Consider the following 57,671-nt stretch of genomic DNA (forward strand, 5'->3'; position numbering starts at 1 on the left):
TCCCTCCGTCCGGCGCTTCTACGGCTGGCACTTCCCGGACTTCGCCGCGGGCGCCACCGCGATGCGCGCCCTCGCCCAATCGAACATCAAACCGACGGTGCTCCGGCTTTCGGACGAGGCGGAGACCGGGCTCAACTTGGCAAACCCGTCGGCGGCGGGCAGCGCGAACGGACCGGTCGGCGGCTGCCTGATGATCGTCGGCTTCGAAGGTGACGCCGCCGACGTCGACTGCCGCGACGCCTACATCTCGGCGCGCCTGAACGAACTCGGCGGAGCCGCGCTCGGCACCGAGCCGGGCGAGCACTGGCGGGAAGGTCGGTTCCGCGGCCCGTACCTGCGCGATCCGCTGCTCGACGCGGGCGCACTGGTCGAAACTCTCGAGACGGTCACCTTCTGGTCGAACCTCGACCGCCTGAAGGCCGACGTCACCGCAGCCGTCACGGGCGCGCTCGGCGACCAGGGCACCCCGGCGGTCGTCATGTGCCACATCTCGCACGTGTACCCGACAGGAGCCTCGCTGTACTTCACGGTCATCGCGAAGTCCCTCACTGATCCGGTTGCCCAGTGGGCCGAGGCGAAGTCGGCCGCGAACGCTGCGATCCGGGCAGCGGGCGCGTCGATCACCCACCACCACGCGGTCGGCACCGACCACCAGGCGGCGTACCTGGAGGAGATCGGCGACGTCCAGCAGACGGCGCTGCGGGCGGTGAAGTCGGCACTCGACCCCAATGGCGTCCTCAACCCGGGGATCCTGCTGCCGTGCGCATCGAGGTGAACCCGCTGCGCATCGTCGCGGTCGTCAATCCGATCTCCGGAGGCGGCGCGTCGAAACAACAGTGGCCCGCCGTCGCCGACGCGCTGGCGACCGCAGGCGTCACCGATGTCCGTGTCGTCGAGTCGGAGTCGTCCGAGCACGCCACCGCAGTCGCCGCCGAGTCCGCACGATCGGGCGCGCTGACTGTTGCGGTCGGCGGAGACGGTCACGTCCGCGATGTGGCCGAGGGCGTGCTCAGCGTCGACGGCGCCCGGTTGGGCATCGCGGCCGCGGGGCGGGGAAACGACCTCGTGCGGCACCTCGGACTGCCGAGGGACCCGGCGGCGATCGCCGCCGTACTCACCGGCGGGGCGACGCGCGAGATCGACGTCCTGGACGTTCGACGGCCCGACGGCGTCACCACGATCGCAGTCGGCAACGTGTACGCCGGACTCGACTCGGAGGCGACCGAACTGATCAACAGCCTCCGCTGGATGGGGCCGGCCGCCTACCGGGTGGCCCCGGTGATGGCGGCGGTGCGGTGGAAGCCGATCCGGGCGTCGATCACCGTCGACGGCCAGACACGCGAGTCGCTCGCGCACATGGTGGTCGTAGCCAATTCGGGCGATTACGGCCACGGACTGCGGATGGTGCCAACGGCGTCGATCGACAGCGGCGCGGTCGAGGTCCTCCTACTGCGCGGCGACCGATCGAAGTATCGACTCGCGCGCCTGATGAAGCAGGCCGAGACCGGGTCGCATCTCGACCGACGCGAGGTCGAACTTCTTAGCGGTACGTCGATCACGGTGGCGACCGACCGCCCGGTCCCCGTGCACGCCGACGGTGACTACCTCTGCGAGGCGCCCGTGACGATCACCGTCCGTCCCCGTGCACTGCCGATCGCGGTGCCGTAGGGCCGCGGCGACCGCGCGTCTGGCGACACTAGTGTGACCTGCATGACAAATGTTGATGCGTCGAACCCCGATCTCGTGACAGTCGACGTACCCACGCACTGGTACAACCTGGCCGCCGAACTCGACGAGCCGATCCCGCCGCACCTGCACCCGGGCACCAAGGAGCCGGTCGGACCCGACGATCTGGCCGCGCTGTTCCCGGCAGGCCTCATCGCGCAGGAGGTGTCGACCGAGCCGTATATCGAGATCCCGGAACCGGTCCGCGAGATCTACAAGATGTGGCGGCCGGCTCCGCTCATCCGAGCACGCCGTTTCGAAGAAGCGCTTAACACCAAGGCGCGCATCTACGTCAAGTACGAGGGCGTCAGCCCCGTCGGGAGCCACAAGACGAATTCGGCTGTGGCGCAGGCGTACTACAACAGCATCGACGGCGTGAAGAAGCTGACGACGGAGACCGGGGCCGGCCAGTGGGGCAGCGCTCTCGCCTTCGCAGGCGCACAGTTCGGCATCGACGTCGAGGTGTGGCAGGTCCGCGCGTCCTACGACTCTAAGCCCTACCGCGGATTCTTGATCCGCACCTACGGCGGGACCCTGCACCCGAGTCCGTCCGACCTCACCGAAGCGGGGCGGGCGATGCTTGCGACGGACCCGGACACCACGGGCAGTCTCGGCATGGCGGTGTCGGAGGCGGTCGAGGTGGCCGCGAAGAACGACGACACCCGCTACGCGCTCGGCAGCGTGCTCAACCACGTCGTCCTGCACCAGAGCGTCATCGGCCAGGAAGCCGTCGACCAGGTGTACGCCGTAGAGCCCGGTGGCGCCGACATCGTGTTCGGTTGCGCCGGAGGCGGATCGAACCTGGCCGGGCTGTCGTTCCCGTTCATCCGCGAGAAGCTCAACGGCCGTAGCAATCCGCGCATCGTCGCCGCCGAACCGCTCGCCTGCCCGTCCATCACCCAGGGTGAGTACCGCTACGACCACGGTGACGTCGCAGGCCTCACACCGCTGCTGAAAATGCACACACTCGGCATGGACTTCGTCCCCGACCCGATCCACGCCGGTGGCCTGCGCTATCACGGGATGGCGCCTGCTCTGAGCCACACCGTCGAGCTCGGCCTGGTGGAGGGGACGGCGATCGGGCAGCACGACGCGTTCAGCGCAGGTGTGCAGTTCGCCCGAACCCAGGGCATCGTCCCAGCCCCGGAGTCGACGCATGCCATCGCGGCGTGCGCTGCACACGTCGCGAACAGCGATAAAGAGGAAGTCGTGGTGATCGGTCTGTCTGGGCACGGCCAACTCGATCTGCCCGCCTACGCGGACTTCCTCGACGGCGGGTTCTGAGCCGAGCACGAATGAGATCAGTACGCTCATCGGTTCATTCCGGCAGATTGCCCTCTCCGGCCGATGAGCGTACTGATCTCTGCACTATCGCTCGGGCTCTGGCGCTCCGGGCCCGGTGCCGGTCGGTGCGGGTGATCGCTCGGATGTCTTCGAGGACGCCGTCCCACCCGTAGATGATGTCGCCGTAGGTGAGACGCAGCGTCATCCATCCGTCGACGAGTGTCCGTCGGTCGCGGTGATGGTCACGCTCGTAGTCTTCCCGGCTGGAGTGGTGAAGTACCGAGTCGCATTCGATGATCAACGTCCCGATGCGCAGGTCGGCCCACTGGGCATCGGCGATGCTCGGCTGCACGACCACGTCGTAACCGAGGGCGCGTAGACGCACGCGGGCGATGCTCTCGGTGCCGGACTGGGATCGCGGGTCGGTGCGATACAACAGGTCGCGCAGCGTCGGACCGATACGCCCCATCGCTTCGGCGAGGTCTTCGACCGTCGTGCGAGTCGTGTTGAGGTACGAGTCGCAGACGGCGATCCACTCGTCCGGCTGGAGGCACCGCACCGCATACTTGAGTGCGACCGGGACCGGGTCCACCGCGCTCGGCGTGGTTCGGATCGGAGCCTGCAGCGGTCTGCACGCCCGATGCTTGCCCGCGAGGTTCGGGCTACGCCGCAGATGCAGTTCCCCGGCATGGCCGGGCGGAACCCACAACCTGTGGAAGCTCAACGCGGACACACAGGCGAGGACACCGCCGTCGCGCACGGCGGTCGCAGCCGCCGCATCGTGTCCAGGCGCGGCGAGCCATCCGTCACGGAGTCGCTGCAGGTCGCCGGAGAGTATCGCCCGCCGGATGTCCTGATCCGTATACCCCTGCGCCCGCAGTCGCTTCCGCGTATAAATTCCGGAATCTCTCACATCAGGTCAGACGCGACGCTCGCTCGTCAGGTTCCGCGACACACCGAAGTCGCTGCCCGAACGTCCAATCTGCCGGGTGATTCGTCGGTGGGCCGAATCACTGTTTAAGCTGGACGTATGTCGAAAGTGCTGAGCTCTCTGCCCATTGGGGAGCGCGTTGGAATCGCGTTCTCGGGTGGCCTGGATACGTCCGTCGCCGTTGCCTGGATGCGTGAGAAGGGCGCGATTCCTTGCACGTACACCGCTGACCTCGGTCAGGCCGACGAGCCGGACATCGCTTCGGTGCCCGGACGTGCAGGTCAGTACGGCGCAGAGATCTCGCGACTCGTCGACTGCCGGTCGGCGCTCGTCGAAGAGGGACTCGTCGCCCTGCAGTGCGGAGCATTCCACATCCGCTCCTCGGGCAAGACGTACTTCAACACCACTCCGCTCGGCCGCGTCGTCACCGGCATGCTGCTGGTCCGCGCCATGAAGGAGGACGGCGTCGACATCTGGGGCGACGGCTCCACCTACAAGGGCAACGACATCGAGCGGTTCTACCGCTACGGCCTCATGGCCAATCCGCAGCTGCGCATCTACAAGCCGTGGCTCGACACCCAGTTCGTCGAAGAGCTGGGCGGCCGCCACGAGATGAGCCAGTGGCTCACCGAACGCGACCTCCCGTACCGCGACTCGCAGGAGAAGGCGTACTCGACGGACGCCAACATCTGGGGCGCCACGCACGAGGCGAAGACCCTCGAGCACCTCGACCACGGACTCGACGTCGTTGAGCCGATCATGGGCGTCGCCGCATGGCGCGACGACGTCGAGGTCGCGACCGAAGACGTCTCGATCCGCTACGAGCAGGGTCGCCCGGTAGCCATCAACGGTGAAGTGTTCGACGACGCCGTCGCTCTGGTCGTCAAGGCCAATGAGATCGGCGGCCGCCACGGCCTCGGCGTCTCGGACCAGATCGAGAACCGCATCATCGAAGCGAAGTCGCGCGGCATCTACGAGGCGCCGGGTATGGCGCTGCTGCACATCGGTTACGAGCGTCTGGTGAACGCGATCCACAACGAGGACACCGTCGCCAACTACCACAACGAGGGCCGTCGCCTCGGTCGCCTCATGTACGAGGGCCGCTGGATGGATTCGCAGGCGCTGATGCTGCGCGAGTCGCTCGTCCGCTGGGTGGGTTCGGCCATCACCGGCGAGGTCACCGTCCGACTGCGTCGCGGCGACGACTACCACTTCCTCAACACGCAGGGGCCCGGCCTCTCGTACCACCCGGACAAGCTGTCGATGGAGCGTGTCGGCGACGCCGCGTTCGGTCCGTCGGACCGTATCGGCCAGCTCACCATGCGCAACCTCGATATCGCCGACTCGCGTGCGCGCCTCGAGCAGTACGCACAACTCGGTGTCGTCGGCGGCGCCACCGCGGAGCTCGTCGGCGAACTCTCGGTCGGCGGCGCGCAGGCCATCGCGGGCGGCCAGCCCGAGGACCGCGCATCGGAGTCGCTGGACCGCGCGGCCATCGATTCGGGTGTCGACTAGACGCTCGGCACCAGAGACGCAGTCAGACAGAAGGAGCGCATCGCCTCGGCGATGCGCTCCTTTGTTTCTCGGGTCGGGTCAGACGTTGACGCCGTAGTCGCGTGCGATGCCTCCGAGGCCGGAAGCGTAGCCCTGGCCGATGGCGCGGAACTTCCAGTCGGCGTTGTGCCGGTACAGTTCGCCGAACAGCATCGCGGTCTCCGACGACGCGTCCTCGGACAGGTCGTAGCGGGCCACCTCGGAGCTGTTCGCGCGGTTCACGACGCGGATGAACGCGTTGCGGACCTGGCCGAACGACTGGCCGCGTACATCCGCTTCGTGGATCGAGACGGGGAAGACGATCGACTGGACGTTCGGCGGGACCGCGGCCAAGTCGACGTTGATCGACTCGTCGTCGCCGTCGCCCTCACCGGTCAGGTTGTCGCCGGTGTGCTCGATCGCGCCGTCGGGCGACCGCAGATTGTTGTAGAACACGAAGTGCTGATCGGAGAGGACCTTGCCGTCCGCACCCAGGATCAGCGCGCTGCCGTCGAGGTCGAAGTCCGCGCCCGTCGTGCTCCTCGCATCCCAGCCGACGCCGATCGCGACGGAGGTGAGGCCGGGAGCCTCTTTCGACAGGGAGACGTTGCCGCCCTTGCTCAGGCTGACGCTCATAGTGGAATGCCTTTCTCTGCGCGGTGGAGCCGTCCCGCGATCACGCCGCAGGAGGACTCCTTCATGTCTACCGAATACTCAATCACGACGAGTCGTCCGGATGAACCGGACGAACCACGTCATTTGCGGTTGGAGTCGACGGTTCTGTTGGCGACCAACGCTTTACGTTTGGCCCGCCGCCGGCCGAGGAGATAGAAATCGACGGCGATACCGATCACGATGCCGACGATGACGCCGATCAAGGTGGCGCCGCGGAAACCGGGGCCGAGGATGTCCAGCTGGAGGCGTCCGGCGTTGGCGCCCTGACCGGATCCGACGACGATCGCCAGCGTCAACAGGTTGGGGACCAGCAGAAGCAGGGAGACGACGCCGAGCAGCCACGACCCGATGTTCTTGGGCGTCTTGCCGATCGAGAAGATCGCGAGGAGGGCGAAAAGCAGGGGAAGCGCGGAGCCGATGACGCCGAAGAACAGCCCCCACACGGTGCCGGAGGTGACGCTCCGGTCGATCCGCTCGCCCATCGTCGTGCCCCACCAGTCGGGGAGCAGACGCTGCAGAATGAAATAGCCGATCACGATGATCACGACCGTGCCGATGCCGAGGATCACCTTGTTCTTCGTCGACAGGCCCGGCAGGGACCATCGACGAGTCTTGCTCGAGGTTGCGTCGTCCACGGGTTCCGGTGGTACACCGGGCAGTTCGCTCATAGGACAACTGTGGCACAGACCGGCGTCCAGCGGCAGCGGCTTGCCGTCCGATCAGCCGAGATACGGTGTGACGAACGGGATCGCCTTGTTCGCCGTCTTCCCGTTGAAGCCCTCACCGATCGCGCGCATCTTCCAGCCGTCGGTCTCCCGATGGACCACGGCCATAGTGACGCCGGTGAACGGCATGCCGCCCGCCAGCGTGTAGCGGGCGAGCTCGGCGTTGGTCGACTGGTCGATGAGGCGGCAGTACGCGTTCTGAACCTCGGCGAACGTCTGGCCGCGGTACGACGTGACGACGAAGACCAGATTGTCGACGTGCGGCGCGATCGCGGCGAGATTCACCGAGATCACCTCGTCATCGCCCGCACCCTCGCCGGTCAGGTTGTCACCGGAGTGGATGATCGAGCGGTCCTTCGCCTTGAGATGGCCGAAGTAGACCGTCTCCACGCACTGTCCCTGCGAGAACATCAGGACGGACGCGTCGAGATCGATGGCGCTGCCGCCGCCACCGCCGCCGAAGAAGCCGCGCTTGGCCGGCCGCTGAACCGGATCCCAACCCAGACCCATCCAGACCTGAGTGAGGGCGACACCACCCTCCTTGCGCAGCGACACCTTCTGGCCCTTGACCAGCGAGACCGGTCGATCCTTCGAAAGGTTGACCTCGGGAGCGGCCGCGGGGGCGGGCGGCTGCTGCTGGGGTGCACCGTACTGGGGTGCACCGTTTTGGGGCTGGGAAGGGGGCGGTGTGTACGAGGGTGGGGCCTGTTGCGGAGCGGGGGCAGGCGGCTGTGGTGCGGGAGATGGGGGTGCAGGAGCTGGGGGTGCGGGGGCGTCGTCGACGGACACTCCGTGGTCGCGGACCAGATCGGCGAAACCGCCGGCATAACCCTGTCCGACGGCGCGCACCTTCCACTGGCCGTTGCGCTGGTAGACCTCCACCGCGATCACCACGGACTCGCTGGTCAGGCCGTCCACGACATAGTCGAACAACGGTGCGCCCGCGGCGTCCAGCACGTGGGTCACCGGCGGTGCGAACTGACCGAAGCTGCGCGACGTGTCGTCGAGGGTGATGACCGTGCGGATCGCGGCGATATCGGCCGGGACGCCCGTGGTCGAGATGTGCAGGCGCCCGTCCCGCAACTGCACGCCCGGACCGGACGGCTGGTTGAAGAACACGAAGTCGGCGTCGCTGCGCACCTTGCCTGCCTCGGTGACCAGCAGCGCCGACACATCGGCGGGGGCGGCCACGTCGACCGATATGACGACGTCGGGGCCGGGCAACGGGGCGTTCTGGCCTTTGGCGAGTGATGACACGGGGTACCTCTACTTCTCGGCGAACGCCGGATCGGGAACAGGGATGTCCAGAGCAGTGTGGTCGGGAGTCGGTGAGTCAGGAGTGTGGGCGGCCAACCACGCGAGGACCTCCTCGCCGGCCGCGATCCCCGCACGACGTGTGACAGCCAGACCGGGGATCGTCCACCCGGAATCGTGCAGTTCGCCGTGGCGCGGACGGATTGCGTGGTCGGCTGACTCGAGCATGTCGGCGTCCAACCGGCCGTCGCCCGCGGCAAGGACAGGGGCGTCGGCCGACAGGGCACCATCGTCGACGAGACGGCGACGGACCTCGGCGATCGCCGCTGACTTGGTGACCCCGACGGGCATCGCATAGATCTTGCGTCCCTGCTGAGACACCGTCCACCCGCGCGGAACACACCACTCGTTCCAGGACGCGAGGAAATCGGCGGGCTGCCGCTCAGTGTCGACGACGAGATAGGCGAACAGATCGTCCGCGACACGTGTGGCACGGACCCACGACTCATCGATTCGCGTCAGCAGATCGGCATGCAGGTCCGCGAGGGGTACGGACCGGTCCCGGACCCGGGCTTGCAATGCGGCACGCCACCCGACGTCGTCTTCGCCGTCGCACAGGATCCGGCCACCGTTCGAGACCACCGCGAATCGAAACGGCCTCCCCGGCAGCATGATCCGTTCGAACTGGGCGCGCGTGCGCGTCGTGACCGGGACGACCGGGGTGCGCGCGGCCAGAGCGGTCAGCGCGTCGACGCCCGACTGCGTCATGAACGACAGGGGTGCGTCCCGGTAGATCTCGACGCAGACCGAGTCGGGACCGGGCGGTGCGGCCAGCGCCGACTCCGAATAGATCATGGTGCGGTCGAGATCGGTCGCGATCAGGGCGTTCACACGTTCTCCTTGATCAGGCCGACGCACGAATACGCGAGGTCGGGGACCACGTCGACGGGCACGCCGCGTTCGGCGGCCAACATCCGAATGTGCTCGTGCTCGGGGAGATCCGGTTCGCGCACCAGGATCCGCCACGGGACACGGCGCAGCAGGACGCGCGTCGTCTCGCCGATCCCCGGCTTCACGAAGTTGATCGACGACAGTTCGTACCGGTTCTGCATCGCCTCGACCGACGCCCAACCGTCCCAGTGCGGAGTCCGGTCGGCGGTCCGCAGGCGCACTGCCTCAGCGACCGCGTCGTCGGCGACAGACGCGAACGCGGCGGTCACCGCGTCCAAGAAGCGATTCGACGCGTCGAACGGGGCGAGATCGCGGTAGAACTTCGCGCCGTGGAAGTCGCCCGGACCGATCAACTCATCGTTCAACACGGTCCGCGAGACCAGCCCGGACACCGTCGAATTGAGGCACGCCGACGCGATCAGGAAGTCGTCGCGTGTCCCGAACAGGCGCGTGCACGACCCCGGGTCGGCGAGCACCGCGAGTTCGTCGTTCAACCTCGCGCCGCCCGTCGCCGCATACTCGTCGAGCGCTGCGGACAGCTCCCGCGCGATGGCGCCCTTTCCGGTCCACCCGTCGACGAACACCACCGAATCCGGGTCGTGGCGGGCGGCGATGTAGTCGAGCGCGACGGCGTCGATGCCGCGGCCACGCACGATCGAGACACCGTAGTGCGCCGGGGCGATCGACCGGGTGAAGCGGATCCAACGGCCGATGAGAACCCCGATCGGCGTGCCCGCGCGCGCCAACGACACCAACGTCGGATTCGACGAGCGCTCGGTGAGGATCAACTCGGTGACGGTGCCCACCGCCAGGGCGAGACGACGCGCCGACTCGGCCAACGAGGCGTCGAACAACTCCAGGTACTCCGCCCCCGGCTGGAATTCGATCGGCAGCGACTCCGCGTAGTGCGACAGGCCCGCCTGGATTCGGCGCTCGCGTTCGACGACGTCGCCCTCCAACGAGAACTCCGACAGGTCCTTGAGCAGCCACGCAACCTCGTCGGGGGCGTACGAACCAAAGTCGGGGCTGCGCAACGGATCTCCGGCGGGCGCGAGTCGGCTGCCCTGGCGGGCTCGGGCCACGGTCAGCCGGGCCGGATCGCTCGACGGGATCGTCACCACGACGACGCGGTGCCCGGCCGCCGACAGAACGTCCAGAAGCCCGCCGTCGGCGCGCAACGCGTCGGTGTCGGCCGGATCGTCGAGCACCAGCAGGACGGCAGGTGTCGTTCCCGAACCCGGCGCGGCGACGTTGTAGAGAAAGCGCCGCGCGTCGTCGACGCCCTCCGGCGACGGGAATGAGAAGCCGCGGCGCAGCGGGTAGCCGTTCTCGTCCACCACGTGGGCCGGGGATCGCGAGGTCGTCTGAAACGACGCTTGAACCCCTTGGTGGACAAGCCGTTCAGCGATGCACAACGGCAGATACATGAGTTCTTCGTGGCCGACGACGGTGACCGGCTCGCCGTCGGCGAACACTCCGCGCAACCCGTCGGTCAGGTCGTCCACCGCACGGTGGAACCCAGCGGTGTCGGCGGCGAGGAAGCCGTGGCGACCGCCGTCGGGCACCGCCGCCGGCCACGGAGCCGAGACGAACTCCACGGTCCCCGGCACGTCTGCCGTCGGATTGAGGTCGGCCGGCGCCAATGCGCACACCCGGTCGGTGAGGTCGTCGGGCAGCGACACGGTGCCCGACGCCAACGCCACGAAGTCGATCACGACTCCGATTCGGGCGGCGGCCGCCGCGCACTCGGCGTGATGATTCCCCGACCGCATGTCGACCAGCGACGCCACCACGTACCGGTCGTGGGGGTCGAGACCGTGCAACGCCTCGACCGCCTCGACCGCTGTCCGCCCGGTGCTGATCTCGTCGTCGACGAGCACCACCGGAACGCTCGGATCGGTCGCGAGGAGTTCACCGTCCGTGGGCTGCAGCAGGTGGGTCGTGGCGTGCGAGTGCCCCTCTTCGAACGATCCGTGAACGGTCGCCGACGCGACCGCCCGCCGGGTCGAATGCAGATAGCGAGCGGCGCCCATCCGCTCGGCGACACAGTGGCCGAGCCCGGTCGCCGTCTCCGCGAACCCGAGGACCGTCGCGGCTCGAGCGCCCTCGCCGAGGACGGAGACGACGGCGTCGCCGAGCGCGTCCGCGGCCGCGCGCACCCGGGCGGGCGGCGTCGGCAGATGCTTGCCGAGCACCGTCGACACCAGCAGGTGCGCACGTTTGGGATTGCGGCGCAGCCCGAGCAGGACCAGCGCGTCGACGTCGTCGCCGGTCACGGTCGCGCCGAACGCCTCCGTGACCCACGAACGGCCGGTATCGGCGGTCACTCGCCACTCCATTCGGTGAGGAGGTCGACGAAGTTCACGTCGGGGCGGGTCACCCCGAACACGTGCGCCCGATCGACCACGTCGAGCGCCCAATTGCGGTGCGGTTTGAGCTCGTTCATCTTGTTCCCGTACGACGACGCCTGCGCGCCGCCGCCGTTGCGGTCGAGGACGTCGAGCGCATCGGAGTACTCCTCGTCACTGACGCACGACAACGCGTGCACGGCCCCGACGTGGACCGGGTGGATGACGGTCTTGCCGGTGATCCCGTTCGCGCGGTCGAGGGCGATCTCGCGGAGCAGGCCGTCCATGTCCCGGCTCACCAGATGCTGACGGAAGTAGACGGCGTCGTTCTCCCGGAACGGCGTGTGCCGCAACGTCGGCGCGAACATGCGTTCGTGGTTGGCGAAGTACTCCCACACCGGGCCGGTGATGACGAAACCCGTCCCGTCGCTGCGGCCGAGCATGTTGACGATCGTCGCGATCACGTCGGATGCGACGCGGACGTCGTAGACCGTGACGTCGCGGTCACGGCGGATCCCGAACAGACCGCAGATGTCGGTCGCGCCGATCCGCACGGCCAAGACTCGTTCGCGGTGCCGGTTGAGGACGTCGCGGATCGCGACGAGTTCGTCGTCGCGCGTCTCCCGCGCGACGACGCGGGCCGTCTCGAGCACCGGCATCGCGTACAGCGGACGATCCATCCCCTGGGAGGCGACGGCGACCGCGTCCAGCGCGGCGGCGCCGGTCCCCGCTTCGAACTTCGGGATGACGAACCCGGCGAGACAGTGCCCGGGCGGGAGCGCAGCCGTGATCGTCTCGATGTGATCGATCGACCGGACTCGCACGAACAGCAGCACACCCGACCAGCCGTCGGCGGCGAACGCCGCGATCGTGTCGATCGTCCGTGCGAGCGCGAACGCCTCGTCGTCGTCGGCGACGGCGTCCTCCAAGTCGATGACCATCGAGGTGGCGCCTGCTGCCGCGCGTCGACGGATGACGGCGGCCAGGTCGGGTCGGGTCGCCGGGACGTACAGGGTCGCGCCGAGCGCCATCGCGAGGTGCGCGATCGGCGAATCGAGGGTTACCGGCTGCGGTCGACGTCGAAACAGGCGATCGCGCTGCGCATCGTCGAACTGCGGAAAGTGGGTGATCCCACCGGTCACGGTCGTCTCGGACAAGGTCATCTCCTTCGGGGGAGTCGTGTCACGGGCGCGCCACTTGGTCGCGCATCCGGCCGATGATCTCGGTGATGCGGCGGTCGACGGCGCGCAGTTGGGTGAGATAGCTCCAATAGTCCGGGTGGATGCGTTCGAGCGTGGTCCCCGCCCGGTCGATCCGGTCGCTCTGCGCGTCGAGCACCGAACCCCAGTCGCGTTCCAGACCGTGCCCGAGCGCGAAATGCTGCGCATCGCGCACCCGGAACCGCACCTGCGCCGACGCCTCGACCGGATCGCGGCGCACCTCGCGCAGATCCGTCAGACGGTCGAACGCCCGGTCGAGCGCCTCATCGGCATGCGACAACCGATTGCGGGCCTTCTCTGCGGCGGCGAGCGCCTCGTCCGGTGCGCCCGCGAGCAGTGATCGTGCGCGGTCGAGTTCGGTTGCCGCGGCGGCGAGGTCGGCGCGCACATCGTCGGGCGTCGACATGAGGTCCGCCGAACACTCGGAACTGAACTCACGGAGGAGCGCCGACACCACGTCGGGAATCTTGTCCAGCCGCGTCGTGACGGCATCCATCCGAGTGTCGAGCGAGCGGATGGTCCGGTCCGCGTCGGCGGCCAGGCCGGGCGCCTGCGCGAGCAATTGCTGCACGTTCTGCGCTGCCGCGATGACGGCTTCGCCGCAGCGTTGCCGATCGGCGAGGCCGGACGCCGCGTCGAACGCCGACAGATCGCGGGCCAGACGGTCGGCCGCCGCCCGTACCGACGACAACCCGACGTGTTCGGGAGCCGCCGCATCGAGAGCCGCCAATGCGTTCGTCGCCGTCACCCGCGCGTCACGATCGGCCTGTTCGGCGCCCGCGATCGCCGCGCGACCGGCGTTCAACGCACGGCTGTGCGCCGCGGAGAAGCGCTCCAACGTCGCCGACACCTGGCCGAAGCCGCGCAGGCACGCGTCGACCGCGGCAGGCGTCGCCTCGGGGGACCCTTCCGCGGACACCGTGAGGTACTGCGAGATGACTGCGTCGTACTGGTCGCGCACCGCGTTCCACTCGGCCGACGGAATCGATCCGGCCGACACCGAGCGGGCAGCGCGGACGGCAGGCGCGACCCGGCCCATCGTCGCCTCGCACGCGAAGAACGCGTCTGTCAGCGCCGCGAGCTGCGCCCCGGTGGCGCGGTCTTGCTGCGGCCGTCTGCTGAACAGGCTGCGACGCTGGTTGCTGGACACTCTTCGATGCTATCGATTGCGGTGACAGGCGCCTGATCGGTCGAGAACGACCCGACCGATCAGAACCCTCACTTGCGGCCCGCGGTCCAGTTCATGCCGAAGCCGTACGCGGCGTCGACGTCGCGCTGTGCGCCTCGGATGTAGCGGACTTCGCGCTGGACCTGCATCTCGCCGTTCACGTTGGTGAGCATCGCGATGGCGCACGAGATCGATTGGTCGTCCGCCGAGTCCAAGTGGACCTCGACCTGCGGGCCCGACGTCGGCATCAGCGTCACGACACCGTTCGCCGCCGACCAGTTGGGTGCGCCCTCGTAGATGTACGCGAAGATCAGCACCCGACGAAAGCGATTCACGTCGCCGAGATTGATGTGCAGGTTCTCGCCGCCGACGGAGCCGCCGCTGCGATCGTCGCCGTCCAAGAAGATGAACGGCGGCCGGTCGAGGTCGCCGAACGAGTTGCCGAGTGCCTGCACGACGCCCTTGGATCCGTCCGCCAGCTCGTACATCGCGGCGAGGTCGAGGTCCACGGCCGTGTTGCGTTTGAAGAATCCACGCGACGGGGCCGACTGTGTCCAGTTGAGGTTGACGCGCATCGCGCCCTGCGTCTCACCGCGTTTGGTCAGCGACACCGACGGTGTGTTCTTGTCGAGGGTCACCTTGTTCATGTTGATCGCCATGGTCTGCCGTCCTACTTCGCGTCGATGGGTTCGGAAATGGGTTCGGGTGCTTCGGCGGCTTCACGCCGCTTCCTGATGATGCTGGTGATCAGCGCCGCAACGATCAGGACGACACCGACGAGGCCGGTGACGACCTCGGGGACATGGGTGCCGATCGAGTACATGAGGATCAACGCGAGCGCGCCGATCGCCCAGTGCGCACCGTGCTCGAGGTAGACGTACTCCGACAAGGTGCCCTGACGGACCAGGTACACGGTCAGCGAACGGACGAACATGGCGCCGATCAGGCCGAGGCCGAGGGCGATGATGATCGGGTCGGCGGTGATCGCGAAGGCGCCGATCACACCGTCGAACGAGAACGACGCGTCCAAGACCTCCAGGTATAGGAACAGGAAGAAGCCCGCCTTGCCGGTCGCCTTGACCAGGTCGGACGGTCCCGACGAGTCGTCATCGTCCTCCTCGGTATGAAACAGCGAACCGAGTCCGTCGACCACGATGTAGGTGATCATGCCGAGCGCGCCCGCGATCATCACAGTGCTGGCTTTGCCTTCCGGCGCGATGTAGCTCGCGGTGATGACCAGGAGCGCGGTGGCGATGACGACGTTGAGCATGTCGAGCTTGCCGATGCGGATCAGCGGGCGTTCGATCCACGAGAGCCAGGTGATCTCCTTGTCCTCGAAGATGAAGCCGAGGAACAGCATGAGAAGGAACATGCCGCCGAACGCAGCGATCTGCGGGTGCGCGTCGGTGATGATCGTCTCGTAGCTCGGGTCGCCGTTCGCGAAGTACGCGGCGTCGCCGGCGGGCGGGTTCAACGCGAGGTCGAGGGCGTCGACGGGGTTGAGCCCGGACGCGAGCCAGACCACGGCCAGCGGGAACAGCACGCGCATGCCGAACACAGCGATCAGGATGCCGATGGTGAGGAAGATCTTCTGCCAGAACTCGCTCATCCGGCGGAGCACAGTGGCGTTGATGACGGCGTTGTCGAACGAGAGCGAGATCTCGAGGATGCCGAGGATGAGGGTCAGGAGCAGTGCTTCTGGCCCGCCGTAGATGAACGCCACCACCAGCGAGACGATGGTGATGAGGAACGACAGACCGAATATTCGGAGGATCACGTGCGGGGACGGCCTTTCAGGTGGGGTCGGCGCGCGTCTGCGGTGTGCAGGGGCTCAGCGTCGCCGGTGCAGGCGAGCGCACCGTCGGAACCGACGGCGCGCTCGCAGCAACGGAGGAGTCGGTCGTCAGACGTTGACGCCGAAGTCGCGGGCGATGCCCGCCAGGCCCGACGCGTAGCCCTGACCGATGGCCCGGAACTTCCACTCGGCGCCGTTGCGGTACAGCTCGCCGAACACCATCGCGGTCTCGGTCGACGCATCCTCCGAGAGGTCGTAGCGGGCGATCTCCGAGCCGTTGGCGCGGTTGACGACACGGATGAACGCGTTGCGGACCTGGCCGAACGACTGGCTGCGAGCATCGGCGTCGTAGATCGAGACGGGGAAGACGATCGAGTCGACCTCCGGGGGAGTAGCGGCCAGGTCGACGTTGATCGCCTCGTCGTCGCCGTCGCCCTCACCGGTGGTGTTGTCACCGGTGTGCTCGATGGAGCCGTCCGGGGAGCGCAGGTTGTTGAAGAAGATGAAGTGCTGGTCGGAGACGGCCCTCTTGTCGGTCTTGAGGGCGATCGCGCTGCCGTCGAGATCGAAGTCGGTGCCGGTCGTGGTCCGCACGTCCCAGCCGAGGCCGATCGTGACGGCCGTCAGGCCGGGGGCCTCCTTGGTGAGGGAGACGTTGCCGCCCTTGGTCAAGCTCACACCCATGTGCATTCCCTTTCAATCGGCGAGCTGGATGCTCGGTGTCGACGCGTACCCCGAAGTCCGGTGCAGCGTCACTGTATCGGCGTCTGGCGGTGTCAGGTCGTACGAGAAGTCGGTCATTTGAACCAGAGCGGGCTTCCCAGAGGCCCGAAACGTAGGTCTGCCGCCCTCGTTTCCCAAGGTTAGCGTGAACTGGCCTCGTCGGCATGGGGGCGATTCCCCAAAGTCGGTGCTTCGGATGAATCCGACGACACTGCCGGTGAGTCTGGAACACGCGGCCGGTGAGACTATTCTCAGAATCCGTCCCACTCGGGGAGTGGTCAGTGGTACACATCACAGACAGCGACGTTGCTTCGGACGCCGCATCCACGGGACGGGGAACCCCATGAACGACGAACGTGACTCGATCACGCGCAGAACGGCTCTGAAAGGCGCGGCGGCCGCGGCGGTGGCGACCGGAGTGCTTGCGGCGAACCCGTGGGCATCGCAGGCGACGGCCGCCCCTCGGAAGCGATCACGACGCGACGTCGCGATCTTCGGAGGCGGGATGGCTGGGCTGTCCGCCGCCCACGAGCTCGTCGAACGCGGCTTCGCCGTGACCGTGTACGAGCCGAGCAGGCTGGGCGGCAAAGCATTCAGTCACGACGTCCCCGGCACCGCGAAAGGCCGCCGCAAGGCACTGCCGGGCGAACACGGATTCCGCTTCTTCCCCGGCTGCTACCAGCACGTCCCGGACACCATGGAACGCATCCCGGTCGCCGGCGGTGGCAACGTTCGCAGCAGGCACCTGGTGAACGTCGAGACTGCAGTCATCGCATTCGACGACGCCGGATACGCGCCGACGACTGCGCCGACGTCTGCGATCGGCATGCTCGAACATGCGGGGCCGATCGTCGATCTCGACAACCTGCGCAACGCGCTCACCACCGGGCTGAGTTTCGTCCGCGACATCTCGCCGCTCGAGCTCGCATACTTCGTCAACCGTGAACTGATCTTCGCGACGAGCTGCGACGAACGACGGTACGGGCAGTGGGAGAAGATGTCGTGGCGTGAGTTCGTGAAGGCCGACAGCAAGTCACCTGCGTACCGGCGCTACCTGGCAGGAGCCCTCACCCGGGCTCTCGTCGCGGCCAAATCGGAGACGGCATCGGCTCGCACCATCGGCTCCATCGGTCTGGCTCTCGCGACGTCGGCCACCGGACTCGTACCGCAGTACGGGACCGGTCCGATCAACGGCGGTGTCGACCGGATCCTCAACGCGCCGACCAACCACGCGTGGATCGACCCGTGGGTCGCCTATCTCAAACGACGCGGCGTCACCTTCGCGACGAACCAGGGCGTCGCCGCGTTCGAGTACGCGGGCGGCCAGATCACCGGTGCGCGGCTGACGTCGGGAGCCGCCGTCGACGCCGACTGGTATGTCGCGGCGATGCCGATTGATCGTCTCGGCCCGCTGCTGAGTCCGGCCCTGCTGGCCGCCGACCCGTCGCTCCGCGGGATCGGGAAGTTGAACGACGATTGGATGGTCGGCATCCAGTTCTATCTGTCGCGGCGCAGCGTCCTGCCGCCCGGCCACATCGCCGCGCTCGGCACGCCGTGGGCGTTGACTGGACTGTTCCAGGCGAAACCCTGGGGCGTCGACTTCGCCAAGAAGTACGGTGACGGCCGCACCCGCGACTGCCTGTCCATCGACATCTCCGACTGGGACGAACCCGGAATCCTCTACGGCAAGCCCGCCAAACGCTGCACCAAGAAGGAGATCGCCGAAGAGGTCTGGGCGCAGATGAGCCGCGCGATGAACGCGGGCGGAAAGAAAATCCTGCGCGACGACGAGATCGTCGCCTGGTCCCTCGACCCCGGGATCAGTTGGACCCCGAAGATCACGAATGCGACGCCGCTGATGGTCAACACGGCAGGCTCGTACGAACACCGCCCGCACGCCCACACGAAGATCCCCAACTTCTTCATAGGAGGCGACCACGTCCGCACCAACATCGACCTCGCGACCATGGAGGGCGCCAATGAGGCGGGCCGGCGGGTCGCCAACTCGATCATCGCCGCATCCGACAGTCCGGCGAAGGACGCCGCGGTGCACCCGCTGTGGGAACTGCCCTTCCTCGAGCCGCTGAAGGCCGAGGACCGCAAACGGTACCGATCCGGGCAGCGACACATCCTCGACGTCTGACGTCTCGCGCGTCGTTCGAACGGTTCACAATCGCGCCGCGTTGTGGCGTGTATGTCGATGATCGGCATTACGCTCCTGACACCACGGTGCCGCGAAGGGGTCGGCGCCGAAGAGTAAGGAGACAGTCGGATGCAGCCGTTCATCCAGGGGTCCGGGCCTAGACCGCAGCCGCCGACCGGACCGATGCCGGGCTACCCGCCGATGGGTGGTCCGCCGCGCACATCGTTCGACATCGGACGGATCGCCTCGGGGGCCACCGTCGTCGCAGGCGTCATCGTCCTGTTCTGCTCACTGCTCGACCTGTACTCGATCACCGTGGACCCGGGCAAGGTCGACGACTCGGTGGACGGCACAGTCGAAGTGGGTATGGGCTTCTACACGATCGTGCCGTTCAACGCGCCCGTCGTCGCGCTCGCCATCCCGATCCTGATGCTCGTCGCCGCGGTCACCGCGATCCCCGGCCTCCTCGGGCGCCGGCAAGGCTCACTCGTGTCCGCGGTCAGTGCGATCGCGGCGACCCTCCTCGGTCTGGTCCTGATGATGTCCAATCCCTTGCCGGGCGTCTCCCTCAGCGGCGACCTCGAGAAGGACGCGTCGGAGGAACTGTCCGACGTCGGCGTCAAGTCGGTCGACGACCTCGTCGACCGCGTCGTCGACATCGGCCCGGGCGCCGGCCTGATCATCGCCGTCGTGTTCGGGTTCCTCGCATCCGCTGCCGCGGGCATCGCATACTGGCGCAACGGCGGCGACGAGCCGCACCTGCCTCGCGGGCCCGAGTTCGCCGCACCTGCGGGTCCGCAGGCCGGAGCCTTCGCGCCCCAACCCCCGATGCCCCAACCCCCGATGCCCCAACCCCCGATGTCCCAACCGCCCGCGCCGGGCTGGGCCCCGACGCCTTTCGACCAGCCGCCTTTCGACCAGACGCGTCCCGACCAGCCGCCTCCCGACCAGCCGCCTTTCCCGCAGCCGCCCTCGGTGCCGTTCGAATCGACGCAGATCGCGCCGATTCCGCCGCAGCAGCCGCCCACCGGCTCCGCGGGAACGCCGTGAACACCTCGCGGATGGTTGCGGGCGTCACTTCGGTGCTGGGGCTCGTCGGACTCGGCCTGACGATGCTGCCGTTGATCTCGATCGACGTCAGCGGACGACTCCTGAGTCTGCTCGGCGACGAAGACTTCCTGATGTACCTGCTGTTCGGCCAGGACACGTCGCTGACCGAGTACTGGGACCGGACCTGCGACGCGTACGAGGTGAACTGCCCGGGCTCGGGCGGCGCCCAGATGGACGTGACCGGCTACGACGTGATCGCCTCCGGCTACGCCGCGGCCGCGCTCATCCCGATCGTGCTGGCGCTCGGCGCCGCAGTCGGCGCCCTCTACGCGTGGCGCGGTCGCGACCGGAGGATCTTCACATTCCTGAGCCTGGCGACCGCTTCGGCGCTCTTCGTCCTGCTCTTCACCTGGCTGCACCCGTCGGTCGCCGTCTCCGGAACCGGCGAACTAGGTCAGTTCGACACGGGTGACACGACCGAAGCCACCGGATCGGAAGCCGCCCTGTCCGTCGGTGCGGGCCTCTACCTACCGGCAGCCGTGCTGACCCTCATGTTCGCGCTCACCACGTGGCAGGCTGTCGCGGCGTCGAACCTCGCGCGCCGAACCCGGCCGCGCCTCACCCGCGTACCGACGGCTCCGACCTTCGGGTGAACGCAGTGACGTGCGAGGTCGAGTGATGCACGACGACGACGGCACGGCTCACCAGGTGAGCCGTGCCGTCGACGTGTCTTGGGGATCGCGCGCTCGTCGCTCGAGCGACGAGTTGTGGAGCCTTAGTCGGCGCCGATGATGAATGCTTCGAGCTGGGTGCGCGCGACGTCGTCGGCGATCTGCTCCGGCGGGCTCTTCATCAGGTAGGCCGAGGCGGGCAGGATCGGGCCGCCGAGGCCGCGGTCCTTGGCGATCTTCGCGGCGCGGACGGCGTCGATGATGATGCCTGCCGAGTTCGGGGAGTCCCAGACCTCGAGCTTGTACTCGAGGTTCAGCGGCACGTCGCCGAAGGCGCGGCCTTCGAGACGGACGTACGCCCACTTGCGATCGTCGAGCCATGCGACGTAGTCGGACGGGCCGATGTGCACGTTCTTGTCGTACACCTTGTTCGCGAGCGAACCGTGCAGGTTGCTGGTGACGGCCTGGGTCTTCGAGACCTTCTTCGACTCGAGACGCTCACGCTCGAGCATGTTCTTGAAGTCCATGTTGCCGCCGACGTTCAGCTGGTACGTGCGGTCGAGGGCGACGCCGCGATCCTCGAACAGCTTCGCCATCACGCGGTGGGTGATGGTGGCGCCGACCTGGCTCTTGATGTCGTCGCCGACGATCGGGACGCCCGCATCGGCGAACTTCTTCGCCCACTCCGGGTCGGACGCGATGAAGACGGGGAGAGCGTTGACGAACGCGACGCCCGCATCGATCGCGCACTGGGCGTAGAACTTGTCGGCCTGCTCCGAGCCGACCGGGAGGTAGCTGACGAGGACGTCGACCTGGGCGTCCTTGAGTGCCTTCACGACGTCGACGCCGTCGCCGTCGGCCTCGGTGATGGTCTCCTTGTAGTACTTGCCGAGACCGTCGAGGGTGTGGCCGCGCTGGACCGGGACGTTCAGCGGGGGAACGTCAGCGATCTTGATCGTGTTGTTCTCGCTGTTGCCGATAGCCTCGGCGAGGTCGAAGCCGACCTTCTTGGCGTCGACGTCGAACGCGGCGACGAACTCCACGTCGCGGACGTGGTACTGACCGAACTTGACGTGCATGAGGCCCGGAACCGTCGAGTTCTCGTCGGCGTCCTTGTAGTAGTGCACGCCCTGGACCAAGGATGAGGCGCAGTTACCCACGCCAACGATGGCCACGCGCACGCTGTTGGTTTCACCCATGGTCGGGCTCTCCTTCTTCGTGTGACGATACGGCGGAATGCGGTACCGCCGATTCATTTCCTACTTCGATGCCGTCGCCGGAACCCGGCACATCGGCATTCAAATCCTTCGAGCCGGTCGATGCTTCGTCGGCGATCAGCTTGTTGAGCCATTGGACTTCGCGTTCGGAGGTCTCCAAGCTCAATTCGTGCATCTGCCGCGTGTAGTGGTCGTTGCCGCGCGACGAGCGCCCGAGCATGTCGCGGAGCCCTTCCCGACGCTCCTCCACCTGACGACGCCTGCCCTCCAAGATCCGTAACCGCGCGACGGCGGGCGTGCGGCTGAAGAACGCCAGATGCACCCCGAAGCCGTCGTCGGTGTAATTCTGCGGTCCGGTGTCGGCGACGAGTTCGCTGAAGCGGGCCTCGCCCTGCGGGGTCAGCCGGTAGACCCGGCGGCCGCGGCGGACCTTGGCGCCGGTCAACGTCTCCGGCTCGTCCTCGGTGATCAGCCCGTCGGCGCGCATCCGGCGCAGCGTCGGATACAGCGAGCCGTAACTGAACGCGCGGAATGCGCCCAACAGGCCGGTCAGACGCTTACGCAGCTCGTAACCGTGCATCGGCGCTTCGAGGAGAAGGCCCAAGACGGCGAGTTCGAGCACGACGGACCCCTTTCGACGCATTGTGACGGCTAGATGCAGCATCCAATGTATCGCATCGATATAATTGAGAACGAACTGAGCAGTAGGGGCGGGCCGTTGATCTTCATCACACGCGGTGGTCCTTCCGCTCGCGTCTACCCTGGACACCGTGCAGCGCCAACTCGTCGACTACGCCCTAGCGCGGAGGAGCACCCTGGCTCGCCTCCGTGCGGGCCAGATGGCGCTGTCGGACGTGTGCGACGGCGACACATACCTGCTGCGAGCTGCGAAGTTCCACGGCCAGATCACGCAGCGGCCGTGCCCGGTCTGCCGCAAAGAGCAAGTCACGCTGGTGTCATGGGTGTTCGGCGGGGCGGGTGGAGCGCCCTCGGGCACAGCCCGGACCGACTCGGAGATCACCGCTCTCGCGACGTCGTCGCCGGAGTTCACGGTGCACGTCGTCGAAGTGTGCCGGACTTGCCGCTGGAACTATCTCGTCCAGTCGTACGTTGCCGGTGTGGCCCGACCCGAGAAGAAGCCCCGGCCTGCAACAAAGCGGCGCCGCGTGGCGAAATAGACGTAGAGAAGACTCCATATGACCGGATCGGCGACCGTGAAGAGTTGGCAGCGGCGCTGCCGTACGTCAGAGTTGTCAACGACAGTCTGTACAGGCTGAGGAGTACAGAGAAGTGGGTGAGCGATGACCAGCGAGGCTGGTGACAAGACCGAGGGACGACGGACCACCGCAAAGGTGGTCGCGTGGGTTCTCGGCCTGGCAGCCGGTGTGGTGCCCGTTGTGGCTCTACTCGGAGTGATCGTGTTCGTGTTCACCTACGTGACGGTCGACGTTCCCGCACCCGGAGACATCAAACAGAACCAGGTCGCGACCATCACCTATGCCAACGGCGGGAAGATCGCGCAGATCGTTCCCGAAGAAGGCAACCGCACCGACGTTACCTACGAGGAGATCCCGGCCTCGATGGTCGCCGCCGTGAAGGCAGCCGAAGACCGCGACTTCGACGACAACGTCGGCTTCTCGCTGTCCGGGTTCACGCGGGCGGCGCTCGGCAAGCTCAGAGGCAGCGACGCGGGTGGCGGCTCGACGATCACCCAGCAGTACGTGAAGAACGCGATCGTCGGCGACGAAGTCAGTTACAAGCGCAAGTTCAAAGAACTCGCGATCGCCACCAAGATGTCCCGCCAATGGTCAAAGGACGACATCATGGCGGCCTACCTGAACACCATCTACTTCGGTCGCGGCGCCTACGGTGTCGCCGCAGCGTCGAAGGCGTACTTCGGTCACGACCTCAAGAAGCTGACCGCGAGCGAGGCGGCGCTGCTCGCCGCGGTGATCCGCGGTCCGTCGATCTACGACCCCGCCGTCGACCCGGAAGTGGCGACCAGCCGGTGGAACTACGTCCTCGACGGAATGCAGTCCATCGGATACCTGCCCAAGGTCGACCGCGACCGACAGAAGTTCCCGAAGGTCACCGAACCCAAACAAGACACGTCGACAGACACTTCCGGGCCGAGCGGGCACATCAAGCAACAGGTGCTCGCCGAACTCGACGAACTGGGCATCAGCGAGCAGGACGTCCGCACCGGCGGCCTGAAGATCACCACGTCCCTCCGGCCGAAGGTGCAGAACGCGCTCGTCAGCCAGGCCCGCGCCAAACTGTCCGGCGAACCGAAGGACCTGCGCACCGCGTCGGTCTCCATCGACCCGGACACCGGCGGAGTCGTCGGCTACTTCGGCGGCATGGACGGCAACGGCTGGGACTACGGGTCCGCAGGTCTGCAGACCGGATCGGTCTTCAAGGTGTTCGCGCTCGTCGCAGGCCTCGAACAGGACATTCCGCTGTCGCAGCAGTACTCGTCAGCCCCGTACGAGGGACCGGCAGGCCTCACGATCAACAACTCGGACGGCGAGAGCTGCGGCACGTGCAACCTCGCGACCGCGTTGAAGATGTCGCTCAACACCGTCTACTACCGCCTGATGATGGATCTCAACGGCGGGGCCCAGGCGGTGGCGGACGCCGCGCACAAACTCGGCATCGCCGAGAGCTTCGGCACCATCGAGCACACTCTCGCCGAGGAGAACGGCCACCCCGAAGGCGGTGTGGTGCTCGGTCAGTACCCGAGCCGAGTCCTCGACATGGCGTCGGCGTACGCGACGCTCGCCGCGTCGGGCATCTACCGCGAGCCGTACTTCGTGCAGAAGGTCGAGACGTCGACGGGCGAAGTCCTGTTCGAACGTGACAAGGACAAGGGCAAGCGGGTCATCTCGAAGGCCGTCGCCGACAATGTGACCGCCGCCATGGAGCCGATCGCGGGCTACTCGAACGGCAACTCGCTCTCGGACCCGACGCTTGGTGCGCGCCCGTCCGCGGCCAAGACCGGCACCGCCCAGCTCGGCGACACCGGAGAGAACAAGGACGCGTGGATGGTCGGCTACACGCCGCAGCTGTCGACTGCCGTCTGGGTCGGCACCAACAAGGGCACCGCTCTGCGGAACTACTCCGGTGGCACGATCTACGGCAGTGGGCTGCCCGCGCAGATCTGGAAAGCACAGATGGACGCTGCGCTCGCAGGCGATCCGATCGAGGATTTCCCGGAACCGGAGTCCGTCGGCGGACAGGCAGGCGTGCCCTACGTGCCGCCGACCAACACGTACACCCCGACCGAGACCGAGGGCCCGACGCGGACCAGGGACCGGCCGCGTATCCCCGGACAGGGCGAGGACGGTGACATCACCATCGCCCCGGGTGTGACCATCCCTTTCGGTAACGGCGACGGCGGGGGCAACGGAAACGGGGGCAATGGGAACGGGGGCTCCGGCAACAGCGGGGGCAACGACGGGAACAGTGGCAACGGGAACGGCGGCAACGGCGACTCCGGCGGCGGGGAACCCGAAATCGGCGGGCAAGGCGGAGACGACGACTCCGGCGGCGCGGCGACATCGCCGTGATGGAGCCGCCTGAAATAGAGTCGCGATAGTGGATTCGACATCGTCACCGAGTGAGCCCGAGCCGACAGCGTCGGCCGGGCTCGACTCGGCTGCCGACGTCGACTCGCCCGCACCGCTGTGCGACGACCGCCGGCTGGCCACCGATCGGGTGCTGCCGTCGTGGACCGAACCGATGATCACGCAGTTGAGCACCTCGATCGGCGGACCCGTCGGTGTGCACGCAGCCGTCGGACGCAGCCGCCACTGGACGCCATTGCGCGTCGTGTTCCTGATCGCACTCGCCGTCCTCGCCCTCGGCTGGTTCGGCAAAGCGGGCTGCATCCAACAGACGACGGTCGATGGACAGCCCGGCCAGAGTCGGCTCGACTGGGACGATCAACGCCAGTTCTACGGGCTCTGCTACTCGAACATCGTCGCGGGCTACTCGGAGAACCGATTGACGCCGCACGATCTGGCCGAAGGCGCTGCACCGTACCGCACGTTCTGGAACACCGACGGCGAGAAGAAGTACCTCGAAGAACCCGTCGTCACCGGCGCATTCATGTACGTCGTCGCGCAAGCGTCACGAGGATGGGGCAGCCTGACTGAGGCGATCGGGCTGCCCAGAGCGCTCGACGTCGTCAACTACTTCAACATCGCGGCCGTGCTGCTGGCCCTCGGCTGGCTGATCGCGATCTGGGCGACGATGCGGACACGCAGACGAGACCCGTGGGTCGTCGCGCTCATCGCAGTGTCCCCGCTCGTGCTGGTCCACGCGTTCACCGCGTTCGAAGTGCTGCCCGTCATGTTCACCGCGCTCGCCATGTACGCGTGGTCGCGCGACCGGATGAAACTCACCGGACTATTCATCGGACTCGGCGCAGCCACCGCGTTCTACCCCGTTCTGCTCCTCGTCGCGATCGGCCTGCTGTGCGTGCGGGAGAGACGGGTGCGCGATTCGCTGGTGGTCGCCGCCGCAGCCGTCCTCAGCTGGGCCGTCATCAACATCCCGGTGGCCGCCATCTACCCGTCAGGGTGGGGCGCCTGGTTCACCGCCTGGCGAGACGCCGCCGCCGGACCCGACAGCGTCTACCGATTGATCACCCAGATGACCGGGTGGGAGCCGTCGGCGGTCCTCGTCACCGCGCTCGTCTTCGCGCTCATGATCGCCGTCGTCGCAGGCGTCACATACCTGGCGATGCGGTCACCACGAGAACCGCGACTGCCCGCCCTGATGTTCCTGCTGGTCGCAGGAGCCCTGCTGATCGGCAAGGACTGGCGGCCGGAGACCTCGCTGTGGCTCGTTCCGCTCGCCGTCCTGGCCATACCGCACCGCCGAGTCCTCCTGGCGTGGATGACTTTCGACGCGCTGTTGTGGGTACCGCGGATGGCGCTGTTCCTCGAACCCGACCGCAAGTGGCTGCCCGTCGAATTCTTCTACATCGTGTCCGCCGCACGGTGGCTGATGGTCGCCGGGCTGTGCGCGTACGTCGTGTGGGAGATGGCCAAGCCCGTGCTCGTCAGACCCGCTCCCGCTCAGCATCTGCTGCGCTCTCCGGCGGGGTAGCACGCGCAACGAGAACCTCCCGGCGAGTCGGCCACGCATCGTCGGTCATCGCGAACTGGGCCGTCGTACGCCAGGCAGTCGTCGATGCCCCCTCGCTTCGCTCGCCCGGCGTCGATTCCCCCTCGCTTCGCTCGCCCGGTGTCGATTCCCCCTCGCTTCGCTCGCCCGGCGTCGATTCCCCCTCGCTTCGCTCGCCCCGTGCAAACCTTCGATGCTTCGGCAGCAGCCCCTCGAACTCGGCGCCCAACTTGCTGATCGCCGCCCGCGACCGTTCGTTGGACTCGTGCGTGTGCCAGACGACGCGGACCGCTCCGCACACGTCAAACGCGTGGTCGAGCAGAAGCAGCTTGGCCGTCGGATTGACCGCGGTGCCCATCGCGTCGGCACTGTAGAACGTGTAGCCGATCGACAGGCTCCGGTTCGCGGCGTCGACATCGTAGAAGCTGGTGGTACCGACCAGCCGGCCGTCGTGCACGACGGCGAACGCTACCCGAGTCGTCGACGTCGCGGCCTCCGCGATCCACGCCGCCGCTGCCTGCGTGGTCCGTGGAATCGGCCCGGTCCACTGGTAGAGGGGAAGGTCGGAGTCGTCGACGAGCCCAGCGAGCGCGGGCGCGTCGGATGCCACGATCGGGCGGAGCACGACGCTTCCGCGCGAGTACGTCGGCTCTCCGACCCATGCCCTCGCCTCGGCGGCGTCCGCCGCAGACAACCTGGTCAACGGGCCCGGCCGCGGCGTGACGCCCGACAGGTAGGAGGCGAGCGGCTGCCGAGGCCGGGCGCTCACGAACGAGACGATCAACACCGCCAGAACGATCGCCTGCACCCACGTGCTTGCGGCGACGATCCCCGTCACCACCTGTGCGTACTGGCCGTCGTCATTCGACATACCGAGCATCCGGAACACCGACAGGTCCAGGACGATGTCGGCGACGAGATACGTCACGATCAACGGCGCGCGAACCCGTAGCAGGACGAAGAACGGCAGGATCCACAGCGTGTATTGGGGCGAGTGAACCTTGTGGAACAACATGAACACGGCGAGTATCGACGCAGCGACCGGCAGCCACGGATAGACACCGTCGCGCTGGAGGATCCGCCACCCCACCACGGTGACCACGGCGACGCCGACGACGATCGCCAGCGGCGACATGATGTCGACGAACGAGCGGTACACGGAGGTCTCGCCACCGGTCAGAAATCGCAGACCCCAATACCAGATGCTGTTCGTCGTCACGTCTGCGCGACGTTGCCCCTGGAAGTCGAGGGCCGCCTTCCACCCGTCGAATCCGGCGATCACGAACGGCAACTGGGCGGCGGCGACGGTGACGACCGCAGTCACCGCCACCCATCCGGCGCCAGCCCAGTCACGCACGCGTCGCGCCGCGGCAGTGCTCCCGCCCGCTCCCGTCACTCCGCCCGACGTCAACACATAGAGGGCGACCGGCAGGACGAAGAGCCCCGGATAGATCTTCAACGAGAAGCCGATGCCGAGCATCACCGTCGCCGCGATCGCTGTGTGCCGCACCGGCAGTCGGCGCCCGCCGGTCTCCGGGTTGGCGCTCGCGCCGTACGCCATGATTGCGATTGCGGCGACCGATGTGAAGACGACTGGCAGCTCCCAGTTGTGGAACGCGTACAGCACCAGCGGTGGGGTGGCCGCCCACAGCAGCACCCACCAGCGCGTCATCAGGGCGAGCAGGATCGTCGTCGCGAACGCGAACGGCGCCAGGATCAGTGCGCTGTGGGTGAAAAACTCCACATCTGTTTCGCTCCCGGCGGCACCGAACCAGATGAGCAGTCCGGACAGGACCGGATACTCGACCACACCGCCGAACAGCTGACCCTGTGCGTCGATCCCGCCGTGCACGTACGGCATCAGATGCTCGCCGAGACCGCGTGTGGTCCACAGTTGCATCAGATCCGAATAGCAGGGGATCAAAGTGCCCCTCGGCCCGCTCGGGAAGATCTCGCTGCGCCCCGCGTCGTCGAACGGCGCACCGCCGCACACGAACTTGGCGCGGAAACCCCAGAAGACGGTCACCGCGGTGGCCAGCAGAGACACGGTGAGGATCAGCGTCCGCTCGCCGTTGGCGCGAATGCCGACTCTTGCGCTGCGGCGACGAAATCGGCCCGGCCGCACCGACGGCAAGTCTCCTGGCATGGGGGACAGAGTAGTGGCCGACACGCGATTTCGCTGGTCACGGACTGCTCGTGTAGCCTGAACGGGTTGCCGACGCAGGCGACCCTCCTGCCGCGGACAGTCCGCGGCCGACCTAGCCCATGGGAGGTGATGTGGTTTCATGCGTCACTACGAACTGATGGTAATCCTCGATCCGAGTCTGGACGAGCGCACCGTCGCCCCTTCACTGGATACTTTCCTCAATGTCGTCCGTAAGGACGGCGGCAGCGTGGATAACGTCGATATCTGGGGCAAGCGCCGTCTTGCCTACGAGATCGCCAAGAACAACGAAGGCATCTACGCCGTCATCGATCTCAACGCGACCCCGGACACGGTCAACGAGCTCGACCGTCAGCTGAAGCTGAACGAGTCGGTTCTGCGGACCAAGGTCCTGCGCAAGTAGGCGCGGGGCGCGTCCACACTGCACGAGCTTGTGGAAATCTGCCCTGACATTGTCGGCGGGCACCTTTAGGGTGGTGCGTAACCATCCTTCAAAGGTTCGCCGCGGGGCGTTCCACATCGATTTAGGGGAGTCTCATGACTGACACGGTCATCACGGTTGTCGGAAACCTGACCGCTGATCCGGAACTGCGTTTCACGCCGTCCGGAGCGCCGGTCGCCAACTTCACCGTGGCATCCACTCCGCGCACCTTCGATCGTCAGACGAACGAGTGGAAGGACGGCGAAGCGCTGTTCCTTCGCTGCAGCATCTGGCGTGACGCCGCGGAGAACGTGACCGAATCGCTCAGGAAGGGCACCCGGGTCATCGTGCAGGGCAAGCTCAAGCAGCGGTCGTACGAAACCCGTGAAGGGGAGCGTCGCACCGTCGTTGAGCTGGAAGTGGACGAGATCGGTCCCTCGGTTCGCTACGCCACTGCGCAGGTCACCAAGACCCAGCGTGGCGGCGGTTTCAGCGGCGGAGGGAACTCGGGCGGAGGCTACGGAGGCGGAAACAACTCCGGTGGCAGCTACGGAGGAGGAAATAACTCCGGTGGCGGCCGCCCTCCCGCATCGAGCCAGCCGGCCGACGACCCGTGGGGCAGCGCACCAGCTGCCGGCGGCGGCTTCGCCGGTGGGGACGACGAACCACCTTTCTGATTCCGGGCCCGCCAGCCCGGAGGCACTCGACTGGAGCATCACATGGCAAAGCAAAAGGGGCGCAAGCCCCGTGTAGAGAAGGTCACCAAGGCCAAGGCCTGCACCTTCTGCAAGGACAAGAAGACCGACATCGATTACAAGGACACGGCGCTCCTGCGTCGCTTCCTGTCGGATCGCGGCAAGATCCGTTCGCGTCGCGTCACCGGCAACTGCGTTCAGCACCAGCGCGACATCGCGGTGGCCGTCAAGAACTCGCGTGAAGTGGCGCTCCTGCCCTTCACCTCGACCGGACGCTGAGCGGGAAGGACAACTGAAATGAAGCTGATCCTGACTGCCGCTGTCGAGAACCTCGGCGAAGCCGGCGACCTCGTCGAGGTCCGCGACGGTTACGGCCGCAACTACCTGCTGCCGCGCAACCTCGCCATCGTCGCCACCCGTGGGGCCGAGAAGCAGGTCGAAGGCATCCGCCGCGCCCAGGACGCCCGCGCCGTGCGCGACCTGGAACACGCCAACGAGATCAAGCAGGCGCTCGAAGGCCTCGACGCGGTCTCGCTGACTGTCAAGACCCACGACTCGGGCAAGCTGTTCGGTTCGGTCTCGGCAGGCGACGTCGCCGGAGCCATCCGCACCGCGGGCGGACCCGCCGTCGACAAGCGCAACGTGTCGCTGCCGAAGGGCCACATCAAGGCCGTCGGCTCGTACCCGGTCGTCGTCAAGCTGCACCCGAAGGTCGAAGCGAAGCTCAACCTGACGGTCGTCGCCTGACGCACCGATAGACTCGAAACGCCGGTCCCCTTGCGGGAACCGGCGTTTCGTCGTCTCACTCCTCCAACAGTCGTCTGCCGATGATCATGCGTTGGATGTCGGCGGTCCCTTCGCCGATCAACAGCATGGGGGCTTCGCGGTAGAGGCGCTCGATCTCGTACTCCTTCGCGAAGCCGTACCCGCCGTGGATGCGGAACGAGTCTTCGACGACGTCACGGCAATACTCGGACGCGAGATACTTGGCCATGCCCGCCTCGAGGTCGTTGCGTTCACCCGCATCCTTCACCCGGGCCGCGCGGACCACCATCTGGTGGGCGGTTTCGACTTTCGTGCCCATCTCCGCGATTCGGAACAGCACGGCTTGGTGCTGCGCGATCGGCTTGCCGAACGTCTCTCGCTGCTTCGCGTACGCCGTGCCCAGCTCGAACGCCCGGTGTGCGACGCCCACGGCTCGCGCGGCCACGTTGACGCGGCCGACTTCGACGCCATCCATCATCTGGTAGAAACCGCGACCCGGTGTGCCGCCGAGGACTTCGTCTGCGGCGATGCGGTAGCCGTCAAAGAGCAGTTCGGTGGTGTCGACGCCCTTGTATCCCATCTTCTCGATCTTCCCGGGGATGGTCAGGCCCGGCGCGACCTCCCCGAACCCCGGTGTCTTCTCCAATAGGAACGTCGTCAGGTTGCGGTGTGGGCGGTCGCTGCCCTCCGGGGTGCGGACGAGGACGGCGACGAGACTCGACGTGCCGCCGTTCGTGAGCCACATCTTCTGGCCGGTGATCGAATAGTCGCCGTTGCCGGTCGGCGACGCCGTCGTTGTGATGGCGGCGACGTCGGAGCCGAGCGCAGGCTCGGACATGGAGAATGCGCCGGTCAGCTCGCCTGTCGCCAGACGGGGCAGATACTTGGCCTTCTGTTCGTCGGTGCCGTGCTGTGCCAGCAGATAGGCGACGATGAAATGGGTGTTGAGGATGCCGCTGACACTCATCCAGCCGCGCGAGAGCTCCTCGACCACGAGCGCGTACGTGAGGAGAGACTCGCCGACCCCGCCGTACGCCTCGTCGATCGTCAGACCGAACAGGCCGAGCTCCTTCATCTGCTCGACGATCTGCGTCGGGTACTCGTCGGCGTGTTCGAGCGTCGTCGCCACCGGCATGATCTTCTCGTCGACGAACGCCCGGACCGTCGCGAGGATGTCGCGCTGAACGTCAGTGAGATCGTCTGTGGCGCAAAGCCTATTCATGAATACCTTCCTATCGGTCCATGAGAAGAACCTATCGTCGGAGCCAGACGATTGCGGCCGTAGATCAGAAATCGGCCCGGGTAGGAGAGTGACGATGCGCGACGCGGTGATCTGCGAGCCGATCCGAACGCCCGTCGGCGGCTACGGCGGGATCTTCGCTTCCGTGCCCGCCGCCGACCTGGCGTCGACGGTGGTGGCAGCGCTGGTCGGTCGGACGGGCGTCGGCAGCAGCGACATCGATGACGTGATTTTCGGGCAGTGCTATCCCAACGGCGAGGCGCCGGCCATCGGCCGCGTCGCGCTGCTCGACGCGGGACTCGACGTGCGGGTGCCGGGCCTGCAGATCGATCGGCGGTGCGGGTCCGGGTTGCAGGCGGTCATCGACGCGGCGATGCGCGTGCAGACCGGTGTTGCCGACCTTGTCGTCGCGGGCGGAGCCGACAGCATGAGCCAGGCCGAGCACTACGCGCTCGGCTTGCGGTTCGGCCTCCGCGGCGCGGACGCGGCGCTGTCGGATCGGATCGCCCGCGGCCGAGTCACCGCCGGAGGCAAGCGGCATCCGGTCGGAGGTGGGATGCTCGAGACCGCCGAGAACCTGCGCGCCGAGTACTCGATCAGTCGGGAGGCTCAGGACGAGCTCGCCCTCGACTCGCATCTTCGGGCCGTCGCCGCCCAGCGGGAGGGACGGTTCGACGACGAGATCGTGCCTGTCACCGTGTCCACCCGTCGCGGGGACGTCTTTCATGATCTCGACGAGCATCCACGTCCCGACATCTCGGCGGAGGCCCTCGCGGCGCTGCGCCCGGTCCGGCGGAAGGTTGATCCGGGAGCCACTGTCACCGCGGGCAACGCGAGCGGCCAGAACGACGGCGCTGCGGCATGCATCGTCGCCACCGAAGAAGAAGCGGCCCGGCTCGGCCTTCGTCCGCTGGCACGCCTGGTGACGTGGGCGGTCGCCGGTGTCGAACCCTCACGCATGGGAATCGGGCCGGTCCCGTCGTCGACCCTCGCGTTGGAGCGCGCAGGCCTGACGCTCGCCGACGTCGACCTGATCGAGCTGAACGAGGCGTTCGCTGCGCAGGTCCTGGCCTGCACCGCGGCCCTCGGGCTAGGCACAGACGACCACGAACGGATCAACGTCAACGGCTCCGGCATCTCGCTCGGCCATCCGGTCGGTGCGACGGGCGTCCGAATCCTGGCGACGATGCTCCGCGAACTCGACCGCCGTCAGGGGCGGTACGCGTTGGAGACCATGTGCATCGGTGGCGGGCAGGGCTTGGCGGCCGTGTTCGAGCGGGTCGGCGACTAGTGGTTGCCGAGTACGACTAGGCGCCGAGCAACCCCGCGATCACGGACCTGAGTTCGTCGGCGGTCGGCGACGGCAGCGCGTCGTGGCCGTGGATGTAGCCGATTCCGGCGTAGACGAGCAGTCCCGCCGTCAGCCGTGCGCGCTCCTCGTCGATGTCGAGTTCCCGTAGCGCCGCGGTGACGGCGTCGAACACCTCGCTGTCGATCTTGCGCACCGACTCGGCCACCCGCGGGTTGACGCGTGCCCAATCGCGGATCGCGGCCTCGACCGTCAGATTTCGTTCGTCCATCAGCATGGTCGCGAGTGCGGCCACCCGCTGGCCGGGAGGTAGTGACGCGATCTCGTCGAAACCGGTGAACTTGGCGTCGTGTGTCTCGCGCCAACGTTCGGCCATCGCCTCCCACAGCGCGTCCAGGTCGGCGAAGTGCCAGTAGAAGCTGCCCTTGGTGACCTTTAGTCGCTCGCACAGTCGGGAGATCTTGACGGCGGCGACGCCGTCGGCGGTCAGGAGGTCGAGTGCAGCGTCGACCCAGTCGATGGCCGACAGGCGGCTGCTGCGAGGTCGCGGTGTCATGAGACGAGTCTAACCATACCTCGTGGTATGGTTACGGGCGTGACCACAACATCGCCCAAGCCCGTCACCGCATCTGCACCGGCCAAGCGCCCGACACCGACGGCTTTCCCGTACCGGGAGACGATGAAGCATCCGGTGGTGCGGCGTGCGCGGAAGCTCGCGAAGGGGCTCACCGGTAAGGACATCTTTCCGACCACGGAGCAGATCGAGGCGTTCTGCGGGGACATGTATCACTCGGATCCGGTGGCCGAGCGCTTCGTCGACGAGGTGTTTCATGGCGCCATCGGAAGCGAAGCCGGTCGAGCGATGCTCAAACAGGCGCTCGACCACGGCATCGGTAGAGTCGAGAGCCCGCCGGAGGCGATGGTCGAACTGTTCCGTGAGTTCGAGGACGTCCCCGAGTGGGTCGACCCCGAGATCGTCGAAGCGGGAGCCCAGGTGTGGCGCCGTTGGGGCACGTTCCTGTTCAGTGTCGCGGGCGGCGAGACCCTCGAGATGTACACCGAGGCCGCCGTCGCGACACCGCTCTCGCTGGCGGGCGGGTATGCCGGGGACAACGCACTGCGTCGCTTCCTGGAGACGGCGAAGTTCTGGATCGACGTCTCGCAGCCCCACGCACTGCTGACGCCGGGGAGCCAGGGGCGTGCGACCGCGATGATGGTGCGAGTGATGCACGTGGCTGTGCGTCGCGGCGTCGCGAAGCACCCAGAGTGGGACGAGTCGCGGTGGGGCTACCCGATCAGCCAGGCCTATCAGCTGTTGACGCTTGCGGGCGGCAGCGTCGTCCCGGCGCTCGCCTTGTGGGGCGTCGGCGTGCAGACCACGCGCGGCGAGATCAATTCGCTCATCCACTTCCAGCGCTACATGGGTTATCTGCTCGGCATCCGCAACACGTGGTACCCGGAGACCATCGCGGACACCCTTCGCCTGCTCGCTCTCGTCTCGGCCACGCGCAGTCATGACGCGGGCGAGCACGGTGCTGAGCTCATTGAGTCGTTCCCGCGCGCGTTCGCGCCGCGGAAGGGGCACACCGGCTTGCAGCGGGTGCGTGAGCAGTACAACGGTGCGATCTACGCTGCGTACTCGCGGCTGTTCATGTTCCCGACGACGTACGCCCGCTACGACATGCCGAATGCGCTGCCCGGGATCGCGTGGATCGTCCTGCGGTACCCGCTCGTGTTCGCGATCGAGACGCTGCGTCGAGTCCCGGTGATCGGCCGCGTCCACGAGAAGTGGATGGTCGCGCACCGCGAGAACTGGTACCGGGCGCAGATGGCCGACCGCGAAGCGGAGTTCAATGCGTCCGGGGCACTGCGTCGCTGACGAGGGTGGGACAAGAGAACTGAGGCTGCGGTGCACCCGCCTCGACCCGCGAGGCGGGCCGGTCAACTCCCATGCTCGTGACCGGGATGACATGTCGGTCATTCAGATGAATCGGTCGGTTACGCCTCTCGGGGCGGCGCAGGGTCTCAACCTGGTGTGGAGTTCTTCCCGGGCGTGGCGCAACGCAACACGCCGACAATTGTGGAAGTCGCTGTTGGGGAATTGCAGAAGGCGGTCTGACCTGCGGATGAGTAAGGATCTGCCGGGGAATTCCCCAGACCATCCACAGTTGCGTTCACACGTCGTCCAGAGGTTTTCGACGTTGTCCACACTTCATCAACAGTGTTGTCCACAGGGGTGGTTTGTGGCGCCGGTTGCGTGGCCCTAACCTCTGGGAAGGTTTCAGTTCACCCATGGGCGGCTGAACGGATGGGAACAACGGCCTGACGGGCCGACGACGATCGACTGCACGGGGGAGGCGCGGGTGACGGCACTGCAGGACCAGGGTCCAGAGCCGGACGAGCACAGTGCGCCGCCGCGGGAGGACTACGGCCGTCAGCCTCCGCAAGACCTGCAGGCGGAGCAGTCGGTGCTCGGCGGCATGTTGTTGTCGAAGGACGCGGTCGCCGACGTTCTCGAGCGGGTCCGCCCCGGTGATTTCTACAAGCCTGCGCACCAGGCGGTCTACGACGCGATCCTGGAGCTGTACGGGCGCGGTGAGCCCGCGGACGCGGTCACCGTCACCGCCGAACTCGAACGCCGAGGCGACATCCGCAAGGTCGGCGGGGCCCCTTACATTCACACGCTGATCTCGACGGTGCCGACCGCGGCCAATGCGGGCTACTACGCCGAGATCGTCGGCGAGAAGGCGATCCTGCGGCGTCTGGTCGAGGCGGGCACCCGCATCGTGCAGTACGGCTACGCGGGCGACGGCGGACAGGACGTCGCCGAGGTCGTCGACCGCGCCCAGGCCGAGGTGTACGAGGTCACCGAGCGACGGACCGCCGAGGACTACGTCGTCTTGGAAGAACTGCTGCAGCCGACGCTCGACGAACTCGACTCGATCGCGTCGCGCGGCGGCCTCTCGCTGGGCGTGCCGACCGGGTTCGCCGATTTCGACAAGCTGACGAACGGGCTGCACCCCGGACAGATGATCATCGTCGCCGCGCGTCCGGGCATGGGGAAGGCGTTGGCGCTCGACACTCCGCTGCCGACCCCGAACGGGTTCACGACGATGGGCAAGGTGGCCGTCGGCGACCGTCTGTTCGGCGCGGACGGCAAGCCGACCAGGGTGGTAGCCGCGACCGAGGTGATGACGCACCGTCCGTGCTTCGAGGTGGAGTTCGACGACGGCTCGTCGTTGATCGCCGACCAGCAGCACCAGTGGTTCGCCGAGGTCGACGGCCGACGCGAAGTGGTGACGACCGACGCGCTGCAGCGATATGCGGGCCGGGCGACGGTGCAGAACTCGGCGCCGATCCAGTTGCCGCACCGACCGCTCGCCTACGGTCCCTACACGGTCGGCGCGCTGGCCGGGATGGCGTACGACGATCCGGAGATCTCTCTGCGGATTGAGACCGAGGGGCCTGTCGATGTGATGACGCTGATGGCCGATCTCGGCGGACGCGTGCCGCGCGAGTATCTGCGCGGATCAGTCGGCCAGCGTCGCGCTCTGCTGTCGGGAATCCTCGATTCGCGTGCCCGGGTCGACGACGACGGGTGGATCACCGTTCCCGCAGCTACGAGCCACATGTCGGGCATCGTCGGCGATCTCGCCGCCGGCCTCGGCTACACGTTCCGGCGAGCCAGTAGCGGTTGGATCCGGTTGGCGGCCCCCGACGACGTGTTCACCGTCCACGACAAGATGCAGCGTCACAAGGAGTTGCGGACACAGGTCCGGTCGCGTCTGGTGACGTCGGTCCGGTCGGTGCCGAGCGTGCCCGTGCGGTGCGTGCAGGTGGACAATCCCGAGCACCTGTACCTCGCGGGCGAAGCGATGGTGCCGACCCACAACTCGACACTCGCCATGGACTGGCTGCGGTCGGCCTCGATCCACAACGGTCTGGCAGCGGTCATGTTCTCGCTGGAGATGAGCAAGACCGAGATCGTCATGCGTCTGCTGTCTGCGGAGGCGCGCGTCAAACTCGGCGACATGCGGTCAGGCAACATGTCCGACGACGACTGGAGCCGCCTCGCGCGTCGCATGGGTGAGATCACTGAGGCTCCGCTATTCATCGACGACTCGCCGAACCTGACGATGATGGAGATCCGCGCGAAGGCACGTCGACTCAAGCAGCGCCACGACCTCAAGCTGGTGGTCATCGACTACATGCAGCTGATGACCTCGGGCAAGAAGGTCGAGTCGCGTCAGCAGGAGGTCTCGGAGTTTTCCCGATCGATCAAGCTGCTGGCCAAAGAGCTGGAAGTGCCCGTGGTCGCGATCAGCCAGCTGAACCGTGGACCCGAACAGCGCACCGACAAGCGTCCGCAGGTCTCGGACCTTCGTGAGTCGGGATCGTTGGAGCAGGACGCCGACATGGTCATTCTGCTGCATCGTCCCGACGCGGTGGAGCGCGACGATCCACGTGCCGGCGAGGCTGACATCATCGTCGGCAAGCACCGTAACGGTCCGACGGCGACGATCACCGTCGCGCACCAGTTGCATCTATCGAAGTTCGTCGACATGGCGCGGGGATAGCTTGGCAGGTGGATGTCGATACCGAATCGTCGTCGATCTCGATCTCGTTGACCGGATGGCTCGCCTGTGTGGAATCCGTCGTGGCACCACGTTCTTCAAGGGTTCGGAGCGCCCAGGGGCATGATGCTTCTATCCGCGCAGCAGCCCGACGGTTCAGTTCTGGGTAGCTAGGGAGTACGCGCCACCACAGGATTCTGCGAGGCCTGGTCCGAACAGTTCTGCGGGCGTGTAGACACCGGGTTTGCCTTGATCAGCGGCTAGTCGTGCGGCTACTTCAGCTGCAACGGCCGCAGTAACGTTGTTTGCGTCTCCCCAGCGCAGCCAGCCTTCCCGAACCGTGCCGTTTGCCCATTCCGCGCGCGCATGCGCCCACGAGTGCCGCCGAGAGGCAGCGCGTTCGGGGGTCTTAACCGCTGATAGGAGGTGAACTGCGGAGCGTCGAAGCGGTCCGAGGTGCATCCACGGCAGCACCGCACGTATCGCCATGCTCGCAACGCCGGTAGGCGATTCACTCGAGGCTGATTCGATGGCGGGAGCGCCGCTCGCACGCTGTGCGGCAAGCAACTCGGCTAGAGGTGCTAGTGCCGTTGTCACGGTGTCGCCGTCGGGTGTCACGAGCGAGGTCGGCCTGCCGAACAGTGGAGCAGAGGCGAGTCTCGCATCAGCGATGACGCGAGACTCGTACCGGCCGCCTCCCGGTGTGCCGGGGATTCCGTCGAGGAGAGATCCGGCGATCGCGTCACCCACGCGACCTGCTGCTGAAGAAACCGCCGGGATCATGTCGATTCGAGCCTTGCTAGCGGGCGGGAGGCCGGCGGTCAACCATGTGAGAAGGCTCTCGGTCGCCGTAACGCCAAAACCGGCCCCGGTGACGATGGTCTGTCCCGATCGTCGTGCGGCGTCATCGCGTTCGCGGTGGCCCAGGATGGTCGCTAGATCGTTCGCTAGGTCGATGTAATGCCCTCCCGATTCGGCGGCGGCTTTCGTCAGTTCGCCAGCGGTCTGCCTGAACGGGCCCACGGTGTTGACCACAACAACAGGCTCCTCTCGGCGAATCGCCGCGGCCATGTCGGCGGGGGACTCGGCAACGACTACTCGTGAGCCGGCAGGCGCCGACAGCGCCTCCAACTTCTCGCGGTTGCGTCCCACGAGCACCGGCGTTACGCCGCGCGCAGTCAACTGTTCGCCTATCGCCTCGCCCGTCCTGCCGGTAGCGCCGAGTATCCAGACTTCGTTCGGCATGCTGCTCCTTATATTGTGATGACATCCCGTGTCATCACGGTACATGTGATGACACGGGATGTCATCGGTTAGGTTGAAAGGCATGGCGAGATGGGAAGCGGATGCCAGTGGACGCTTGCAGCGCGCGGCGATCGAGTTGTTCGCGCAGCAGGGCTTCACGGAAACGACAGTGCCGCAGATCGCGGTTCGCGCAGGAGTGACGACCCGCACCTTCTTCCGGCACTTCCCGGACAAGCGTGAGGTGCTGTTCGCCGGCGAGGAGGGACTTGCAACTACGTTTGCCGACCTGATCGATACTGCCCCGTCCGAACTTGCTGCGCTCGGCACACTTGAGCACGCACTGAAAGCGGCCGCGGACGAAGGATTCGAGCAGCGCCGTGACTGGATGCGGCAATGGCGGGCGATCGTCAACGCTGAGCATCCCCTGCGAGAACGCGGACTCAGTAAGCAACAAATGCTCGTGACGGCCGCCGTGAAGGCACTGAGAAAACGAGGGGTCGACCCGGTGACAGGCGAACTCGCTGCAGGAATGGCACTCGTGGCATTTCAAGCTGCTGCAGCGGAGTGGGTTGCCGACGAAGCGGCCACACGCCCGCTGAGCAGCTACCTCGAGGTATCGTTCTCCCACGTGCGGCAGGTAGCGGCCGCAGACCACCTCCGCATGTGACGCGTCACCAATCCTCGCCGACTCGGACGCGGCGTCGTGTCGCAGGGACGAAATTCGAAGTAGCGATCCCGGTGCAAGTAGCGGGGAGGCTGTTGGAATGGCCAGCGGGGAAGTAGGCGTTCCGGCAACCTGCGCGGCCCGTATGCGTCGAGGCTCGGCCTCGACGCATACGCGAGACGTATCGTGTCAGCATGGCCCGCATCAAGGAAGTGTCCGACGACGTCATCATCGCCGTCGATCCGTTGACCGCGTACGAGCACGTCAGCGACGTCACGCAAATGCCCCGGTGGAGTCCCGAGAATACCGGCGCCGTGATCGAGGAGTCTGCGGGCGACGAGCACACGGGCCAGGCCTACGTCGGCATGAAGTTCGTCGGGTCGAATGCGCGGAGCGGAGTCCGTTGGCGAACGGGGTGCGAAGTGACCGCGGCCGACCCTGGTCGACGGTTCGCGTTTCGAGTGCGCGAGTACGGATTCCGCAGGCCGTTTCTCAAGGTCCCGGTCGCGTCGTGGGCGTACACCTTTGAGCCGGTTGCAGAAGGGTGTCGGGTCACTGAGACCTGGACTGACGACCGAGGCTGGCCCGATGCTGTGGCGGCGGTGTTCGACCGGGTCGCCACCCGAAAGCCCGGTTTCGCGGAGTTCCAGCGGGGAAACATCCGGCGGACGCTCGACGGCCTGAAGGTCGAACTGGAGCAATAGTATGCCCTCGCGATCGTGACGGTGACCCTGGAGGTCGCTGCTCAGCGCATCGCACTTCGAGACTTTCGTCTAGTCCGCCCATCCATCGAAGAATGCGTCGTCGAGTTCATCGGGATCGACAGTGTTGTGGCGCAGGTAGATCGTCCGCCCGAACCTCGGGCCTGTCGAGCGCAGCTGACTCTCACTCACGTACACCCGGCGACGGACGGTCCCCGCCTTCGAGTTTGCGACGCTGACTGCGAGCAGGTAGTCGGCGGGCAGGGCGTCGTCGGGGTGCGCCGGGTAGCTGACGACGTCGTCGACCGTCCCGATGGACACACGGGCGTCGGCGAAGCTCTGACGGGACGGACGTGCAATTCCGGTGTGTGTCCCTTGGGCTGATCGGACCGCTCGTTCGTAGAGCACGTCGTCGACGTCGTCGGGCTCGACCGTGTTGTGGCGGAATTCGATCCTGTCCCCGACCGAGAGCGAGCCGTAGAACCCTCTGATCTCACGGCGAATGGTGACCGCGCCCGGCAACTCGGCCTCCACCTCGAGGTCGTACGTGTCCGGGCCCTCTCCGCCGGTGTGCTCGATCACCTTGGTGACCCAGCCGGCAGTCAGATGCCCGTCGGCATAGCGTGCTTCGGCGAGCTGGCCGCTCGCATGTGAGCCGAAGCCCACGCAGAGAAGGACGAGTACCACCGCCCCTGCGATCACACCCCAGAAAGCTGGGCCACCGACGCGCTGGGTGACCACACTCCAGACCACGTACGCGATGCCTCCCACCCCCGCGAGCAGTCCGACCCAGAAGTAGAAGTCAGCGCGGTGGGACCAGCGTCGGATGCGCACACGGGTCTCCGACGTTCGCGCCTGCCGCAACCATTCATCGTTCATCCCGTCACCAGTCCTCCGCTGCCCCTTGTAGGTAGCCTATTCAGGGCGCGGACGTCTCGGGGTCGGTCGGTGTCAGCCGACGGTGCCCCACGCGATCGGGGTGTCGAGGACTTCGGGGTAGTGCTTCTCTTCATAGCGCCAGATCGCGTCGATGTGCTCCTGCATGGCCGCCAACGCACTTACCGGGTCGCGGTCGGCCACCGCGAGGTAGATCTTCTCGTGGATGTCGCACGTCGCGGCCCGACTACGTCGCGAGTACTCCATGCCAACGGCCGAGCCGTCGATGAGGTCCAGCAGTGCGTGGATGAGATATCCGAAGATCGCGTTACCGGAGCCGCGCGCGACCGTGTCGTGAAACACCCGGCTCATCTCGACGAAGATCGTCGTGTCGTCGAGGTTGGCACGCATGTGATCCACCGAGTGCTTCAGTTCGGCGATCTGCTCATCGCTGATCCGTTCCGCGGCCAGCCGCGCCATCATCGGTTCGAGCGCCGTTCGTGCCTCGACGACGGTCCGGAACGGAGCATTCTCGAACTGCAGGAGCAGTGTGATGGCCGTCGACAGGGCTTCGCCGTCGGGCTGACGGACGATCGGCCCGCCACCGGGACCAGGCTTGAGAGAGATCACGCCCTGCAACTCGAGGAAGCGCAGGGACTCGCGAAGAGTGCCGCGGCCGACGCCGTACTCCTCCAACATCACCCGCTCCGGCGGCAGCCGGTCGCCGATCTGGTTACCTCGCTCGTTGATCCCCTCCACGATTCGCTGCGCCACCAGCATCGCCGTCTTCTGCGGACGCAACTCCGATCGTGCCATCACCCGTAACCCTCCATACCCGGCCGCACCCCTGTTCCGTCGCGGTCCATTCGCCAATCAAATCATGACTATCGTTACCTGAGAAGGACTATAGAGTCCCACGGCGCGGAGTGCGGGAAGGTGACCGCGCGCGAACGCGCGATTCGTCCCGCTGGGGGCGGGCCGGTCGGGACAGTCGGGGTCAAGGGCGGTAGGGGTCTGCTCGCTCGATCGGCGGCGCGTTCTTCCAGTCGGGGAGCCCGTCTTCGGGGCGGCCGACGGGGCTCTCGCCGCCGGACCGGTAGGTCCACTGGGCGTGACTGAGCTGGTGGATGGTGAAGCAGGCATCGAGCGCGGTGGAGAAGCCCATCGCGTCCTGGCTCTGATTCACAGAGTCCTTCACGAGCAGCGCAGCCATGCTCGGCACCTTGGCGATCCGCCGAGCGAACTCCAGGGTGCTCTCGTGCAGTTCGTCGGCCGGGAAGATCTTGCTGACCATCCCCAGAGCGCGTGCGTCCTCGGCGTCGAGGCAGTCACCGGTCAGCAACAGCTCCTTCGCCTTCCGAGGGCCGAACTCCCACGGGTGCCCGAAGTACTCGACACCGCACATGCCGAGGCGGGTCGCGACCACATCGGCGAACTGAGTCCCCTCGGCTGCGACGATCAGATCGCACGCCCACGTGAGCATTAGCGCCGCGGCGAACACGTTGCCGTGGACCTCGGCGACGGTGATCTTGCGCAGATTGCGCCAGCGCTTCGTGTTCTCGTAGAAGTAGTGCCACTCCTGGTGGTACCGGGACTCGACGGCGTCGTGTGTGGCACCGGTGCAGGTGTACGACCAGTGCTGATCGGGCCCGGGATCACGTTCGGCGCGGTACTCGGAACTGCCCAGATCGTGCCCGGACGAGAACGCCGGGCCCTCGCCGGCGAGGACCACCACGCGCACGGTGTCGTCGCCCTCGGCGCGAAGGAACGCCTCGGTGAGCTCGACCAGCAGACCGCGGTTCTGGGCGTTGCGATAGCGCGGACGATTCAGCACGATGCGCGCGATCGTGCCCTCGTCGTAGGTCTCGTAACGCAGGTACTTGTAATCGACGGGCGTGGTGGGGTCGCCTGAGAGGTCAGTCATGGGAGGGTCTTTCCGATCAGCGGGTTTGGTGAGGCGCATGCGTGAGACGCAGCGCCTGGTCGAGAAGCGACTGAGAGACGCCGTGAAAGTGGCGACCCAGCTCGAGGTCGGCCTTGCCCGCGCATGCGCGTGCGTGCGTGCCTTCGAGGATGATGCCGAGCCGGTAGCAGGCGAGCACTTGGTACCAGTCGAAGTCGGTCATGTCGCGGCCGCTCACCTGGCCGTAGCGCGCGATCAGTTCCGCGCGCGGGGGTAGACCGTCGAGCTGGCGGGCGAGACCGACCGTGCGTGACTCGTCGGGGTTGGGCCAACTTGCGAGCAGGTGTCCCAGGTCGAGAAGCGGATCGCCGACAGTGCCGAGTTCCCAGTCGACGATCGCTGCGACCTGTGGCCGATCGCGGCGGAACATAACGTTGCCGAAGTGGTAGTCGCCGTGAATGATGCCCTTGGTCCACGCTGTGGGCCGGTTCTCGTCGAGCCACCGGCCGATCTCGTCGACACCGTCGAGTTGGGGGCCGGGCCAGCCCTCGAGATCGTGGTACGAATCGAGTTGTCGTCGCCAGCGGCCGACCTGGCGGTCGAGCCATCCGTCGGCACGGGCGACCTGCTCGGCGCCGACGAGCGCCGGATCTACGTGGGAGAGCAGCGCGGCGCCGTCGACGATCGACAATCCCATCGCATGCTGCATCTCGGGGGAGGCGGCGACCGGTTCGGGGACCTCGGTGGTGGCGGTGAATCCGTCGACGGCCTCCATCACGAAGAACACGTATCCGAACACGTCGAGGTCGTCGCACGACGCGACGAGTCGGGGGTGCGGCACATCGCTTCCGGTGAGGGCCGCGAGCAGGCGCGCCTCGCGCCTCATCGTCTCGTCGCTGTTGCTGCGCTTATGCAGCGGCGGACGGCGGAACACGTAGTCCTTGCCGGAGCGGGAGAAGCGAACGAGAATGTTCTGGGTTCCACCGGCCAGCCGCGTGACGTTCTCGATCGGGCCGGAGCCGACGTTCTTCTGGTCCAACCACTCGGTCAGTGTCGCGACGTCCAGCGGTTCTGGCTCGCTCATCGGTCAACCTCGTCTCTCGGTACTAGTCTTGCCCACCGCCGGGGCGTGTCACGGCGGCGTACCGCGCGTGATTCAGGTCATCTCGTACATCGAAGCTAACATATCCAGGCGAACGATAATCATGAATACTCGAAATTGCGGCGCATAATTGTTATCGTTTCTCGCAGGTCGCCCCGGAAGCCCGCCTGAGCAGGTCGGTGTCGGGCGCACTTCGTCATTCAAACGTCTTCGTCAGGTGGTGCAATGGGTATCGAAATGGTCCTGGACATGGCTGTGTCTGTCCATCCCGAACGGCAGGCACTGGGCCGTCGCGGCTCGGGTATGACCTACGAGCAGCTCAACGACGCGGCCTGCCGTGGCGCTGCGATTCTGCGGGAACACGAAGCCGCGCACGTCGTGTTCGTGGGTGTCAACGGTCCGATCCTGCCGGTTCTGACCTTCTCGTCCGCGCGTGCGGGCATCCCGATCGCTCCATTAAACTACCGGCTCCCGGCCGACCAACTGCGGGATCTCATCGGACAACTCGACAAGCCGGTGATCGTCGCCGACAGCGCTTACCGAGACAATCTGGACACGGCCGCGGACGTCGTTCTCACCAGCGCCGAGTTCCTCGAGCTGGCGTCGTCGGAGGGGCCGACCGTGACCGATACGGCCGACGACCGATCGACGGCCGTCGTGCTGTTCACCAGCGGCACCACGTCGGCACCGAAGGGCGTTCTCCTTCGCCACCAGCACCTGCTCTCGTACCTGTTGAACACCGTCGAGTTCGCATCAGCCGCCGACGACGAGGCGACACTGGTCAGCACCCCGCCGTACCACATCGCGGGCATGGGCGCGGTGCTCAGTAACGTCTACGCCGGCCGCCGGATGGCGTACCTCCCAGACTTCACGCCGCAGGGATGGCTCGACCTGATCCGGGGCGAGGAGATCACCTCGGCGATGGTCGTCCCGACCATGCTCGCGAGGGTCGTCGATCACCTCGACGGCCGCAGCGGCGACTCGCCGCGGCTGGGTACCCTTGCGTACGGCGGCGCTCGGATGCCGCAACCGGTCCTCGAGCGTGCGCTCGTCGCCTTCCCCGACACCGGATTCGTCAACGCTTACGGGCTCACCGAGACCAGTTCGACCATCGCAGTGCTCGGCCCTGACGACCACCGCGAGGCTCTGGCCGACCCGGACCGGAAGGGAAGGCTCTCATCGGTCGGGCGCATCGTCCCGGGCATCGAGGCGCAGATCCGCGACGAGGAAGACGCGGTGCTCGCGGCCGGCGAGACCGGCCTGTTGTGGGTGCGCGGTGGACAGGTCAGCGGCGAGTACATGGGCAAGGGTTCGGCGCTCGACGCGGACGGTTGGTTCCCCACTCGGGACCAGGCGCGCATCGAGGACGGCTTCCTTTACATCGGCGGCCGCGCGGATGACACGATCATTCGCGGCGGCGAGAACATCGCACCCGCCGAGATCGAAGACGTGCTGGCCCATCACGTCGACGTCCGCGACCTGGCAGTGATCGGCGTGCCCGACGACGAGTGGGGTGAACGGATCTGCGCGGTGATCGTGCCGACCGGGGCGTCTCACGCGAGTGCCGACGAGGTCCGATCGTGGTGCCGCGAGCGCCTGCGCGGGTCGCGGACCCCGGACGACGTCGTGTTCGTCGAGGAACTGCCGCGAACCGCCACCGGCAAATTGGTCCGCCGCGACCTGGTCGCCCAGGTCGCCGACTGATCGGGCCGGTTCGGCCCACCACTTATCTATATCGAGGAGTATTCATGCGTAACGCGGTGATCGTCGACGTCGTCCGCTCGGCGTCGGGCCGAGGGAAGCCGGGGGGAGCACTCTCCGGCGTCCATCCCATCGACCTGTTGGCCGACGTGCTGCGCTCGTTGATGGAGCGCAATGAGATCGATCCGGTCCTGGTCGACGACGTGGTCGGCGGATGCGTCAGCCAAGCGTCCGAGCAGGCGGGCAACATCACCCGCGCGGCGTCGCTGGCCGCGGGTCTGCCCGAGTCCACGCCCGCCACCACGGTGACGCGGGCATGCGGCTCGAGCCAGCAGGCCGTCCAGTTCGCGGCGCAGGGCGTCGTCGCCGGCGCGTACGACGTCGTGATCGCGTGCGGCGTGGAGTCGATGAGCCGCGTACCGATGGGCACCGCGTCGATGGGCCACGACCTGGTCGGCACCGGGTTGGCGCAGCGCTACCCGGAGGGCTGGATCAGCCAGGGCGTAGCCGCCGAACTCGTCGCCCGCAAATATGGCCTGACCCGCGACGACGTCGACGCGTACGCAGCGCAATCGCACGGCCGCGCCGCCGCCAGTGCCGCAGCGGGACACTTCGACCGGGAGATAGTTCCGGTCACGACACCGGACGGTCTGCACACCGTCGACGAAACCATCCGCGCGGGCACCACCACCGAGGGGTTGGGGGGTCTGCGGCCGTCGTTCTACTCGGCGGAGTCGGAGGCGCGGTTCCCCGACCTGGGCTGGATGATCACGCCGGGCAACTCGTCCCCGCTCACCGATGCGGCGGCCGCCACGCTGATCATGTCGGAGGAGAAGGCGATCGCACTCGGCCTCACTCCGCGCGCCCGTGTCGTCGACTTCACCGTCGCAGGCGACGACCCGGTGATCATGCTGACCGCACCGATCCCCGCGACCCGCAAGCTCCTAGATCGCACTGGGCTGACGATCGACGCAGTGGACGTCTACGAGGTGAACGAAGCGTTCGCGTCGGTGCCTCTGGCATGGGCTCGAGCGTTCGACGCCGACCCGAGTCGGTTGAACCCGGCCGGCGGAGCGATCTCCCTCGGACACGCGATCGGCGCATCCGGCGTGCGTCTGCTCGCGACCATGGTCGGCGAGCTCGAGCGCACCGACGGGCGGTACGGCCTGCAGACCATGTGCGAGCACGGGGGCATGGCCAACGCACTTCTCATCGAACGCATCTGACACCACAGAGTCGTCGGTGAACGCCGCGCGACAACGACATTCGGCGACAGCCGAGAAGGGCGAAACACGTGAACGTCAACGGGAAGGTCGCGCTGATCACCGGAGGTGCCTCCGGCTTGGGGCTGGCGACTGCTCGGACATTGCTGGACGAGGGCGCCAAAGTGGTGCTCCTGGACCTGCCGACGTCGAAGGGGGCGGAGGTGGCCGCGGAGTTGGGCGAGAACGTTCGGTTCGCCCCAGGCGACATCACCGATGAGAACGCGGTCGTGGCGGCGCTCGACTTGGCCGAGGAACTCGGCGAACTGCGCGCAGTCGTCAGTTGCGCAGGCACCGGACGATCGCTGCGTGTAGTCGGAAAGAAGGGCGTCTTCCCGCTGGACGTGTTCACTCGAGTCGTCACGATCAACCTCATCGGCACCTTCAATGTCGTCCGACTGGCCGCTGAGCGGATGACGCGGTTGCAGGTCGACGGCGAGGAACGCGGCGTCATCGTCACCACTGCATCGGTGGCGGCGTTCGAGGGGCAGATCGGACAGGCCGCGTACGCCGCGTCGAAGGCAGGGGTTGCCGGAATGACCCTTCCGCTGGCCCGCGACCTCGCCTCGCAGGCGATCCGCGTCGTGTCCATCGCGCCCGGATTGTTCGACACTCCGCTCCTGGCCGGGTTGAACGAGGAGGCCAAGGCCTCGCTCGGGGCTCAGACTCCGCATCCCAGCCGTCTCGGTAACCCGACGGAATTCGGTTCGCTGGCATCGCACATCGTCGCAAATCCGATGCTCAACGGCGAGGTGATCCGCCTGGACGGTGCGATCCGGATGGCACCGCGCTGATGACCGGGCCCCACGACGGACGTGAATGGGTTCTGCGCTCGCGTCCGCACGGGCGCCCACAGAACTCCGACGTTGAACTGGTTGCGAGCAGGACCGCCGACCTCGCCGACGGCGCAGTACGAGTGCGGAACCTGGTGATGTCGGTTGAGCCGTACATGCGCGGCCGGATGGGTGGCGAGTCGACGTACGCCGAGCCGTACCCGATCGGCGAGCCGCTGCGCGCCCCGACCGTCGGCCGGGTGATCGAGTCCGCCGATTCCACGGTGCCGGTCGGCACGTTGGTGCTGCACGACTACGGGTGGCGTGAGTACTCGTCGGTCCCGGTCAGCGAGTGCCGTGTGCTCGGCGACGACCGGATCGACCCGGCCGCGTACCTCGGCGTGTTGGGGATCCCCGGAATGACCGCCTGGGTGGGGCTCGACCGGATCGCCCAGGTGCGTGCCGGCGATGTGGTGTTCGTGTCGTCGGCGGCCGGAGCGGTCGGCTCCACCGCGGTCCAGTTCGCGAAGCTGCGGGGTGCCACGGTGATCGCCAGTGCCGGTTCGCCGGAGAAGGTGGAGCTCGCCCGAGACCTCGGGGCTGACGCGGCGTTCGACTATCACGGCGGTGAGGTCGGGCGGCTGCTCCGCTCGGCACTCGCCGAGATCGGGGCCGGCGGCATCGACGTGTACTTCGACAACGTCGGCGGCGAACACCTGGAGGCCGCGATCCGCGTGCTCAACGATCACGCTCGCATCGCGTTGTGCGGGATGATCAGCATCTACAATTCCGCCACCCCGCTACCCGGTCCGAGCAATCTCATCAAGCTCGTCTGGCGCCGGGCTCGGATGGAGGGCTTCCTGCTCCGCGACCACCTCGCCGCCCGCGACGAGTTCGAGCAGCAGATGTCCGGATGGGTGCGCACAGGTCGGATCAGAGGGGTGCACACTGCTTTCGACGGCGGTGTCGCCGGTGCCTGGGACGCCTTCCTCGGCATGCTCGACGGCCGCGCGACCGGTAAGGCAATCGTCCCGCTGTCGGCGGGAGACTGCCTTTGACCGGACCACACCGGCACCCGCCGGCCCCGACAGCCGAGCACGAGTTCGACGATCAAGGAGATACACCGATGACGACTTCAGGTCTTCCACTCGAGGGCAAGGTCGCCCTCGTCACCGGCGGCAGCCGAGGGCTCGGCCGCGAAATGGTCCTCGCCTTCGCTCACGCGGGCGCCGACACGGTCATCGCGAGCCGCAAGCTCGACGGGTGCGAGAAGCTCGCCGAGGAGGTCACTGCCGCCACCGGTCGGCGGGCACTGCCGCTGGCGTGCCACGTCGGAGACTGGGATGCCCAGGACGATGTCGTCGCGCGAGTGTACGAGGAGTTCGGCAAGGTCGACATCCTGGTCAACAACGCCGGAATGTCGCCACTGTACGAGAACCTCGAGGACATCAGCGAAGCGTTGTTCGACAAGGTCTTCGACGTCAATCTCAAGGGAGCCTTCCGGCTGACGACGTTGATCGCGCCGCGCATGGTCGAGGCGGGCGGCGGCTCGATCATCAATATCAGTTCCATCGCATCGGAGCGTCCGACGCCCGGCGACCTTCCCTACGGCGCGGCCAAAGCCGGGCTCAACATTCTGACCAAGGGCTTCGCCCAGGCATACGGGCCGACGGTACGTGTCAACGCCATCATGGCCGGACCGTTTCTCACCGATATCAGCAAAGCGTGGGATATGGACGTGGTCGCCGAGAAGATGAAAGTCCTCCCCCTTGGGCGGGCAGGCGATCCGGTTGAGATCGTCGGTGCCGCGCTGTACCTCGCCGGTCCCGGTGCCGGCTACACCACCGGGGCGATCATTCCCGTCGACGGTGGCCGCACAGCCATGCGCTGAACACCGATCGACCGCCGACAATCCACCCCTACACACGATGAGGAACCACGATATGAGCTGGGGATTCGAAACAGACGCCGAGTACCAGAAGGTCCTGGAGTGGGCCGACGAGTTCGTCACCAACGAGGTCGAACCGATCGACCAGGTCATCACCCACGCGTGGGATATGAAGGACCCGTTGCGACAGAAGCTGATTCCGCCGCTGCAGGACAAGGTTCGGGAGAAGGGCCTGTGGGCGACCCATCTCGGCCCGGAGCTCGGCGGCCAAGGGTTCGGGCAGCTCAAGCTGGCGCTGCTCAACGAGATCGTCGGGCGCACTCACTCGGGGCCCATTGTCTTCGGTGCGCAGGCACCGGACTCGGGCAACACCGAGATCCTCGCGCACTACGGCACGCCGGAGCTCAAGGATCGCTACCTCAAGCCGCTCATTGATAACGAGATCGTGTCCTGCTACGCGATGACCGAACCGCAGGGCGGATCCAATCCGGTGGAGTTCGAGACCACCGCGGTGCTTGACGGCGACGAATGGGTCATCAACGGCGAGAAGTGGTTCGGATCGAACGCACGCTTCGCGTCGTTCTACATCATCATGGCGGTCACGGACCCGGAGGCGGAGCCGCACCGACGTCTGTCGCAGTTCATCGTCCCGGCAGAGACACCGGGCGTCGAGATCGTCCGCAACACCGGTGTCTGGGGCCACGACTACGAGGTCGGCACTCATGCCTACACCCGATGGACAGATGTACGTGTCCCTGCCGATCACATCCTGGGCGGCGTCGGCCAGGGATTCGAGGTTGCGCAGACCCGACTCGGCGGCGGACGCATTCATCACGCGATGCGGACGGTCGGTCTGGTGCGACGATCGCTCGACATGATGCTCGAGCGCGCCGTGTCGCGGACCACCCGCGGAAAGCGTCTCGGTGATCAGCAGATGGTGCAGGAGATGATCGCCGACTCGTGGCTGCAGATCGAGCAGTTCCGGTTGCTCGTGCTGCGGACGGCGTGGCGGATCGATGAGGAGAACGATTACCGAAAGGTCATCAAGGACATCGCGGCGGTCAAGGCGGCGATGCCGAAGGTGTTGCTCGATGTCACCTCGCGTGCGGTCCAGCTGCACGGATCCCTCGGTGTCTCCAAGGAACTACCGCTGGGCAAGTGGCTGCTGGAGTCGTACCACATGGGTCTTGCCGACGGCGCGACCGAGATTCACAAGGTGAGCCTCGCCAGGCAGCTGCTTCGCGGCGCCGAGGCGACCGACGGCTTGTTCCCCACGTATCATCTGCCGGCACTCCAGGAGCAGGCGCGGGCCAAGTTCGCAGAGGAACTGGCCGCTCTGGAGGAGTGATCGACCCCCAGCGCATCCCCCGATACTCGTCATTGACCTGGACCGTTTAGATCTATTGACACCTCTAATTCTATGCGTATGATTAGGTTCATACTCAGATTGATGCAGTGACTGGCATCACGGAATTCCGGAGGAAGATCTATGCGGGCTCGATTGATGACAATGTCGGGGGTCGCGCTGCTGTTGGCGGCGTCGCTCGCCGCGTGCGGTGGTGGCGACGATGCGACGGGCGACTCCGCCGACGGATCGTCGACGGCGAAAGTCTCCGTCACGCCGGGCACCATCTGGGGGATTCCGATCGCCGTCGCTGAGAAGAACGGCTACTTCAAGGACGCGGGGATCGACGTGACCGTCCAGGCCTCGCCGTCCGGGATGGGTCACAACCAGCTCCTGGCTAGTGGTGTCGAGGACTTCGGTCCGTCGTCGCCGAGTCAGGCGCTCGCCGCGATTCAGCAGGGGCAGGATGCCACCATCTCCTGCGGCGGCAACCACCGAACCCCGACCGCGATCGTCGCCCCGGCGGGCAGCACGCTGCCGAGTGCCGCGAAAGGGGCTACCAGCCTCGACGTCCTTCGCTCGCTGAAGGGCAAGACGCTGGGCATGCCGGCCGCGGCGGGCACCGGCACCGCAAACCTGATGGCGCAGACCCTCGCCAGTGTCGGCCTGAAAGAAGGCGACTACACACTGGTCAACATCGGCTCGGGCACCACGGCTCAGGCCGCGCTGGTATCCAAGCAGGTCGACGCGGCGATGGCCGCGACGCCGACCGGCGAGACCGTGGTCGGCGACGGCACTGCCGTGCAGCTCGCCGAGCTGTCTGACGACGTCCCCAACTACCAGTTGATCGGCGGAGTCTGGCAGAGCCGAGCGTCGTGGGTGAAGGACAACCCCAAGGCGACCGAGGCGTTCTGTGCAGCGATGGGGAAGGCCTACGAATACTTGCAGAACCCGGCCAACGCGAAGTCTGTCGATCAGTTCGTTCTGGACGGAGTGGGCGCCAAAACCGCACCGAGCGCGGTGACGGCGATCCGCGAGAACTTCTCGGTGATGACCGCCGACGTCCCTGAAGCGGAGATGACCAAGACCATCGACGTGCTCACCTCCATCGGTGTGCTCAAGCCGCAGCCTGCGGTCACGTACGCCCAGGCCGTCGCGACGCAGAGTTGAGGAGATTCGAGATGACGAACACCCAGGTCACCGCAGATCCGGCGTTGAGCTTCGAACACATCTCCCAGGTGTACGGAGGGTCCGGCGGAGTCGAGCGCTTCGTCGCGCTCGAAGATGTCAGCTTCGAGGTTCCCGAGGGACAGTTCATCGCGATCGTCGGCGCCAGCGGATGCGGCAAGACGACGCTGCTGAACATGGCCGCTGGACTCGCCGAACCGACCAACGGCACCGTTCTCGTGTCGAACAAACCGCCGCGCTCGCCGAATTACGATCTCGGCTACATGTTCGCCCGCGACTCACTCCTCCCGTGGCGGACCGCCCGCAAGAACGTCGCTCTCCCGCTCGAGGCGCGCAAGGTCTCGGCTGCCGAGCGCAAGAAGCGCGCCGACGAGATGCTGGCCTTGGTCGGGCTCGCGGGCAAGGAGAAGCAGTTCCCGGCACAGCTCTCGCAGGGCATGCGCCAGCGGGTGGCCATCGCGCGCACGCTCGTCTCCGATCCGGAGATGCTCCTGATGGACGAGCCGTTCGCCGCTCTCGATGCCCGGACCCGGCTGCGCATGCAGGCCGAGTTCCTCAAGATCTGGGAGAAGGATGTCGACGCCGAGGGGCGCACCCGGCGCACGGTCTTTCTGGTCACCCATGACCTGCAGGAGGCGACCGTGATGGCCGATCGGGTCATCGTGATGCTTCCGAGTCCCGGACGTATAGCGACCGATCTGCTCGTCGATCTGCCTCGGCCGCGTGCTCACCTCGTTGACGAGATCATCTTCACCGAACGGTTCCGCGAAATTCAGCACGAACTGTTCGAGCAGCTCGAGGGCGCGGTGGCATCGAGTGCGGACGCACCCTGACCGACACCGCGTGAACCCGTCACTCCATACCAGACAGGCGACCATGACCACTCACGTCGAAACCCCCTCTGCCCAAGCGACGACCCCCGCCCAATCCCCAACGGCGACGCCGTCGATGACCAAACGGTTGCGTCTGCTCCCGTCACGGCGGACGTCGCTGGTGCTGACGACCCAGCTCGTCATCATCGTCGGCTTCCTCGTGCTGTGGGAAGTCGCGGCGAACCAGGGGTGGGTCAACCCGCTCTTCGTGAGCAAACCCTCCGAGGTGTGGTCGGCACTGACCGACTATCTGACATCCGAGCAGATGCGCTCGTCGATGGGGGCGACCCTCATCGCAGTTATCCAATCGTTCGTCATCGGTTCGGTGGCGGGCGTGCTCATCGGCTGTGTCTTGGGCACCAACCCGTTCCTGGATCGGGTTTTCGGTCCGTTCTTGGTGCCGCTCAACGCAGTTCCTCGTATTGCGCTGGCGCCGCTGTTCGTCGCGTGGTTCGGCCTCACCGGAACCTCAAAGGTCGTGATGGGCGTGTCGATCGTGTTCTTCCTGCTCGTAGAGAACTCGCGTTCGGCAGTCAAGGGTGTCGACCGCGACCAGATGACGATGGCCCGCGTCGTCGGCTTGAACAAGCGTCAGTTGATGACGAAGGTGATTCTGCCGTCGGCTGTTCCGACGATCTTCGCCGGCCTGCGGTTGGCCATCACCTACGCCATCCTGGGCGTCATCGCGAGTGAGATGATCGCGGCCAAGAACGGTCTGGGCCAGGACATCGTTCGGTACAGCAGCGAGTTCCAGATCAACTATGTGTTTGCGGTCCTGATCGTCCTGGCAGCCCTGGCGACCGTGGCGAGTGTCGGTTCGAGCAGGTTCGAACGCCGACTCCTGCGCTGGCAGGACTGACGCAGGAAGGCCGCGCGGTCGCCTCTGCGGCTCTCGGACACCGACTGGTGTGCGGCCTCGACAAGATTTCGCCAATCCATCACAATCCTCATTTTCATGATTATGATTGCCATCACAAGTAGACGCCACTAGGTGGTGGGGTCATTACATGGAGGTTTTGACATGCGGGCAGGAATTCTTAGGCTTTCGGGAGTGCTGCTGTTGGCAGCGTCGCTCGCCGCCTGTGGCAGCGGCGAAGGCGATTCCGCGGACGGCTCGGGTGCGCAGGTGAAGGTGTCGGTAACGCCAGGCGGCATCTGGGGCATCCCGATCGCGGCGGCGGAGCAGCAGGGGTACTTCAAGAGTGCGAACATCTCGGTCGAAGTCAGCCCGGCCCCGTCGGGCATGGGCCTGAACCAGCTGCTCGCCAGCGGTGCTGCCGACTACGGGGCTTCGTCGCCCAGCCAGGCCTTTGCCGCGGTTCAGCAGGGTCAGGATGTCACCACCTCGTGCGGCGCCTCCGGTAAGGTGCCGACTTCGATCGTCGCGCCGAAGGGGTCGTCGTTGCCGTCGGTCGCGAAGGGCGCAAGTGCCACGGACGTCCTCAAGTCGCTCCGCGGCAAGACGCTGGGCATGCCGGCTGCGGCGGGCACGGGTACCTCGAATCTGATGGTGAAGACTCTGGAGAGCGTCGGGCTGCAGGAGGGTGACTACACCCTGGTGAACGTCGGGTCGGGCGGCACGGCGCAGGCTGCGTTGGTCGCCGACCAGGTCGACGCAGCGATGGTCGTGACGCCGACGGCCGAGACGATCGTTGCGGAGGGGAACGCGGTTCCGCTCGTGGAGCTCTCCCAAGAACTGCCCAACTATCAGTTGCTCGGCGCGGTGTGGCAGAGCCGCAAGTCATGGGTGGAGGAGAACCCGAAGACGGCCGCGGACTTCTGCGCGGCGATGGCCAAGGCGTACGGCTACATGAACGACCCGGCCAACGCTGATGGCGTCGACAAGCTGATCACCGACGCAGTCGGGGCCGGCACTCCTGCCGACGCGGTGACCGAGATCCGGAAGAACTTCAACGTTCTCGACGCGGCGGTCGATCCGGCGCTGTTCCAGAAGACGGTCGACGCCCTCACTTCGGTGGGTGTGCTCGAGCCGGAGCCTGCGGTCACCTATGACGAGGCGATCATGATCAAGTAGGACTCGCTTGGGACGGTGCCGCCCGGAGTGGGTCATTCCCTCCGGGCGGCGCCGTGTCCGAGTGCTTTCGGCCGCCGAAAGCGCTTGCCATAATCCATGACTATGATTATAGTGAACATAGATAATACGCGCGCCGGTGCATGAGAGCTAGATGACATGCGATCACTCGGCGCACCTACGGCGAAGGAGCGGACATGTCCGACACCACCCCTGGCGCGGAAGCCACCAACGGAAGCCGACTGCGCTGCAACGAGTGCACGTCCGAAGCGATCGTGACGACGGCCGGCGGGTCGTCGTTGGCCTGCTGCGGAGTGGCCCTCGAGGTCATCTTCGTCGGCGGCTGACGCGTCCCACGCCATTGACACGTCACGACATCGAGGAGAAACCATGAACGAGATCGGCAAGCGCTACACCTGCGCACAGTGCGAGACCCAGGTCATCTGCGTGAAGAAGGGGGAGGGGAGCTTCACGTGCCACGGTGCACCGATGGAGCTGCTCACCGCAAAGCCTCTCCCGTCGTCCGACTAGATCCGAAGCTCACCAGAGGCCCGGAGCTCGCTAGTAGACCCGAACTCGCTAGAAGACCCGAACTCACTAGAAGACCCGAACTCACTAGAAGACTCAGGGCCGCGTGACTCGTCGAAGCTTCGACGAGTCGGAGCGAGCGCCGCATTACAGAAGGAGTGCTCACATGGCTGGTCCCTTGGACGGGCTCGTCGTGGTCGATGCGAGCTGGGGTATGCCGGCTGCCGTCTCAACGATGATGCTGGCCGACTACGGCGCCCGAGTCGTCAAGCTCGAGCGGCCCGGCGGAACCGGTGACGTGCCGTCGGCGTTGCGCAAGACCACCGACCGCGGAAAGTGGAGTGTCGAAGCCGACCTCGCCACGGCGGAGGGGCGCGCAATCGCCGAACAGCTTCTCGCAGGTGCGGACGTCTTCGTCGAATCGTTCGGCACCGGGCGGGCCGAATCACTCGGCATGGGATACGAACGGCTGCACCAGAAGTTCCCCGAGCTCGTCTACTGCTCGGTTACCGGATACGGCAACACCGGCCCTCTGACGTCGCGCCCCGGTTACGAGGCTCTGCTCAACGCGCGTCTCGGTCAGATGTCCGAACAGGTCGGACACCGCGACGGCCCGATTTTCATGGGGCACCCGACGGTGTCGTACGGCACTGCCTTCATCACCACCATCGGGATCCTGGCGGCCCTCCGCGCGCGCAAGATTAACGGCGCAGGCCAGAAGGTCGACACCTCTCTCCTCGACGGGATGCTCGCAATCTCGTCGATGAACTGGTGGTGGAACGAGAAAGACATCTCCTACCTGGCCCGCAGCGGGACCCAGACAGGCTTCGGTAATAAGCGCCTGATCACCGACCCGTTCCAATGCGCAGACGGCAAGTGGCTGATCCCGCACACCGGCGGCCCGGGATCGTACAAGCGGATGATGGATCTCCTCGGTTTCGGCGAACAGACCCAGCGGATCGACGGCCCCGAGATGGCTGTTCCGCTCAACGAAGTCGAGCTCGACATCGCCCGGAATCAGGTGCCACAGGCATTCCGGACCCGCCCGCGAGACGAATGGCTCGAACTCTTCCACGCCGCCGACATCGCGGCACTGCCGCTTCTTCATCCTGAAGAGACGTTCTCCGATGACCAGGTCGAGTTCGCTGAGGTCGCCGTCGAGATCCCGGACACCGAGCACGGAACCCTGCGCCAGATCGGCCCGGTGATCCGCTTCGACAAGTCTGCTCCCGCAGTGCCGCAGCCTGCGCCGCTCGTCGGCGAACACAACGCGCGTCTCGGCGAGATCTCACGGTCCGCTGTGTGGGCGTCGGCACCCGCCGCGGAGAAGATCGCGGCCCCGCTGCAGGGAGTCAAGATTGTCGACTTCAGCTCGTACTTCGCGACTGGCTTCGGGGCCCGGCTGCTGTCGGATCTCGGTGCCGAAGTCGTCAAGGTCGAACCTCTCGTCGGTGACCAGATGCGTCCTCTGGGCGACCTCTTCGAGGGCGCCAACCGAGGCAAGCGGAGCATCGCGTTGGACCTGCGCACCGCGGACGGTCAGGCGATCGCCCACCGCCTGGTCGCGGACGCCGACGTCGTCATGCAGAACTACCGTCCCGGAAAGGCCGAGAAGATCGGTCTGGGATACGAACAGCTCAAGGCCGTCAATCCCGACCTGATCTATGCGTACCTCCCGGGCTTCGGTTCGGCCGGCCCCAAGTCGACGCTCAAGTCGTTCGCTCCGCTGGTCTCGGGACTCGTCGGACTGAACTTCGAGGGGGCGGTCGAGGGCAACGCGCCGATCCGTCGCGTCATCGGTAACGAAGACCTGTACAACGGGTTCCTCGGCGCAGTCACCGTGCTGCTGGCGCTCCACCACCGGCTGAACACCGGCG

53 protein-coding genes (2 of these 53 cut by a window edge) are annotated in these 57,671 nt (G+C 66.5%); 32 read left to right on the top strand and 21 right to left on the bottom strand.

Annotation, left to right across the window (positions count from 1 at the left end; translation table 11 throughout):
- The 3 genes in view from L5G28_RS02930 to L5G28_RS02940 are tightly spaced (at most 42 nt apart) and all read left to right on the top strand, a layout consistent with a single transcriptional unit that may run on beyond the window.
- On the top strand, nt 1-775 hold the final stretch of the coding sequence (locus tag L5G28_RS02930; protein ID WP_237000247.1) for an FAD-binding oxidoreductase. It extends 833 nt beyond the left edge of the window; only the last 775 of its 1,608 coding nucleotides appear in the window; its start codon lies off the left edge, out of view; its stop codon occupies nt 773-775.
- A complete protein-coding gene (locus L5G28_RS02935; RefSeq protein WP_237000248.1) occupies nt 760-1,668 on the top strand; it encodes a diacylglycerol/lipid kinase family protein in 909 nt (302 codons plus the stop codon). Before L5G28_RS02930 ends, L5G28_RS02935 begins: the two co-directional genes overlap by 16 nt.
- A gap of 42 nt (nt 1,669-1,710) precedes the next feature.
- Nucleotides 1,711-3,009 carry a TrpB-like pyridoxal phosphate-dependent enzyme gene (locus L5G28_RS02940; protein WP_237000249.1) on the top strand — a complete coding sequence of 433 codons (1,299 nt, stop codon included), beginning with the start codon at nt 1,711-1,713 and terminating at the stop codon, nt 3,007-3,009.
- A 34-nt stretch (nt 3,010-3,043) separates the two neighbouring features.
- On the opposite strand, the gene L5G28_RS02945 is transcribed toward L5G28_RS02940, so the two are convergent.
- The gene (locus L5G28_RS02945) at nt 3,044-3,922 is read right to left on the bottom strand and encodes an endonuclease domain-containing protein (protein ID WP_236998242.1); all 879 of its coding nucleotides are present in this window, start codon (nt 3,920-3,922) and stop codon (nt 3,044-3,046) included.
- A 117-nt stretch (nt 3,923-4,039) separates the two neighbouring features.
- Between L5G28_RS02945 and argG the strand changes: the two genes are divergently transcribed.
- A complete protein-coding gene (argG, locus tag L5G28_RS02950; protein ID WP_237000250.1) occupies nt 4,040-5,455 on the top strand; it encodes an argininosuccinate synthase in 1,416 nt (471 codons plus the stop codon).
- 78 nt (nt 5,456-5,533) lie between these two features.
- On the opposite strand, the gene L5G28_RS02955 is transcribed toward argG, so the two are convergent.
- The 10 genes from L5G28_RS02955 to L5G28_RS03000 all read right to left on the bottom strand — a co-directional run bounded on the left by L5G28_RS02955 (nt 5,534) and on the right by L5G28_RS03000 (nt 16,293).
- Nucleotides 5,534-6,109: a TerD family protein gene (locus L5G28_RS02955; RefSeq protein WP_237000251.1), complete on the bottom strand. Its 576-nt coding sequence runs from the start codon at nt 6,107-6,109 to the stop codon at nt 5,534-5,536.
- Nucleotides 6,110-6,228: 119 nt separating this feature from the next.
- Nucleotides 6,229-6,816, bottom strand: coding sequence for a hypothetical protein (locus L5G28_RS02960; RefSeq protein ID WP_237000252.1), 588 nt, complete (start codon nt 6,814-6,816; stop codon nt 6,229-6,231).
- Nucleotides 6,817-6,867: 51 nt separating this feature from the next.
- Nucleotides 6,868-8,130: a TerD family protein gene (locus tag L5G28_RS02965; RefSeq protein ID WP_237000253.1), complete on the bottom strand. Its 1,263-nt coding sequence runs from the start codon at nt 8,128-8,130 to the stop codon at nt 6,868-6,870.
- A 9-nt stretch (nt 8,131-8,139) separates the two neighbouring features.
- Nucleotides 8,140-9,018, bottom strand: coding sequence for an HAD family hydrolase (locus tag L5G28_RS02970; RefSeq protein WP_237000254.1), 879 nt, complete (start codon nt 9,016-9,018; stop codon nt 8,140-8,142).
- Nucleotides 9,015-11,417: a phosphoribosyltransferase gene (locus L5G28_RS02975; RefSeq protein ID WP_372477151.1), complete on the bottom strand. Its 2,403-nt coding sequence runs from the start codon at nt 11,415-11,417 to the stop codon at nt 9,015-9,017. Before L5G28_RS02975 ends, L5G28_RS02970 begins: the two co-directional genes overlap by 4 nt.
- Nucleotides 11,402-12,583 (bottom strand): HpcH/HpaI aldolase/citrate lyase family protein, encoded by a 1,182-nt coding sequence (locus tag L5G28_RS02980; protein WP_372477152.1) that lies wholly within the window; start codon nt 12,581-12,583, stop codon nt 11,402-11,404. Before L5G28_RS02980 ends, L5G28_RS02975 begins: the two co-directional genes overlap by 16 nt.
- A gap of 25 nt (nt 12,584-12,608) precedes the next feature.
- Nucleotides 12,609-13,796, bottom strand: coding sequence for a hypothetical protein (locus L5G28_RS02985; RefSeq protein WP_237000255.1), 1,188 nt, complete (start codon nt 13,794-13,796; stop codon nt 12,609-12,611).
- Between the two features lie 68 nt (nt 13,797-13,864).
- Nucleotides 13,865-14,473 (bottom strand): TerD family protein, encoded by a 609-nt coding sequence (locus L5G28_RS02990; protein WP_237000256.1) that lies wholly within the window; start codon nt 14,471-14,473, stop codon nt 13,865-13,867.
- A gap of 11 nt (nt 14,474-14,484) precedes the next feature.
- Entirely contained in the window at nt 14,485-15,591 is a 1,107-nt protein-coding gene (locus tag L5G28_RS02995) for a DUF475 domain-containing protein (protein ID WP_237000257.1), read from the bottom strand.
- A 126-nt stretch (nt 15,592-15,717) separates the two neighbouring features.
- Complete coding sequence (locus L5G28_RS03000; RefSeq protein WP_236998232.1) at nt 15,718-16,293, bottom strand: TerD family protein; 576 nt, start codon at nt 16,291-16,293, stop codon at nt 15,718-15,720.
- Nucleotides 16,294-16,675: 382 nt separating this feature from the next.
- On the opposite strand from L5G28_RS03000, the gene L5G28_RS03005 reads away from it, so the two are divergent.
- The 3 genes from L5G28_RS03005 to L5G28_RS03015 all read left to right on the top strand — a co-directional run bounded on the left by L5G28_RS03005 (nt 16,676) and on the right by L5G28_RS03015 (nt 20,178).
- A complete protein-coding gene (locus L5G28_RS03005) occupies nt 16,676-18,475 on the top strand; it encodes a hydroxysqualene dehydroxylase (RefSeq protein WP_237000258.1) in 1,800 nt (599 codons plus the stop codon).
- 129 nt (nt 18,476-18,604) lie between these two features.
- Nucleotides 18,605-19,525 carry a hypothetical protein gene (locus L5G28_RS19265; RefSeq protein WP_265743675.1) on the top strand — a complete coding sequence of 307 codons (921 nt, stop codon included), beginning with the start codon at nt 18,605-18,607 and terminating at the stop codon, nt 19,523-19,525.
- Nucleotides 19,522-20,178, top strand: coding sequence for a hypothetical protein (locus L5G28_RS03015; RefSeq protein WP_237000259.1), 657 nt, complete (start codon nt 19,522-19,524; stop codon nt 20,176-20,178). The genes L5G28_RS19265 and L5G28_RS03015 overlap by 4 nt, the downstream gene beginning before the upstream one ends.
- Nucleotides 20,179-20,300: 122 nt before the next feature.
- Here the strand turns inward: L5G28_RS03015 and L5G28_RS03020 are convergent, their stop codons facing one another.
- Nucleotides 20,301-21,395 carry an inositol-3-phosphate synthase gene (locus L5G28_RS03020; protein ID WP_236998205.1) on the bottom strand — a complete coding sequence of 365 codons (1,095 nt, stop codon included), beginning with the start codon at nt 21,393-21,395 and terminating at the stop codon, nt 20,301-20,303.
- Entirely contained in the window at nt 21,388-22,035 is a 648-nt protein-coding gene (locus tag L5G28_RS03025; protein WP_236998204.1) for a PadR family transcriptional regulator, read from the bottom strand. Before L5G28_RS03025 ends, L5G28_RS03020 begins: the two co-directional genes overlap by 8 nt.
- A 148-nt stretch (nt 22,036-22,183) precedes the next feature.
- On the opposite strand from L5G28_RS03025, the gene L5G28_RS03030 reads away from it, so the two are divergent.
- The 3 genes from L5G28_RS03030 (at nt 22,184) to L5G28_RS03040 (ending at nt 26,528) form a co-directional block, all read left to right on the top strand.
- On the top strand, nt 22,184-22,591 hold the full coding sequence (locus L5G28_RS03030; protein WP_237000260.1) for a DUF5318 family protein: 408 nt from the start codon (nt 22,184-22,186) through the stop codon (nt 22,589-22,591).
- A 123-nt stretch (nt 22,592-22,714) separates the two neighbouring features.
- On the top strand, nt 22,715-24,982 hold the full coding sequence (locus L5G28_RS03035) for a transglycosylase domain-containing protein (protein WP_237000261.1): 2,268 nt from the start codon (nt 22,715-22,717) through the stop codon (nt 24,980-24,982).
- Nucleotides 24,983-25,010: 28 nt separating this feature from the next.
- Nucleotides 25,011-26,528 (top strand): glycosyltransferase family 87 protein, encoded by a 1,518-nt coding sequence (locus L5G28_RS03040; protein ID WP_237000262.1) that lies wholly within the window; start codon nt 25,011-25,013, stop codon nt 26,526-26,528.
- Here the strand turns inward: L5G28_RS03040 and L5G28_RS03045 are convergent.
- Nucleotides 26,482-28,692 carry a GNAT family N-acetyltransferase gene (locus L5G28_RS03045; protein ID WP_237000263.1) on the bottom strand — a complete coding sequence of 737 codons (2,211 nt, stop codon included), beginning with the start codon at nt 28,690-28,692 and terminating at the stop codon, nt 26,482-26,484. The genes L5G28_RS03040 and L5G28_RS03045 overlap by 47 nt on opposite strands.
- 139 nt (nt 28,693-28,831) lie before the next feature.
- Between L5G28_RS03045 and rpsF the strand changes: the two genes are divergently transcribed.
- From rpsF to rplI, 4 genes are all read left to right on the top strand, one after another.
- Entirely contained in the window at nt 28,832-29,113 is a 282-nt protein-coding gene (gene rpsF, locus L5G28_RS03050; RefSeq protein ID WP_236998199.1) for a 30S ribosomal protein S6, read from the top strand.
- 134 nt (nt 29,114-29,247) lie between these two features.
- On the top strand, nt 29,248-29,808 hold the full coding sequence (locus tag L5G28_RS03055; RefSeq protein ID WP_236998198.1) for a single-stranded DNA-binding protein: 561 nt from the start codon (nt 29,248-29,250) through the stop codon (nt 29,806-29,808).
- 42 nt (nt 29,809-29,850) lie between these two features.
- Entirely contained in the window at nt 29,851-30,105 is a 255-nt protein-coding gene (rpsR, locus tag L5G28_RS03060; protein ID WP_236998197.1) for a 30S ribosomal protein S18, read from the top strand.
- Between the two features lie 18 nt (nt 30,106-30,123).
- Nucleotides 30,124-30,573: a 50S ribosomal protein L9 gene (rplI, locus tag L5G28_RS03065; RefSeq protein WP_236998196.1), complete on the top strand. Its 450-nt coding sequence runs from the start codon at nt 30,124-30,126 to the stop codon at nt 30,571-30,573.
- A gap of 55 nt (nt 30,574-30,628) precedes the next feature.
- Here the strand turns inward: rplI and L5G28_RS03070 are convergent, their stop codons facing one another.
- Nucleotides 30,629-31,813, bottom strand: coding sequence for an acyl-CoA dehydrogenase family protein (locus L5G28_RS03070; RefSeq protein ID WP_236998195.1), 1,185 nt, complete (start codon nt 31,811-31,813; stop codon nt 30,629-30,631).
- A 94-nt stretch (nt 31,814-31,907) separates the two neighbouring features.
- On the opposite strand from L5G28_RS03070, the gene L5G28_RS03075 reads away from it, so the two are divergent.
- On the top strand, nt 31,908-33,122 hold the full coding sequence (locus L5G28_RS03075; RefSeq protein WP_236998194.1) for an acetyl-CoA C-acetyltransferase: 1,215 nt from the start codon (nt 31,908-31,910) through the stop codon (nt 33,120-33,122).
- A gap of 16 nt (nt 33,123-33,138) precedes the next feature.
- On the opposite strand, the gene L5G28_RS03080 is transcribed toward L5G28_RS03075, so the two are convergent.
- Nucleotides 33,139-33,696 carry a TetR/AcrR family transcriptional regulator gene (locus tag L5G28_RS03080; RefSeq protein WP_236998193.1) on the bottom strand — a complete coding sequence of 186 codons (558 nt, stop codon included), beginning with the start codon at nt 33,694-33,696 and terminating at the stop codon, nt 33,139-33,141.
- A gap of 39 nt (nt 33,697-33,735) precedes the next feature.
- Here L5G28_RS03080 and L5G28_RS03085 point away from each other — a divergent pair, with 39 nt between their 5' ends.
- Nucleotides 33,736-35,019, top strand: a complete 1,284-nt coding sequence (locus tag L5G28_RS03085; RefSeq protein ID WP_372477154.1) for an oxygenase MpaB family protein — start codon at nt 33,736-33,738, stop codon at nt 35,017-35,019.
- Nucleotides 35,020-35,503: 484 nt separating this feature from the next.
- A complete protein-coding gene (gene dnaB, locus L5G28_RS03090) occupies nt 35,504-37,717 on the top strand; it encodes a replicative DNA helicase (protein WP_504864847.1) in 2,214 nt (737 codons plus the stop codon).
- Nucleotides 37,718-37,870: 153 nt separating this feature from the next.
- Here dnaB and L5G28_RS03095 read toward each other — a convergent pair whose 3' ends face one another.
- Nucleotides 37,871-38,959 carry a saccharopine dehydrogenase NADP-binding domain-containing protein gene (locus L5G28_RS03095; protein WP_237000264.1) on the bottom strand — a complete coding sequence of 363 codons (1,089 nt, stop codon included), beginning with the start codon at nt 38,957-38,959 and terminating at the stop codon, nt 37,871-37,873.
- 82 nt (nt 38,960-39,041) lie between these two features.
- Between L5G28_RS03095 and L5G28_RS03100 the strand changes: the two genes are divergently transcribed.
- A complete protein-coding gene (locus tag L5G28_RS03100) occupies nt 39,042-39,626 on the top strand; it encodes a TetR/AcrR family transcriptional regulator (RefSeq protein WP_237000265.1) in 585 nt (194 codons plus the stop codon).
- A gap of 191 nt (nt 39,627-39,817) precedes the next feature.
- Nucleotides 39,818-40,327 carry an SRPBCC family protein gene (locus L5G28_RS03105; protein ID WP_236998190.1) on the top strand — a complete coding sequence of 170 codons (510 nt, stop codon included), beginning with the start codon at nt 39,818-39,820 and terminating at the stop codon, nt 40,325-40,327.
- A 69-nt stretch (nt 40,328-40,396) separates the two neighbouring features.
- On the opposite strand, the gene L5G28_RS03110 is transcribed toward L5G28_RS03105, so the two are convergent.
- The 4 genes from L5G28_RS03110 to L5G28_RS03125 all read right to left on the bottom strand — a co-directional run bounded on the left by L5G28_RS03110 (nt 40,397) and on the right by L5G28_RS03125 (nt 44,187).
- A complete protein-coding gene (locus L5G28_RS03110) occupies nt 40,397-41,203 on the bottom strand; it encodes a hypothetical protein (protein ID WP_236998189.1) in 807 nt (268 codons plus the stop codon).
- A gap of 72 nt (nt 41,204-41,275) precedes the next feature.
- On the bottom strand, nt 41,276-42,016 hold the full coding sequence (locus L5G28_RS03115; RefSeq protein WP_236998188.1) for a FadR/GntR family transcriptional regulator: 741 nt from the start codon (nt 42,014-42,016) through the stop codon (nt 41,276-41,278).
- A 181-nt stretch (nt 42,017-42,197) separates the two neighbouring features.
- Complete coding sequence (locus tag L5G28_RS03120; RefSeq protein ID WP_236998187.1) at nt 42,198-43,124, bottom strand: enoyl-CoA hydratase; 927 nt, start codon at nt 43,122-43,124, stop codon at nt 42,198-42,200.
- Nucleotides 43,125-43,140: 16 nt separating this feature from the next.
- A complete protein-coding gene (locus L5G28_RS03125) occupies nt 43,141-44,187 on the bottom strand; it encodes a phosphotransferase family protein (protein WP_236998186.1) in 1,047 nt (348 codons plus the stop codon).
- Between the two features lie 243 nt (nt 44,188-44,430).
- Here L5G28_RS03125 and L5G28_RS03130 point away from each other — a divergent pair, with 243 nt between their 5' ends.
- From L5G28_RS03130 to L5G28_RS03190, 13 genes are all read left to right on the top strand, one after another.
- Complete coding sequence (locus tag L5G28_RS03130) at nt 44,431-45,909, top strand: class I adenylate-forming enzyme family protein (RefSeq protein ID WP_236998185.1); 1,479 nt, start codon at nt 44,431-44,433, stop codon at nt 45,907-45,909.
- Between the two features lie 44 nt (nt 45,910-45,953).
- Nucleotides 45,954-47,132 (top strand): thiolase family protein, encoded by a 1,179-nt coding sequence (locus L5G28_RS03135; protein WP_236998184.1) that lies wholly within the window; start codon nt 45,954-45,956, stop codon nt 47,130-47,132.
- A 68-nt stretch (nt 47,133-47,200) separates the two neighbouring features.
- Nucleotides 47,201-47,962: a 3-hydroxyacyl-CoA dehydrogenase gene (locus tag L5G28_RS03140; RefSeq protein ID WP_236998183.1), complete on the top strand. Its 762-nt coding sequence runs from the start codon at nt 47,201-47,203 to the stop codon at nt 47,960-47,962.
- The gene (locus L5G28_RS03145; protein ID WP_236998182.1) at nt 47,962-48,999 is read left to right on the top strand and encodes an NADP-dependent oxidoreductase; all 1,038 of its coding nucleotides are present in this window, start codon (nt 47,962-47,964) and stop codon (nt 48,997-48,999) included. Before L5G28_RS03140 ends, L5G28_RS03145 begins: the two co-directional genes overlap by 1 nt.
- A 68-nt stretch (nt 49,000-49,067) precedes the next feature.
- Nucleotides 49,068-49,832: an SDR family NAD(P)-dependent oxidoreductase gene (locus L5G28_RS03150; protein ID WP_236998181.1), complete on the top strand. Its 765-nt coding sequence runs from the start codon at nt 49,068-49,070 to the stop codon at nt 49,830-49,832.
- 52 nt (nt 49,833-49,884) lie between these two features.
- Entirely contained in the window at nt 49,885-51,177 is a 1,293-nt protein-coding gene (locus L5G28_RS03155; protein ID WP_237000266.1) for an acyl-CoA dehydrogenase family protein, read from the top strand.
- A 141-nt stretch (nt 51,178-51,318) separates the two neighbouring features.
- Nucleotides 51,319-52,344: an ABC transporter substrate-binding protein gene (locus tag L5G28_RS03160; protein ID WP_237000267.1), complete on the top strand. Its 1,026-nt coding sequence runs from the start codon at nt 51,319-51,321 to the stop codon at nt 52,342-52,344.
- Nucleotides 52,345-52,355: 11 nt separating this feature from the next.
- The gene (locus tag L5G28_RS03165; protein ID WP_236998178.1) at nt 52,356-53,195 is read left to right on the top strand and encodes an ABC transporter ATP-binding protein; all 840 of its coding nucleotides are present in this window, start codon (nt 52,356-52,358) and stop codon (nt 53,193-53,195) included.
- 43 nt (nt 53,196-53,238) lie between these two features.
- Complete coding sequence (locus L5G28_RS03170) at nt 53,239-54,093, top strand: ABC transporter permease (RefSeq protein ID WP_237000268.1); 855 nt, start codon at nt 53,239-53,241, stop codon at nt 54,091-54,093.
- Nucleotides 54,094-54,285: 192 nt separating this feature from the next.
- Nucleotides 54,286-55,269, top strand: a complete 984-nt coding sequence (locus L5G28_RS03175) for an ABC transporter substrate-binding protein (protein ID WP_236998176.1) — start codon at nt 54,286-54,288, stop codon at nt 55,267-55,269.
- A 194-nt stretch (nt 55,270-55,463) separates the two neighbouring features.
- Nucleotides 55,464-55,613 carry a hypothetical protein gene (locus L5G28_RS03180; protein WP_237000269.1) on the top strand — a complete coding sequence of 50 codons (150 nt, stop codon included), beginning with the start codon at nt 55,464-55,466 and terminating at the stop codon, nt 55,611-55,613.
- 43 nt (nt 55,614-55,656) lie between these two features.
- Entirely contained in the window at nt 55,657-55,797 is a 141-nt protein-coding gene (locus L5G28_RS03185; RefSeq protein ID WP_236998174.1) for a hypothetical protein, read from the top strand.
- 163 nt (nt 55,798-55,960) lie between these two features.
- Nucleotides 55,961-57,671 carry the 5' portion of a CaiB/BaiF CoA transferase family protein gene (locus tag L5G28_RS03190; protein ID WP_237000270.1) on the top strand. 653 nt of this gene lie beyond the right edge of the window, so only the first 1,711 of its 2,364 coding nucleotides appear in the window; it begins with the start codon at nt 55,961-55,963; the stop codon falls past the right edge of the window.

Source organism: Gordonia liuliyuniae, from assembly GCF_021739025.1.
GTDB classification, from domain to species: Bacteria; Actinomycetota; Actinomycetes; order Mycobacteriales; family Mycobacteriaceae; genus Gordonia; species Gordonia liuliyuniae.

Bases quoted from the DNA above. Each gene is read 5' to 3' on its own strand.
- L5G28_RS02940 (WP_237000249.1), top strand. From the start codon at position 1,711: ATGACAAATGTTGATGCGTCGAACCCCGATCTCGTGACAGTCGACGTA.
- argG (WP_237000250.1), top strand. From the start codon at position 4,040: ATGTCGAAAGTGCTGAGCTCTCTGCCCATTGGGGAGCGCGTTGGAATC.
- L5G28_RS02955 (WP_237000251.1), bottom strand. From the start codon at position 6,109: ATGAGCGTCAGCCTGAGCAAGGGCGGCAACGTCTCCCTGTCGAAAGAG.
- L5G28_RS02960 (WP_237000252.1), bottom strand. From the start codon at position 6,816: ATGAGCGAACTGCCCGGTGTACCACCGGAACCCGTGGACGACGCAACC.
- L5G28_RS02975 (WP_372477151.1), bottom strand. From the start codon at position 11,417: ATGGAGTGGCGAGTGACCGCCGATACCGGCCGTTCGTGGGTCACGGAG.
- L5G28_RS02990 (WP_237000256.1), bottom strand. From the start codon at position 14,473: ATGGCGATCAACATGAACAAGGTGACCCTCGACAAGAACACACCGTCG.
- L5G28_RS03000 (WP_236998232.1), bottom strand. From the start codon at position 16,293: ATGGGTGTGAGCTTGACCAAGGGCGGCAACGTCTCCCTCACCAAGGAG.
- L5G28_RS03005 (WP_237000258.1), top strand. From the start codon at position 16,676: ATGAACGACGAACGTGACTCGATCACGCGCAGAACGGCTCTGAAAGGC.
- L5G28_RS19265 (WP_265743675.1), top strand. From the start codon at position 18,605: ATGCAGCCGTTCATCCAGGGGTCCGGGCCTAGACCGCAGCCGCCGACC.
- L5G28_RS03020 (WP_236998205.1), bottom strand. From the start codon at position 21,395: ATGGGTGAAACCAACAGCGTGCGCGTGGCCATCGTTGGCGTGGGTAAC.
- L5G28_RS03035 (WP_237000261.1), top strand. From the start codon at position 22,715: ATGACCAGCGAGGCTGGTGACAAGACCGAGGGACGACGGACCACCGCA.
- L5G28_RS03045 (WP_237000263.1), bottom strand. From the start codon at position 28,692: ATGCCAGGAGACTTGCCGTCGGTGCGGCCGGGCCGATTTCGTCGCCGC.
- rpsF (WP_236998199.1), top strand. From the start codon at position 28,832: ATGCGTCACTACGAACTGATGGTAATCCTCGATCCGAGTCTGGACGAG.
- L5G28_RS03055 (WP_236998198.1), top strand. From the start codon at position 29,248: ATGACTGACACGGTCATCACGGTTGTCGGAAACCTGACCGCTGATCCG.
- rpsR (WP_236998197.1), top strand. From the start codon at position 29,851: ATGGCAAAGCAAAAGGGGCGCAAGCCCCGTGTAGAGAAGGTCACCAAG.
- rplI (WP_236998196.1), top strand. From the start codon at position 30,124: ATGAAGCTGATCCTGACTGCCGCTGTCGAGAACCTCGGCGAAGCCGGC.
- L5G28_RS03070 (WP_236998195.1), bottom strand. From the start codon at position 31,813: ATGAATAGGCTTTGCGCCACAGACGATCTCACTGACGTTCAGCGCGAC.
- L5G28_RS03075 (WP_236998194.1), top strand. From the start codon at position 31,908: ATGCGCGACGCGGTGATCTGCGAGCCGATCCGAACGCCCGTCGGCGGC.
- L5G28_RS03080 (WP_236998193.1), bottom strand. From the start codon at position 33,696: ATGACACCGCGACCTCGCAGCAGCCGCCTGTCGGCCATCGACTGGGTC.
- L5G28_RS03095 (WP_237000264.1), bottom strand. From the start codon at position 38,959: ATGCCGAACGAAGTCTGGATACTCGGCGCTACCGGCAGGACGGGCGAG.
- L5G28_RS03100 (WP_237000265.1), top strand. From the start codon at position 39,042: ATGGCGAGATGGGAAGCGGATGCCAGTGGACGCTTGCAGCGCGCGGCG.
- L5G28_RS03105 (WP_236998190.1), top strand. From the start codon at position 39,818: ATGGCCCGCATCAAGGAAGTGTCCGACGACGTCATCATCGCCGTCGAT.
- L5G28_RS03110 (WP_236998189.1), bottom strand. From the start codon at position 41,203: ATGAACGATGAATGGTTGCGGCAGGCGCGAACGTCGGAGACCCGTGTG.
- L5G28_RS03115 (WP_236998188.1), bottom strand. From the start codon at position 42,016: ATGGCACGATCGGAGTTGCGTCCGCAGAAGACGGCGATGCTGGTGGCG.
- L5G28_RS03120 (WP_236998187.1), bottom strand. From the start codon at position 43,124: ATGACTGACCTCTCAGGCGACCCCACCACGCCCGTCGATTACAAGTAC.
- L5G28_RS03125 (WP_236998186.1), bottom strand. From the start codon at position 44,187: ATGAGCGAGCCAGAACCGCTGGACGTCGCGACACTGACCGAGTGGTTG.
- L5G28_RS03130 (WP_236998185.1), top strand. From the start codon at position 44,431: ATGGGTATCGAAATGGTCCTGGACATGGCTGTGTCTGTCCATCCCGAA.
- L5G28_RS03135 (WP_236998184.1), top strand. From the start codon at position 45,954: ATGCGTAACGCGGTGATCGTCGACGTCGTCCGCTCGGCGTCGGGCCGA.
- L5G28_RS03145 (WP_236998182.1), top strand. From the start codon at position 47,962: ATGACCGGGCCCCACGACGGACGTGAATGGGTTCTGCGCTCGCGTCCG.
- L5G28_RS03150 (WP_236998181.1), top strand. From the start codon at position 49,068: ATGACGACTTCAGGTCTTCCACTCGAGGGCAAGGTCGCCCTCGTCACC.
- L5G28_RS03155 (WP_237000266.1), top strand. From the start codon at position 49,885: ATGAGCTGGGGATTCGAAACAGACGCCGAGTACCAGAAGGTCCTGGAG.
- L5G28_RS03160 (WP_237000267.1), top strand. From the start codon at position 51,319: ATGCGGGCTCGATTGATGACAATGTCGGGGGTCGCGCTGCTGTTGGCG.
- L5G28_RS03165 (WP_236998178.1), top strand. From the start codon at position 52,356: ATGACGAACACCCAGGTCACCGCAGATCCGGCGTTGAGCTTCGAACAC.
- L5G28_RS03170 (WP_237000268.1), top strand. From the start codon at position 53,239: ATGACCACTCACGTCGAAACCCCCTCTGCCCAAGCGACGACCCCCGCC.
- L5G28_RS03180 (WP_237000269.1), top strand. From the start codon at position 55,464: ATGTCCGACACCACCCCTGGCGCGGAAGCCACCAACGGAAGCCGACTG.
- L5G28_RS03185 (WP_236998174.1), top strand. From the start codon at position 55,657: ATGAACGAGATCGGCAAGCGCTACACCTGCGCACAGTGCGAGACCCAG.